The organism is Cyanobium sp. Maggiore-St4-Cus, from assembly GCF_024345615.1.
Classification (GTDB): domain Bacteria; phylum Cyanobacteriota; class Cyanobacteriia; order PCC-6307; family Cyanobiaceae; genus Cyanobium_A; species Cyanobium_A usitatum.
On sequence record NZ_JAGQBL010000006.1, the window covers coordinates 54,983 to 108,886 of the forward strand.

Here is a 53,904-nt window from a genome sequence, read left to right on the forward strand (position 1 = left end):
CTGGTTGTGCCTGGACCGGTGACCTTAATGGTGTTTGGCAGTTGCAGCGTCAGCCGGCCTTTGCGCCACTGATTGCTGGCTTGACAGGCCATGCAGAAGCTTTTCTGCAGCAATTGGGTTTCGATCTCAGCCGAGTGGCCTTGCACATGCAGCGCTGCTGGCCCGTGCTCAGCGAGGAGGGGCAGGTGGTAGGCCGCCACCACCACCCCAACGCTCACCTCAGCGCCATTTATTACCTCAATGGTGATGGCAGCGGTCGCAGCGGCTGTCTGCGCCTTTGGCCGCAGCGGCAGTTGAATGAGCTGGTGCCTGGGATGGCAGTTGGCCATGAAGGTCCGTTAGCTGCATCGCCTTGGAGCGCACCTTGGCTGGATGTGGCTCCCCAGGCAGGTCTGCTGCTGCTGTTTCCCAGTTGTCTGGATCACGCGGTGCTTCCCAACGAGGATCCGGATGATTTGCGCTGCTCCCTCAGCATTGATTTCTCCCTAACAGCCCCCGTGGCTAGGGATGGGTCCTCGCCACCGGAATATCTGGCGCCCCACCCCAGCCAGTGGCAGGAGGTTTGATCGCCGCGGCTGGTGCGGGTGGGCTGGAACAATGGCCTCTAGCTGCCCACTCCGGCACCCTCCTGTGACCGAAACCCAGACCTTCACAATCACCGCCGAGTTTCAAGGCACCCAACACACTTTTTCCTGCCGCAGCGACCAAACCGTGCTGTCTGCAGCTGAGGCCGCTGGGGTCCCCTTGCCCAGTTCATGCTGTTCGGGGGTCTGCACCACTTGCGCGGCTCTGATCAGTGAGGGCAGCGTGCACCAGCCCGATGCCATGGGGGTCAAGGCGGACCTGCAACTAAAGGGCTACGCCCTCCTCTGCGTTTCCGTTCCCCTGGCTGATCTCAAGCTCCAAGCGGGGATGGAGGATGCCCTCTACGAAGCCCAGTTCGGTAAATATCAGAAATGAGTGCTGCGGCGGTGCGCCTGCAGCCCATAACTCTGGAGTTCCGCCGTGCTCCAGGGCCGTTGTTGGCCCAGATCGAGGCCGCGTTGGCTCCGCATGGCCAACCGCTGCGCTGGGCGATCACCGCGGTGGAGCCTGGCCTGGCTGGATCTTGGCCATTGCTGACGCTTGAAGCGGTGGTGCTGGCATGACGGCGAGCCGGCCTCTGCCTACCTTGCTGGTGATTCCCACCGGGATTGGATGTGAGCTGGGTGGTTATGCGGGTGATGGCCTGCCTGCCGCCCGCTTGCTGGCGGCCGCCAGTGGCTGCCTGATAACCCATCCCAACGTGATGAATGGGGCCTCGTTGTACTGGAGCGATTCCCGCATCCACTACGTGGAGGGCTCGGCTCTCGACCGCTTCGCTGCCGCTGGGATCGGCCTGCGGCCGGTGCGCCGGCAGCGGCTGGGGCTGTTGCTCGATGCCGGTATCGAGGCGGAGCTGCGCTGGCGTCATCTGCAGGTTGCCGAGGGCTGCCGGGCCAGCCTGGGTTTGGAGATCGGGCCGGTGGTCACCACCGATGCCCCCCTGGAGGTGAGCCTGTGTCTGGGGGGCAGTGGTGCCAGCTGGGGGCAACTAGGCCGCCCCGAGCTGCTGCTGCGCGCTGGCCACATGCTCAAGGCTGCCGGGGCTACGGCTATTGCGGTGGTAACTCGCTTCCCCGAGGACAACTCCAGCGAGGCCCTAGCGGCCTACCGCCAGGGGTCTGGTGTGGATGCCCTGGCCGGTGCCGAGGCGGTGATCAGCCATCTGCTCAGCCGCGAGCTGGGCTTGCCATGCGCCCATGCGCCGGCCCTCAGTCCCCTGCCGCTCGATCCTGGTCTCGACCCCCGGGCGGCGGGGGAGGAATTGGGCTACACCTTTTTGGCCTGCGTGCTGGTGGGACTGAGCCGGGCGCCCGATCTGCTGCCGCTGGCGCCAGGGGGACCCGGCTCAGGAGCCTTGCCCGCAGCCGGGGCTGATCTGCTCCGCATCGAAGACGTGGGGGCTGTGGTGGCCCCGGCAGGAGCCCTGGGGGGGGCGGCGGTGCTGGCCTGTGCTGAGCGCGGCATCCCAGTGATCGCAGTTCACAACCCCTGCGTACTCAACGTGTCGGCGGCGGCCCTGGGCTTGGAGGTGCTCGCGGCGGAGAGCTATGCGGCGGCGGCTGGGTTGCTAGTCGCCCTGCGCGAGGGAATCAGCCCCTCGGCTCTGGTGCGCCCTTTGCAGCGGTTGAACACGATCAGCGCAGACAGGCCATCGGGTGGCGGGGCGTCACATCCAGGGCCCGGGCAACGCCGGGATGGCACACCGCCCCATGCACCGTGTTGAGACCGGAGAGTAGTTCGGGCCGGTCGGTGACGGCTTCGACCAGGCCCCGCCCCGCCATTACGAGGATGTAGGGGAGGGTGACACTCACCAGCGCTTCGGTGGAGGTGAAGGGCACGGCCCCTGGCATGTTGCCGACGGCATAGTGCTGCACGCCGTGGAGCGTGTGCACCGGATCGGTGTGCGTGGTCTCCCGGCTGGTGGCAATGCAGCCCCCCTGGTCGATCGCCACATCCACCACCACGGAGCCGGGTTGCATTTGCTGCACCAGCGCCTCCGCCACCAGGGTGGGGGCCCGGCCACCGGCGGTGAGCACGGCACCAATAAGCAGATCGGCACCCGGCACTAGGCGCTCGATCAGGCTGCTGTTGCTCACCAGGCTCACCAGTCGACCGCGGCGGTGGGCCTCGAGGCTGCGCAGCCGCTCGGGCGAGCGATCCAGCAGGAATACCTCCGCATCCATGGCGGCGGCGATCCGGGCCGCATTCCAGCCCACACTGCCTGCACCCAGCACCACCACCCGCGCCGGCCGCACCCCGGTGCAGCCCCCCATCAGGATGCCGCGACCGCCGTGGGGGCGCTCCAGCAGATGGGCTCCCACCTGGGCTGCCAGCCGACCGGCGATTTCGCTCATCGGCGCCAGCAGGGGCAGGCTGCCGTCTTCGAGCTGCACGGTTTCGTAGGCCACGGCAGTGGTGCCCGCTTCCAGCAGGGCCCGGCCCACCTCCGGGTAGGCGGCCAGGTGCAGGTAGGTGAACAGCACCAGATCGGAGCGCAGAAAGCCGAACTCCTCGGGCTGGGGCTCCTTGACCTTCACCACCAAATGGGCGCCCCAGGCTTCTGCGGCGCTCACCAGCCGGGCCCCGGCGGCGGCGAAGGCGGCATCGCTGAAGCCAGCCCCTAAACCTGCTCCCGCCTGGATGCGCACCTCCATGCCCTGGTTCACCAGATCGGCCACCCCGTCAGGGGTGAGGGCCACGCGCTGTTCATCGCGCTTGATCTCTGCGGGCACGCCGATGCTTGCCATCGGGGCCGTCAGGCTGGCGCCGCTGGAGCTGGGGGGTGCCATGGATGTGCTGCTGTTTGTGGTTCCAGATTGGCTGCGGCTGGCGATCGGCGCCATGCAGGATTTAGCGGGCGGCGATCGGCATGCGCCAGCCGCTGCCGAAGGCCCGGTCGCCGATCTTGAGCAGGGGCGGTGCCTGGCGCCGCTTGAACTCGGCCCGGCGCAGCAGCTGCATCACCCGTTCGGCCAGCTCCGCTGGGGTGCCGCTGGCGATCAGTTGCTCCGGACTGGCCAACTCCTCGATGTAGCCCTTCAAGATCGGGTCGAGCACGGCGTAGTCGGGCAGGGAATCGCTATCGAGCTGGTCGGGGCGCAGCTCGGCGCTGGGGGGTTTGTCGCGGATCGCCCGCCCCACCAGCTCGCCTTCGCCTGGCAGCCCCAGCTCACGCCGGCAGGGGCCGGCGGCGGTCGAATCGAGCCAGGCGCAGAGCTCGAACACGCTGGTTTTGTAGAGGTCACCGATCACGGCCAGGCCGCCGTTCATGTCGCCGTAGAGGGTGCAATAACCGACGGCCAGCTCGCTTTTGTTGCCGGTGGAGAGCAGCAGCTGGCCCTGCTGGTTGGCCACAGCCATCAGCAGGGTGCCGCGGATGCGCGACTGCAGGTTTTCGGCGCTCAGACCGCTGGGTGGGCCGGCCAGCATCGGTGTTAGGGCGGTGTCGAAGCTGGCCATCAGCGCCGCGATCTCCGCGGTGCAGCAGCCCAGGCCCAGGCGCCCAGCTAGGGCCTGGGCATCGCGTAGGGAGCCATCCGAGCTCCAGGGGGAGGGCATCATCAGTGCCTGCACCCGCTCACCCCCCAGGGCAGCGGCGGCGATCACGGCCACCAGGGCTGAATCGATGCCACCACTTAGGCCGAGTAGGACGCTGCTGAAGCCGCATTTGCGGGCGTAGTCGGCCACGCCCAGCACCAGGGCCCGAAATAACTGCTCGTTTTCAGTAGGCAAAGGTGCCACTGGCAAAGATGCTGCTGGCCCCGCGCCGTTGACTTCCCAGCAGCTCACCTGCTCCTTGCAACTGGCCAGCTGGCTCACCACTCCGCTGCCGGCACATACTCCGCCGCTGGCATCCACCACGAAGCTGGCGCCGTCGAACACCAGCTCGTCGTTGCCGCCCACCTGATTGACGTAGACCACCGGGCAAGCGAGCCGGCTGGCGGCGCGGCGGGCCAGGCTCTGACGCAGGGCCACTTTGGCCTGGCCAAACGGTGATGCCGAGAGGTTGAGCAGCAGGTCGATGCGGCTTGAGAGCAGCTCGGCTACGGGATCGGCACCAGCCAGGCGGTGGCCCTGCAGCTCCTCCTCAACCCAGAGGTCTTCGCAGATCGTTAGCCCCAGGCGCCAGGTCCGGCCGCCCCGCTCAAGCTCCAGCACGCTGGGCCCCGTGGCGGCGCAGAAGTAGCGCTGCTCGTCGAAGACGTCGTAGGTGGGTAGCAGCCGCTTGCGGGCCACCACGCGCCAGCCGCTGGCTTCCACCAGGGCCACCGCGTTGAACAGGTTGGGCAACGGCGCGGCGCCTGATGGTTCGGCCATGCCCACCAGCACGGCCAGCTGGGGCAGCTCTTGGGCCAGGGACGCAGCCAGCTGGTTGAGCACGGCGCCTTGCTTAGCGATCAGGCTGGGGCGCAGCAGCAGGTCGCGCGGTGGGTAGCCCCAAAGGGACAGCTCGGGGGTGAGCACCAGATCAGCCCCCTGGGCGGCGGCCTGACGGCTGGCCGCCAGAATCAGCTCGCCATTGCCCGCCAGGTCGCCAACTAGCGGATTTAGTTGGGCCAGGGCGAGGCGCATCAGGGGCGTTTGAGGGGCTGGCTGAGGTTCGGATCGCCCGCTAGGCCGTAGAGATTGTGCTTGAGCAGTAGCGGCAACAGGGCCGCAGGTAGCTGGGCGGGGTCGGGGGTTTGGCGCAGCGCCGAGCTGGCGGTGGCGGGAACCTGCAGGGGCAGGATCACCACCCGGCCCCCCAGCTGGGTGAGCTGCTCCAGTTGTTTGGACTGCAGGGGCCAGCCGGCCCGGGGGGCGATTGCCAGCACGCAGGCCTTCAGGACGGCTTCGGCCTTTTTCCAGCTGGGGATCTGGGCAGCCAGATCACTGCCCACCACAAACACCAGCTCGCTACCAGGCCATTGGGCCGCTGCCTGCTCCAGGGTGGTGATTGCCCAGGGGCTGCTGAGCTCCTGCCGGTGGCTCAGCCTCGGATCGCCGATGGCTACTACCAGCTCGCCCAGCAGAGTGGACCGTTGCTCCAGGGGGGCGCCGTGGAGTTTTTTGGGGTTGTCGCTTGCCCAGGTGGCGACCTGGGGATAGAGCTGCACTAGACCCTCCAGCAGGGCCTGGTGGCCGCGGGTCGGCGGGTCGGCGCTGGTGCCAAACAGGGCTACCGGCCCCTCTGCGGCTTTGACGACCCCGTTGCTCATGGCAGCAGGGCCTGCAGGTTGGCGGCCGGCTCGCTTCGCTCGCCTAGCCAGAGGCGCACCTGGGGATCGCTGATAGCCAGGCGTCGCAGCAGGGCTCCAGGTTGGCCGCCCCGCTGGGCGCTCCGCAGCAGTTCGGCGGCGGCGAGCCGGCCGGTGAGCCTGGTGGTGTGCACGGCCAGGGCTGCCTGGGCCAGGGCTACCGGGGCGGCTGGAGCGAGGCTGAGGCCGCCGGTGAGCGGCGCCGCCAGCAGCAGCAGTTGGCGTAGGGCGCCCAGGGCTAGCTGGATGCCGATCTGGGCGCCGCCCAGCAGGGCGTTGTGGCCGGAGAGCCGCCGCAGCAGCTGGCGGGCGCCGGCGCCGTGCATTGGCAGGCCGTAGAGCTGGCAGAGCTGCAGCACCAGGGCGGTGTCGCAGGCCAGGCCGCCGGCCAGATCCAGCAGCACCAGGGGGTTGGCGGCCACGCCGGTGGCCTTGAGGGCGGCGAAGCGGCCGATCAGGCTCTGGGCGGCCTGGCGGCTGGTCCCCAGGCGCCAGCGTTGCAGGGACTGGTGAAAGCGCTCCGCGCTGCCCAGGGCATTAAGGGCGAGCAACAGGCAGCCGTGTTGCTCAAGCAGCTGCAGCAGCGACTGCCGCAGCGGCTCCACCTGCGGAGCTTGAACAACGCTGCGCACCCGGCCATCGGCCAGTAGCTGGGGTTGGCGTGGCGCGGCGGCCACCGGGATCAGCTCCAGGTGCCGGGCCGCTGCCGGCAGCCGCCGCTTGATGCTGGCTATCAGCTCGGCCTGCTCGGCCTCGCTCCAGCAGTCGCAGCGGTTGAGCACCAGCAGTACCGGCTTGCCGCTGGCCAGCAGTGGCGCCAGGGCGTCGTGCTCGACGCTGGTGAGGTCGCCGTCGAGCACCAGCAGCACCAGATCTGAGCCGAGGGCTACTCGGGCCGCCAGTCGGGCCCTGGCGGCTGCTGCGATCTCATCGATGCCAGGGGTGTCCACCAGCTCCACCCGGCTGAGCCCCGCCATCGGTTGCGCCCAGGCCTGGGCCTGCTGGTGGCGGGTGCAGCCGTGGGCCACGTCGGTGGCGAAAGCCGCCTCCCCCAGCAAGGCGTTGAGCAGGCTCGACTTGCCCACCCCCACACGGCCGAACACGGCCACCCGCAGACTGCGCTGCTGCAGGCGCCCTAGCTGGCGATCTAGGGCCAGCAGCTGGCCGGCCAGCTGGCTTTGCTCGCGGCCGCTGAGCTGGAGCTGGCGGCGCCACTGGTCGAGCAGGGATTGGCAGCGCTCCGGGATGGCGGGCGCCTGATGGGGGAACGGTTTGGCGCAGGGTTCGGGCCTCATGGCCGCATCCCTTCGCCCGCCGGTTGGGGACGGCGCCACCAGCCGGCCAGCACCGCCAGCACCGCTTCAGCGCCAATCACGCCCACGAAGCCGCCGAATTCGTCCACAACGACGCGAACGCCGCTGCTGTTGCGGCGGAAGCCCGTGAGCAGCCGGTCGGCCCGGATCATTTCCGGCACGTAATCGACCGGCTCGCTTAGGGAGGCGGCAGTGCGATTGCCTTCGCCTTGGAGCAGGGCTGCCAAAAGTCGCTCCCGGCCGGCCACGCCCAGCACCTCATCCACCTCTTCGCCGAGCACCACCCACCATTCGGCGTTGTTCGCCAGTAGATCTTCGCGCAACTGCTCCAGGCTGGTCGCCCCATCGAGGGTGGGAGCGGCCACCCGTGGTGTCATCAGATCGCGGGCGGTGAGATCGTTTAGCTGGAACACCTTGGCGATCATGGCCGCCTCATCGGCCTCGATTTGGCCCTTCTGGGAGCCCAGCCGAGCCAGCAGACGAATCTCTTCTTCGTCGGTGCTGATCTCGTTTTCGGCGGTGATCGCCGGCAGCAGCCGCTCCAGCAGCAGCACTAGGGGCAACATCAGGCCGGCCACGATCGCCAGGGCAGGGGCGCTGGCCAGGGCCACCGGCAGGGCCAGGCGGCTGCCGAGGGCCTTGGGCAGGATTTCCCCCAGCAGGATCACCAGCACGGTGAGCCCTACGGAAAACAGGGGCAGGGCGACCCCCTCGATGCCCTGCCGTTTGAAAACGATGGCGGCGTAGCCACCCAGCATCAAGCTGCCAAAAATGTTGAAGCCGTTATTGGCGATCACCAGCACCGACAGGGTGCGTCCCAGGCGCTGGCGCAGCTGCTCGAGGCGCCGCGCTCCGCGCACGGGCTTGCTGCGGGCGGCAAGTTCGTGCACCCGCACCGGGTTCACGGTGAGCAGAGCTGCCTCAACTCCAGAGCACAGGGCCGAACCTGCGATCACCAGCACCACCAGCAGCGCCAGGATGAGCAGGTCGTTCATTCCGCCATTTCGCCACTCGCCATCTACCTATTAAATCGGCTCCGCCAGCGTCTGTCCCGCTGCCTGCTCCAAACTGGGCTTCTGCAGGGCCCGCCGGCCGCTTTTTCATGATCGATCCGTCGACCTTCGCCCAGCGGCGACAGCGCTTCTTCGCTCAGCTCGGGGAAGCTGCTGCCGTGATTCCGGCGGCAACCCTGGTGACCCATCACGCCGACTGCGAGTGGCCCTTCCGCCAAAACAGCGACTTCTGGTACCTCACTGGTTTTGATGAACCCGAGGCGGTGGCCCTGTTTTTGCCCCACCGGCCCGAGGGTGAGCGCTACGTGCTGTTTGTGCAGCCCCGCGAGGCCAGCGCCGAGGTTTGGAATGGTTTCCGTTGGGGTACTGAAGGCGCCGTTGCCGAGTTTGGCGCCGACCTAGCCCACCCGCGCAGCGAGCTAGAGCAACGCCTGCCCGACTACCTCAAGGGCGCTGAGGGCATCGCCTTTCGCGTTGGCAAGCACCCGAAGCTGGAGCCGCTGGTGCTGGCGGCTTGGGCCGCTCAGCTCGACCGAGCCCCACGCAGCGGCCGGGCCGCCCTGGGGCTGGTGGCCCCCTGTCCGCTCCTGCATGAGCTGCGGCTGCGCAAGGGCCCCGAGGAGCTGGAGCGCATGCGCGAGGCGGCGCGAATCTCGGCCGAGGCCCATGAGCTGGCCCGCCAGGTGGTGCGGCCTGGCCTCAATGAGCGGCAGGTGCAGGCTGTGATTGAGCAGCATTTCCTCGAGCAGGGTGCCCGTGGCCCGGCCTACGGCACGATCGTGGCCGGCGGCGATAACGCCTGCGTGTTGCACTACATCGCTAACAACGCCCCGCTGAACGACGGCGATCTGTTGTTGATCGATGCCGGTTGCTCCTTAGCCGATTACTACAACGGCGACATCACCCGCAGCTTCCCGATCAACGGTCGCTTCAGTGGCGAGCAGCGCGCCCTCTACGAGCTGGTGCTGGCGGCCCAGGAGGCGGCGGTGGATTCGGTGGCCCCGGGCTTCAGCGCTGAAGGGGTCCACGAGACCGCCCTGCGGGTGCTGGTGGCGGGCCTGCTGGACCTAGGGCTGCTGGCGGGATCCCTTGACGGGGTGATCGAGCAGGGGGCCTACCGCCACCTCTACATGCACCGCACCGGCCACTGGCTTGGCCTTGATGTACACGATGTGGGGGCCTATCGCCTCGGTGAGCACCACGTGGAGCTGGAGCCGGGCATGGTGCTCACCGTGGAGCCGGGCCTCTACGTGAGCGATCGGCTGCCGGTGCCAGATGGCCAGCCGGAGATCGAAGCTCGCTGGAAGGGCATCGGCATTCGCATCGAAGACGATGTGGCGGTAACGGCCCATGGCCATGAAAATCTCACCGCCGCCGCCCTGAAGTCTCCGGCGGCGCTTGAGCGCTGAGGTTTAGGGCAGGGCATCAGCCCAGCTGCGGCAGGAGCGATTCCAGCAGGTTGGCCGTGCTGGGAATCACCACATCGGCGCCGGCCTCCCGCAGGCGCGCCTCGTAGGCGGCTCGCGCTTCGGGCTGGCTGTGCAGATGGGGTGGCGCTACCGCAAAGCTCAAGAAGCGCTGAGCTGGGCACTGGGCGCGGGCGCGCTGCACGGTGAGCACATCGGCCACCGTGTCGCCCAGGTAAATCACCGGCGCTGCGCCAGCCCCCAGGCTCTCGCCGGCCAACCGGCTGGCTAGCTGCAGCAGGCCGGTGGGATCGGGCTTATCTGGCGCATCGCCCATGGCGATCAAGGGCGGATTGGCCAGCTCCAGGCGGGTTCCCAGCACGTAGCGGCAGGAGGGGGGCTCAGCGCCACTCACGAAGCCGTAGGCCAGACCTGCAGCCTCCAGAGCGGCAAAAAAAGCTTGCTGCACCTGTAGAGGCTCGTCGCGGATGAAGCCCCGCCAATGGCCCGGATCGCCGGCGGGATCGCCGCCGAAATAGAAGCCTTCGAACACAGCCACCAGCTCCTCAAACGCCGGTAGCGGGGTATGGCCGGTGCGGCGCAGCAGCTCCATCGAGGCCTGCCAATCGTTGTTCCAGCTTCCTTCGCTTTTGAGGCGGTCGATGGCGGCGGGCTCGGGACGCTGACCATGGAAGTGGTGCACCGTTTCGACGATTGCCCGGCGGTAGCTGGCGCTCACATCGCGGATTACGCCATCGATGTCGAACAGCACGACGGCCCGGGGCGGAGAGGCGAACATGGGCATCAAGATTGGCTTTCAGGAACGGGCATCGCTTTCAAACTGGACGCTGGCTGCAGCGGTGGCCTCACTGCCGAATAGTTCTGCTGCCAGTGCCGGGCTGATCGTGAAGGTGTTCAGCCCTTCAGCGGCCAGGTGGCTGAGTTCGCTGGGCTGGCGCAAGCTGGCCACCAGCAGACGCACGCTGGAGCCGAGCCCCGCAAGGCATCGCTGCATGGTGACCACTTCGGCTACCCCATTGCGCCCCTGATCCTGGATGCGGCCCAGGTAGGGGGCGATGTATGCGACTCCCAGGGCCGCGGCGATCAGCACCTGGTGGGGCTCGTAGCAGGCGGTGAAGGTGACGGCAACGCCGGCGCCAACCAGCTCCCGGGCAACCGCTGCTCCCTGCTTGGTCACCGGCAGCTTCACGGCGATGCGGCCGGGGGCCAGGGCCGCTAGTTCCTGGCCGCAGCGCAGCATGTCTGCCGTGGTGGCGCCCCATGCCTGCAGGTGGAGTTCGGCGATGCCATGGGCCAGGGCCGTGCGGCTGAGGTCTGCCAGGCTGTCGAGGGTGCAGGGCTGGGCGGCCCGGCGCAGCAGGGTGGGGTTGGTGGTTACGCCGTGAAATAGGCCGCTGGCCAGCCACTGCTGCCAGGCTTTGGGATCTGCCGAATCGAGGAACAGGCGCAGGGCCATAGCCGCAGGCGGGGGCCGAGGGCGGCCAGGCGGCTGGTAGGTTAGTTCTTTGCTCTGTTGCCTTGAGCACTGACCCCATGACAGCCTTCGAGAGCGCTCCTGACGCAGCAGTAACCGAATTGGCCGAAGTGGCCGCGGCTGCCGAAGACACCACCACCCAGGGGCGTCCGGTGATGCGTGGCGGCAGTGCGGCTCTTGCGACCGCCATCATTGATGAGGATGGCGTTCCCTCTGGCTATACCCCCAAGGCTGACGAAGGTCGTTTCCTGCTCAAGATCCTGTGGCTGCCTGACAACGTCGCCCTAGCGGTGGATCAGATTGTTGGCGGTGGTCCGAGCCCTCTTACTTCTTACTTCTTCTGGCCCCGGGAAGATGCCTGGGAAACCCTCAAGACCGAGCTCGAAGGCAAGAGCTGGATCACCGATAACGAGCGCGTTGAGGTGCTTAACAAGGCTACCGAGGTGATCAACTACTGGCAGGAAGAAGGAAAAGGCAAGAGCCTGGACGACGCCAAACTCAAGTTTCCTGATGTCACTTTCTGCGGCACCGCCTGATCGTCGCTGAATTCTGAAGCTTAGTTTTTGCCCGGATAAAAATTTATATCTACCAGCGCTCCGCGAGGAGTGCTTTTTTGTGCATCTTTTTTGCTCATTAACGACATAACCATAAAAATTCCGGAAGTCAACCCTGGGTACGGGTTGACTTCCGGAATCAAAATCTTTGAATACTTAGATTCTTTGAAAATCTAGAATGTTTGGAAATCTAGATGGCTTTGCTTGCTTGGAATCGGGCGCGAGACGCAGCCAGTGCTTGCTGGGCTTTGACCTTGTCTGGGCTAGCTGGCTTGCCCTCGAATGCAGCTGCTGCCGATTGGGCAGCCTCAAAGGCAGCCTCTGCGGATGCAGCATTAATTGAGCTGCCGAGCTCAGCGGCATTCACCAAAACGGTGACCTCATCGGCCTCCACTTCAGCGAAACCACCCATCAGGGCGATCGTTGACCAAGCGCCGCCGGAGCGCAGACGCATTACGCCTGTATCCAGGGCTGCCAGCATGGTGACGTGGCCAGGCAGTATTCCTACTTGCCCAGTGGTGCTTGGCAGGATTACCTCTTCGGCGGTTCCATCAAAAACGCTCTGATCAGGGGCCAGAACGCGGAGGGTGAGACTCATGGGTAGGGGTCCTCAGGGAAAAGCAGGAATCAACCCTTGGCTTCGGCAAGAATCTTGGCGGCCTTGGCCCTCACCTGGTCGATGTTGCCCACTAGGTAGAAGGCAGCTTCAGGTAGGTCGTCAAGCTCGCCGGCCAGAATCATGTTGAAGCCCTTGATCGTGTCGTCCAGCTTGACGTACTCACCCTTTTGACCGGTGAAGATCTCGGCCACGAAGAATGGCTGGGAGAGAAACTTCTCGATCTTGCGGGCCCGGTCAACCGTGCGGCGGTCGTCCTCGGAGAGTTCGTCGAGACCAAGAATCGCAATGATGTCTTGGAGCTCTTTGTAGCGCTGCAGGGTGCTTTGCACGGAGCGTGCAGTGCGGTAGTGCTCATCACCTACCACCGCTGGCTGAAGCATGGTGCTGGTGGAATCCAGAGGATCCACAGCCGGGTAGATGCCCTTGGAAGCCAGGCCGCGGCTCAGCACGGTGGTGGCGTCTAGGTGGGCAAAGGTGGTGGCAGGTGCCGGGTCGGTCAGGTCGTCTGCAGGTACGTAGACGGCCTGGATCGAAGTGATCGAGCCTTCGAGGGTGGAGGTGATGCGCTCTTGCAGCATGCCCACGTCGGTGCCGAGGGTGGGCTGGTAGCCCACAGCAGATGGCATGCGGCCCAGCAGTGCTGAAACCTCAGAGCCGGCCTGCACGAAGCGGAAGATGTTGTCGACGAACAGCAAGACGTCTTGCTTGTTGGTGTCGCGGAAGTGCTCAGCCATCGTGAGTGCTGAGAGACCCACGCGCATGCGGGCTCCGGGGGGCTCGTTCATCTGGCCATAGCAGAGAGCCACCTTCGATTTAGAGAGGTCGTCGGGGTTGATCACACCCGATTCCTTAAATTCCTCGTAAAGGTCGTTACCTTCCCGGGTGCGCTCGCCAACGCCAGCGAACACGGAAACGCCGCCGTGCTCCTTGGCGATGTTGTTGATTAGCTCTTGGATCAGCACGGTTTTGCCTACGCCGGCGCCGCCGAACAGGCCAACCTTGCCCCCTTGGCGGTAGGGAGCCAGCAGGTCGATCACCTTGATGCCGGTCTCAAAAACCTTGGGCTTGGTCTCCAGCTCAGTGAGGCTGGGAGCCGCGCGGTGAATCGAAGCGGTCACGGTGGTGGTTACTGGACCCTGCTCATCCACCGGCTCGCCGAGCACGTTGAATATGCGGCCGAGGGTGGCCTCGCCCACGGGTACGCAAATTGGGGCACCCGTATCAATAGCTTCCATGCCACGTACCAAGCCGTCGGTGGTGCTCATGGCCACAGCACGGACTCGGTGATCGCCCAGCAACTGTTGGACTTCAGCGGTAAGGGCGACTAGTTGACCGGCCGAATTTTTGGCCTCAATCCGAAGCGCGTTGTAAATCTTGGGCAGCTTGCCGGCCGGGAATTCAACGTCTAAAACCGGGCCAATCACCTGCCGGACGGTGCCTTTGGTGCCGGTGGCGGTAGCAGCTGCCATAGGTAGGGAAATCTTGGGGAAGCGCAGGGGGAATCTGCCCGCCTGAAGCGGCGCAACCTTACCACCGCGACAGGCGGTGAACCCTGTTCAGCATCTGTTCGCCCTGGTGGTTCGGTCACCCGCACGGTCTGGGCCTGGGCACTGGAACTTGATTGGGCATAAGTTGGCACTCGTTGAGCTCGAGTGCTAAATCGCCCCACAGGCCCACTCAAGTTCACTGTTCTGTGGCGTCTCAGGCGTCATGTCATTGCTCCCGCAATCCATCCATGGCTGCTGTTTCTCTCAGCGTCTCCACGGTTAAGCCCCTAGGAGATCGCATTTTTATCAAGGTTTCCGAATCGGAGGAGAAGACCGCCGGCGGAATCCTTCTGCCTGACACCGCCAAGGAAAAGCCCCAGGTGGGCGAGGTGGTGCAGATCGGCCCCGGCAAGCGCAACGACGACGGCAGCCGCCAGGCTCCTGAGGTCAGCGTTGGCGACAAGGTGCTCTACAGCAAGTACGCCGGTACCGACATCAAGCTCGGCAGCGACGAGTTTGTGCTCCTATCCGAGAAGGACATCCTCGCCATCGTCAACTGACGACTGGCCGATTACTGAATCCGACCTAACCCCATAAGGACATCGCCTTCCATGGCTAAGCGCATTATTTACAACGAGAACGCTCGCAGAGCTCTCGAAAGAGGTATCGACATTCTGGCTGAGGCCGTTGCTGTCACCCTTGGACCCAAGGGCCGCAACGTGGTGCTGGAGAAAAAGTTTGGTGCTCCCCAGATCATCAACGACGGCGTCACCATCGCCAAGGAAATTGAGCTCGAAGACCACATCGAGAACACCGGTGTTGCCCTGATCCGTCAGGCCGCCTCCAAAACCAACGATGCCGCCGGCGACGGCACCACCACCGCCACTGTTTTGGCCCATGCCATGGTCAAGGCAGGCCTGCGCAACGTGGCTGCGGGCGCCAATGCGATCACCCTCAAAAAGGGCATCGATAAGGCTTCCGATTTCCTCGTAGGCAAGATCAAGGAGCATGCCAAGCCCATCTCCGACTCCAGCGCCATCGCCCAAGTGGGCACCATCTCCGCCGGCAACGACGAAGAGGTAGGTCGCATGATCGCCGATGCGATGGACAAGGTCGGCAAGGAAGGTGTGATCTCCCTGGAAGAAGGGAAATCGATGACCACCGAGCTGGAGGTCACCGAAGGCATGCGCTTCGACAAGGGCTACATCTCGCCCTATTTCGCCACCGACACCGAGCGCATGGAAGCGGTGCTCGAAGAGCCCTACATCCTGCTCACCGACAAGAAGATCGGTTTGGTGCAGGACCTGGTGCCCGTGCTTGAGCAGATCGCCCGTACAGGCAAGCCCCTGCTGATCATTGCCGAGGACATCGAGAAGGAAGCCCTCGCCACCCTCGTTGTGAACCGCCTGCGCGGCGTGCTCAACGTGGCGGCAGTCAAGGCACCTGGTTTCGGTGATCGTCGCAAGGCCATGCTCGAGGACATCGCCGTTCTCACCAACGGTCAGCTGATCACCGAGGACGCCGGTCTCAAGCTTGAGAACGCCAAGTTGGAGATGCTGGGCACCGCCCGCCGCATCACCATCAACAAGGACACCACCACCATCGTGGCCGAAGGCAACGAAGTGGCCGTCAAGGCGCGCTGCGAGCAGATCCGCAAGCAGATGGACGAAACCGACTCCTCCTATGACAAGGAGAAGCTGCAGGAGCGTCTTGCCAAGCTGAGCGGCGGTGTGGCCGTGGTCAAGGTGGGTGCCGCCACCGAGACCGAGATGAAGGACAAGAAGCTGCGCCTGGAAGACGCCATCAACGCCACCAAGGCGGCTGTTGAAGAAGGCATCGTTCCTGGTGGTGGCACCACCTTGGCCCACCTGGCCCCCGCCCTTGAGGAGTGGGCTGCTGCCAACCTCTCTGGCGAGGAGCTGATCGGCGCCCACATCGTGGCCTCCGCGCTCACCGCGCCTTTGATGCGCATCGCTCAAAACGCAGGCGTCAATGGCGCTGTCGTGGCTGAGAACGTGCGCAACAAGCCCTTTAACGAGGGCTACAACGCCGCCACCGGCGAGTACGTCGACATGCTGGCTGCCGGTATCGTCGACCCCGCCAAGGTGACCCGCTCCGGTCTGCAAAATGCCGCCTCCATCGCCGGCATGGTGCTGACCACCGAGTGCATCGTGGCCGACATGCCAGACAAGAAAGATGCAGCTCCCGCCGGTGGCGGCATGGGCGGCGGCGACTTCGACTATTGACAGCGAGATGGGTGCCTTCGAGGCCCCTCTCCTTCATCGTCAGCGTGGGCAGAAGGATTTTCCTTCTGCCCTTTTTTGTTCGTTTCCGTTCAGCCAAGCGGGCCCATCCATCCCAGCTGTATCGGTTGCCACCTTTTAAGGCTCTTTTGGTAGCGGTTGCTACTAGCTGCTGATCCGTTGGTCTTCAGGGTGGCGCCTGGTTTTGGCTTAGCTGTGCCGCTTCTGTTTGCAACCGATCTGGCCCTTCGCAGTGCCAACAATGGTTTTGTGCTGGTTAGTGCCGCCCTGGTGCTGATGATGACGCCAGCTCTGGCCCTCTTTTATGCGGGCTTTGTTCGCAGCCGCAACGTGCTTAACACCATGGTGATGAGCTTCACCGCCATGGCCCTGGTGAGTGTGCTCTGGGTGTTGTTCGGCTACAGCCTGGCCTTCTCTCCCGGCAGCGGTCCCCTAGCTCCTTTCATCGGCGGGTTGCAGTGGGCGGGGCTCAGCAATTGGTCGGCTCCCTATGGGGATGGGCAACTCAGTCACGGTGCCGTTGCCCTGTTCCAGGTCACCTTTGCGATCATCACTCCGGCGCTGATTTCCGGTGCGGTGGTGGAGCGGATGCATTTCCGCGCCTGGATGGTGTTTCTGCTGCTCTGGAGCACCTTCATCTACCTACCCCTGGCCCACATGGTGTGGGGCCCAGGTGGGTTCCTGGGCAGCTCCGGCCTCGGGGCCATCGACTTTGCCGGTGGCCTGGTGGTGGAACTGGCCTCGGGAGTGGCCGCCGCCGTTGCTGCCCTGGTGGTAGGCCGGCGTCGCAGTGGGGGCATGGGCTATGCCGCCCCACCCCACAACGTGCCCTTCATCCTGTTTGGGGCGGGCCTGCTCTGGTTCGGCTGGTTTGGCTTCAATGGTGGTAGCGGCCTGGTGGCCGGCAATTTGGCCTCCCTTGCCTGCCTCACCACCAATACCGCTGCCGCTGCAGCTGCCCTGGGCTGGATGCTGCTGGAAACATGGCAGCGCGGCAAGCCCACTGCCGTGGGTGTGGCTACCGGCGCCGTGGCCGGCCTAGTGGCGATCACCCCAGCGGCTGGCTATGTGAGCCCTCTGGCGGCCGTGTTGATCGGCTTTGCGGCGGCCCTGGTTTGCAGCTATGCCATGCAACTCAAGAACCGCTGGCGGCTCGATGACAGCCTCGATGTGCTGCCGGTGCATGGCGTGGCCGGGTTGCTCGGCACTCTGCTAACTGGCGTGTTCACGTTGAAAAGCCTCAATCCCTCTGGCGCCGATGGACTGCTAGTGGGACAGCCAGGTCAGCTCTTGATTCAGCTCAAGGCCGCAGGATTCACAATCCTTTTTGTTGGAGTAGGCACGTATGTGATTCTTCTACTGATTCGCCTGGTGATGCCCCTGCGTGTTAACGATATTCAGGAGCAGCAGGGCCTCGATATCAATGCCCATGGCGAAGAGGCCTACAACGGCGAATACACCGGTTAACCGGGGATGAAATTGAGGGCAGCGCCGTTGTTGCAGTAGCGCTTGCCACTGGGCTTAGGGCCGTCGTCAAACACGTGGCCCTGATGGCCGCCGCAACGCTTGCAGTGGTATTCGGTGCGGGGCACGATCAACTTGAAGTCCACCTTGGTGGCGATCCCGTTGGGCAGCGGTTGCCAGAAGCTGGGCCAGCCGGTGCCGCTCTCGTATTTGGCCTTGGAGCTAAAGAGGGGCAGGGCGCAGCCAGCACAAACAAAAGTGCCTGGGCGTTTTTCGCTATTCAAGGGGCTGGAGAAGGGCCGTTCGGTTCCCTCCTGGCGCAGCACGTTGTAGGCGGCAGGGTTGAGACGTTTCTTCCAGCTGGCTTCGCTGAGCTGCCAGGCGGGATCTTGGGCCTTGGAAGCTGCTTCGGCGCGGGAGACGCCAGTGAAGAAGGCGCCCAGGCTTGATCCCAGGGCTACCAGCAGATTGCGTCGCGGCATTGGGGTCACAGACCTAACCGAGCCAGCCGGCGCTGAGCACAACGGCCAGGCCAAGAAAAATTGCTAGCAAGGTCCAGCTGATGCGGTTGAGGGTGGCTTCGGCGCTACGGGCACTAGTGAACATTGAACCGCCGCTAGCGGCCAGCCCGCCCATGCCATCGCCCTTGGGGCTGTGTAGCAGCACGCTGATGATCAGCAGAACGCCACTGCCAATCCACACCCATGACAAAACTGAAGTGATCATGGACCTCTTTGGATAGGGGCAGATTAAACGCCCAGGGTCTGGGGGATGGAACTGAATGCGGCTGCGGTCCCAGTTGCCAGGATCAGTGATTCACCGCTCATGGTTGCGGGCTTGGGCAGGTGCAAGATCTCCAGCAGGGTCGGGGCGATGTCGGCTAGGCCGCCATGGTCACGCAGCGACACGTTGGTGCCGTGGCCGGGCAGCTTGCGTTTCTCGCCCTCCACCAAAATCACGGGCACGGGGTTTGTGGTGTGAGCCGTCCAAGGGCGACCATCTGGGCCCTCCATCACTTCGGCATTGCCGTGGTCTGCGGTGATCAGCAGCGTGCCTCCCATGCGGTTGGTGGCCTCCATCAGCTTTCCTACACAGGTGTCGACAGTGGTGATTGCTTCAGTGGTGGCAGCCATTTTGCCGGTATGCCCCACCATGTCCGGATTGGCGTAATTGATTACCACCAATGAGTAAATGCCCTTTTTGATTGCGGCAATACAGCTTTCAGTGAGCTCGCCGGCTGACATTGCCGGGGATAGGTCGTAGGTAGCCACCCGGGGGGAGGGGACTAGGTGGCGATCTTCTCCAGGGAAGGCCTGCTCAATGCCCCCATTCATGAAATAGGTGACGTGAGGATATTTTTCGGTTTCAGCTGTGCGGAACTGGCGCAGCCCCGAGTTCGACACCACTTGGCCCAGTAAGCCATCGAGAGATTCGGGCGGAAAAGCCACCGTTACGGGCAGGCCCTTTTCATATTGGGTGAAGGTGACCACATCCAGTTGGGCTTGGCGCTGCCGCGAGAAGTCGTCAAATTCCGGCAAAACCAGGGCGCGGATCAACTGGCGCACCCGGTCGGGCCGGAAGTTGAAACACACCAGAGCGTCTCCGCTCTTGATCAATCCCTCCGCCAATCGCAACGGTTCGAGGAATTCGTCGCCGATCTCTTGGGCGTAGGAGGCGTGGATGGCGTTGACCGCGCTGAGCTCGGATATCTCGCTTGGTTCGGTTAATAGTCGATAGGCCTTTTCGGTGCGGTCCCAGCGGTTATCGCGATCCATGGCCCAGTAGCGGCCGCAGAGAGTGGCGATTCGGCCCACGCCGGCCCGACTGATCTGCTCTTGAACCTGGGTGACGAATCGGGGGGCACTGCTCGGGTCCGTGTCCCGGCCATCGGTGATCACGTGGATGCAGACATCCTTGAGACCGCGGCTCGCGGCCCATTGCAACAAACCCCCTAGGTGGGTGATGTGACTGTGCACGCCCCCATCGGAGCACAGGCCGATCAGGTGCAGGCAGCCGCCCTTGAGAAGTAGGCGGTCGGCTAAGGAATTGAGCGCAGGGTTGGCGGCCAGGCTGCCGTCCTTGACAGCTTGACTGATTCGCACCAGCTCCTGGCGAATGATTCGACCGGAGCCGATTGTGAGATGGCCCACCTCAGAATTGCCCATCTGATGATCTGGCAGGCCGACAGCGGCGCCGCTGGCCTCAATCAGGGTGTGGGGGTAGGCGTGCCAGAGGGCATCCATCACCGGGGTGCTGGCAGCACGTATGGCGTTGTGATCGGCTTCGTGGCTGTAACCCCAGCCATCCAAAATGGCGAGTACTACCGGGGCAACAGAGGATGAGGCCCTAGAGGCCGATGCTGGGCCTGGCGCCAGGGTGGATTGCTGCTGGGAGGGAATAGTCGTCACCCGTCTCGCCTAGCGACGTTGAGCCAACGCCTTCCAAAACCAACTTACAGTGCAAATGTGCTGCAATCCCAGCTGCTCCCCTCGGGGTCAGCCTTTGGTCACACAGCCAACCAGCCCTGGCCGACTTGCCGGATTCCCTAATGCATCGGCTCGAACTGCTCTCGGCCCTGGATTTGGGCCGCACCCTTGATCGGCTTGCCTCCCAGGTGTTGGAAGGAGTCGCCGACAGCCGCTCCTTGGTGCTCCTTGGCATACCCACCCGTGGAGTGGCGTTGGCTGAGGTTTTGGCCTCCCGCTTGGCAGTCTTAGCCGGCCATCCGATCGACCAAGGCAGTGTCGATCCCACCTTTCATCGAGATGACCTGGAGCGAGTCGGCACCCGTCTGGGCCAGCCCACCGATTTGCCCGTGGCTCTGGATGGGCGCCAGGTGGTGTTGGTGGATGACGTGATCTTTACGGGGCGCACTGTGCGGGCGGCCCTTGAAGCCTTGCAAGCCTGGGGGCGGCCCAAGCGGGTCAGCTTGCTGGCCATGGTGGATCGCGGTCACCGGGAGCTGCCGATCCAGCCTGATTTCTGTGGAAAGCTAGTGCCCACCAGTCGTCAAGAATCAATCCAGCTGTGCCTGCAGGAGATCGATGGCGAGGAGGGGGTGTTCCTGCTGCGGCCGGAGCTCTAGCGAGAGTCAGGCAAGCGATCAGGCGGGAGCCAGCTCATCTGAGCGGAAATGGGCCCGAAATTTGCCGAAGGCAACCACCACCGGCAAGGTTGGGCTGATCACCCGGCCCTTCCACTCGTTGAGCACGGTGACCACCTCACCCTTTTGCCCTTTGAGATCGAAGGCGATCCCGCGGTGCTGGGGGTGGTGGTAGACGACCACGCTTTGGGAGACCTGAACCTGATCACCTGCCTGCATGGCTCCAGAGCTTCATCGCGGGGCCAATCTTGTCACGCGCCAATCACCGCTTGCTGGATCGGCGCTGACAGGCCGTCTCCGGCCCGGCCTCAACAACCTGTCCACCTAAGGCCCGACAGGCCTCCTGGAACGCAGACCACTCGTCCATACCCTGGGAGATCCGTTGGCGCACCTGGGCATCGAGTTGGGCGGCGGGCACGGTGTGGGGCAGCTGGCCATGGGCGTCGTGTTCGCGCTCCTGCACTGACAAGCCTTCGATGCCCTTCTGCACCTTGGCTTGTAGGCCGCGGCTCTGGGTTTTCCACCAGGGATGGTCGATGCGGGTGAGGGCTTCGAGGGCCTCCCACCAGCGTTTTTGCTCTGTGAGGCCCTTGGCCCGCTCCAGCTGCAGCCGGTTGCGAGTCCAGTTTTCACTGAGTTTGTCGCCCAGGCTGTCGCCGTCGGCCCGGTGGTCATCGCCCATCACAGCCAGGATCTTCAGGGCTGCAGGTAGGTCGCCCTCCTGGAAGCGGGTCATGGCGCGCTGCTGCAGGTTTTGCTGCCACACCAGCAGCCGCTGGCGGTCGGCTTCGCTGCCGGTAAGGGAGTTCACCAGTTGCAATTGCAACTGCAGAGCCTCGCCCCAGCGCTGCTGCTGCCAGAGCTGGGCCGCTTTGCGGCGCCGGCAGCTGCCCTGTTCGGCAGGGGCCTGCCCCCCCAGCCAGCGCAGGGCTTCGAGCTGTTCACTATAGCGCAGGCAGGCTTCTAAGTCGCCGCTCCTTGCCGCCTGCTCCAACCGTTGCGGCAGCTGCTGCTCCCACCAGTAGGTCGCCCCAATGCCGCAGGCCACAAGACCCAGGGTGAGACCCAGCCAGAAACGGGGCAGCCTGTGGCGGCGTAGGGCCAAGGCAAATACGGAAATATGAAACTTAGTTTTATGGACGCTGCGGCCGAGATGCCGTCAGCGGAGGGCAGCGCTTGCGGCGTCCACTTGAGTTTGCCTCTAACTCTCAGCGCACCGGGCCCAGAAGTTGGGGGGCGCTGAGGCGACCACTGCGTAGGTCCGTGACCTCCAGCACCAGCTGGCCCTGGTCGTTGACAGAAAAAGACAACCGCAGACAGTCCTCGCCAGGCTGTCCCGGCACGTCCAGGGCAAGGTCTGGGGGTTGCTCGCTCCAGGGCATCACTCGGGCTTGCCCCGCTGGTCGCGGACGCAGCACCGGTAGCCCGGCCTCAAACACCACCTCGCTGCGTCTTTCGTTGTCTGGTTCTCCCAGCACCAGCTCCAGGCTTCGCTGGTTGGGGCTGCTGCAGGCGAGCACGATTTCCAGCGGCCGCTCACTCGGCCAGGTTTGTCCCGCCACAAACAGCGGTTGCCAGTGATGGCGGCTGGAGCGCTGATCCCAGCAGCGCAGGCAAATTCCGTAGCGCAAAACATCCCGCACCCGCACCCCGGGGGTGAGGGCCAGGGCCCCCAGGGCCACGGCTTCCACCGGCCGGCTTTCCTGCAGGGGAATGCCGCCGCAGCGCTCCTGCAGCCATTGGCGGATCAGGGGCATGCGGCTGCTGCCACCAACCGGCAGCAGGGCGGTGATCTGGTTTGGGGCCAGGCCATCGCGTCGGGCTCCCGCCAACACGACCTCCAACAGATCATCGAGTTGGGCCAGCAAGCCCCGCTCCACCAACAAGGCGTTTAGGCCGCTGCGACTCAGCCGCAGAGGTTGGGGAGGCAGGCCCGCTGGACTCCAGAACACCAAGGCCTCTTCGGCGCTGCTGAGCTGGCATTTGAGCGATTCAGCTGCCTCCAGCAGGGCCCCATCAAGGGGGGCTCCGGGACAAAGGTGGGCTGCGATCCAGCGATCTATATCCCGGCCTCCCAGGGCCACCCCCGCCTTGCCGATCACCCGGGCACAGCGCAGGGCCTGGCGACTTGAACTCAGATCCCGGCCGGCGAAGCGCAGCAGCTGGGCCATGGGCGCCGGGCGTCCTTCGCCACCCTCTAGGGCCACCAGGGACAGGTCGATGGTGCCGCCTCCCAGGTCCACCACCAGCACCGTGCTGCCAGCAGGCAACCCCGCACCGATGGCTGCGGCGGTGGGTTCGTCCACCAGGGCCAGCTCAGGCACCTCTAGCTCGCTGCATACCTCCTGCAGCCACTGGCGGTAGCGGGGGTAGCTGTCAATAGGAGCGGTCAGCACCAGCCGCTCGGGCGCAAGCCCTGGCGGCAGGGCGGCCCAGAGCTGCCTCAGCAGCAAGGCTCCGGCCTGTTCTGGCCGCAGTGGCAAGGCTGGGGGTGGTTGGGGTGCCGGGCAGGGGAGCGCGCCGATTTGTCGTTTGAAGTCCCGATGCAACTGGGGGCAATCGCTGTGGGCCAGGCCCGCCTCCAATACCTGGCGACCGATCAGGGGCCGTGGCATTGCTGGATCGCTGAGCCATAGCAGGGTTGGCACCGCAACCGGCTCGCTGGTGCTGTACGGCGGCAGGGCCAGCAGCTTGGCCGCGGTGTCTGGCCCCTGGTAGGCCACCACCGTGGTGCTGCTGCCTAGATCAATCGCCAGCGTGCCCCGCATTACACCCTTCTAAACGGGGAGTTGCCGTTGTTGACCTAGGTTGAGGTGATTGCAAGGTTGCCCATGCAGAGCGGTATTGATGTCAACCACAAGGAACTGGCCCAGCGGGCCGAGAGCCTGATCCGCCACACCAGCAACCGTTACCTCACCACGGTGAAGATTGCTTTTCGGGCTAAGCAGCGTCGTTTCGATGATTTCGATGGCCTGCTTGACGATTCGATGATCAAACCCGTGCAGCGGGCCATCATCGAAATGAGCGATGAGCAGGACCAGCCCGATTTGCTGCCCGGCTGATTCGGCGGATGCGTGTTCAAGAAGGTGAGGGGTGGAGGTGGCTGGAAGATTCAGCCCGCCACCCCTTTTCTTTTTTGATTGGTGGCCAAGGCTGGGCCTCTGAGCTCACAGCGGAGGAGGCCCGCGGGCTGGGTCAGGCTCTGGTGCAGTTGGTGCAAGAGCACCATGATCTGGCCAGTCAGTTGATGGCTGAAGAGTCGATCAGCATTGAACTCGAGCGCGGCCCTTTGTGGATTGCCTTGGAAGGCGACCGCAACGCCTGGTCGCTGCGGTTTGTGCTCACGCCTGGGGCTGATTGCCGTGCCGTTGAGGGCAGCTGGCTACCCGGGCCTAGCGCTGCTTTGGTGGCGGCCCTGGCTCAGGGGGCTGGCGGCTAGCTGGGGCATGTGGGCAAGCCAGCACGGTTGCAGCTGAGACCCAGCGGCAGTTGAAGCTGTTTAGCACTGCTGATCATTGCCGTATTCCCGCCCAGCCCCCAGATCACTCTTAGTTTTGCTCAGTTTTTCCCCAGGTCAGTTGTTCAGATGGGGCTTGCCCACTAGGGCCTGGGGAGAAGCTCGCTGCCAGAGCCTTTCCCCTTGACAGCGCTGGCTCCAGCCTCACCGCTTGGCCCAAAGGCGAGGGGGCCATGGCAAATGCTCTGGCAGGGCTGGGTTCTTAGCCTGGGAGGCTGGCCAGGGCAGCTTCGCCAGGCCATTTGACGGGCCCGGCCTGATGTGGAGAACTGGTGCCACACAAGGCCGTTATCTCCCATGGATCTGCAGACTCCCGTCCGAGCTCAAGCTCCCGTGGAGGGGGAAGGCTTAACGGTGAGCTTTCGCGCAGAGGTGCCTGAGGCCTTACTGGCCTCGATGCGTGGCTTTATCGAGCAGCACCCCAATTGGGATCAATATCGGTTGTTTCAAGCTGCCCTGGCTGGTTTCCTGGTGCAGAACGGCCTTGGCGACCGGGAAGTCACCCGCTGCTACCTGGCAAATCTCTTTCCCGCCCAGGCGAGCTTCAGGCAGCAGTGAGCTGGCCCCGGTCCTCCTGGCCGAAGAGTTGCTGGTAGGCGGCCGTGAGGGTGCAGGCCGCCACTGGCAACGCCACCACCAGCCCGATGAGCAGCACCAGGAAGCCGGCCAGCACCATGGCCAGCAGCACCAGGGTTAGGCCAAGGGCTTGGAGCCAGTGGGGATCGGTGGCGGCCCGACCGCTGCGAAAGGCTGCCAGGGGGGTAAGCCCTCCGATTAGGGCTAGCGGCAGGCTCAGAATTTGATCGGCGCTCAAATAAATAACGGCAGCCAAACCCGCCACCAGCGGTAGGGGGGCTAACAGAGGTTGAATCATCGTGAGCAGCCAGGAGCTCGCCTGGGCCAGGCGCACTATCAGTGCCAGCACCACCAGGATCAGCACCACGGTTCCAAAGCAGCGCAACATCGCTCTGCCATCGACCCGGATCAGTGCTCCCAGCCTGGGTCGCCCCTGATTCAGAGCTAGTTGGGCCCCCCGCATCAACCCCACCACCAGCCAAAGCCCGGTAAGGGCGTAGATGATCCAGGCAGCCGCCGCCAGGGTTATAGCGACGGGGTCGGGCTTGCCCAGCAGCGACAGCACCAGGCTGCTTTCGTAGCGATAAAGAAGCTGGGCAGCCAAATTGGCGCCGCCGCTCAGCAGGGTGAACCCCATCAGCACCCAGGGGCAGTGGCTGAAGGCAGCCCAGCCTCGCTCCACGGCGCTGCGGATGGCTAGGGGGGGCTTGGGGCTGATCTGGGCCAGTTGGCTCATGGCGACTCAAGCAGGTCCAGCAGTCGCTTGGCACTGCTGGGCTCAACCGGCAGGATCGAAAGACGGTTGCCCCGCTTCACCACCCCCAGCTGCTCGGGGCTGAAGTTTTCCCGTAGGGCATCCAGGCTGAGCAGCTGCTGGAAGTGGCGTAAGTAGCGCAGCCGGCAACAGTCCCAGCGGGGCTTTTGCAAGCTTGCGGCGGGATCGAAATATTTGGAGTTGGGATCAAATTGGCTGGGGTCGACAATCTGGGTTTCAACCACCTCCATCAAGCCCACAATGCCCGGTGGTTTGGTATTGGAGTGGTAGAAAAAAGCCCTATCGCCAATTTGCATGTTCCGCATAAAATTGCGGGCCTGGTAGTTGCGAATGCCGTCCCATAAGGTGCTGCCCTCCCGCTGCAGATGGTCAATCCCGTAGACATCGGGCTCGCTTTTCATCAACCAATAGGCCATGGCCCGTTGCGGTCGCCTGGTGCGCGAATGTTAGGAGCTAGATAGCTGAACGCCCTTACAGCGACATCACCAGCTGGCGGAAGTCATCACCACGGGCCTCAAAATCGCTGTATTGGTCAAAGCTGGCGCAGGCTGGGGAAAGCAGCACCGCTAGGCAGCGATGGCTGCGGGCTAATTGGTCGGCCAGGGGTACGGCTTCAGCCAGGTTGTCGCAGCAGTGCACGACTCCGCTAAAGCCTGCTTGGCTAAGTAGTTGATCAAACTCAGCCTGGGCAGCTCCGTAGAGCACCACCGCTGCGGCTTTCTGTTGCAAGGCTGCCAGCCAGCTATCGGGATTTCCCTGCTTCGATTCACCACCCGCTAGCACTACTAGCGGACCGTCCAGGGCGTGCAGCGCCACCTCGGCGGCGTCGTAGTTGGTGGCCTTGCTGTCGTTGTAGAAGCTGATGCCTTGCTGCTCGCGGATGCGCTCAAGCCGGTGGGGCACGCCGGTAAAGGAGCGGAAGGCTTGCTCCATCTGGGCGCCGCTCAAGCCGGCTTCGAGCCCGGCCGCAGCGGCCAGCAGCATGTTTTGGCGGTTGTGGGCGCCGGGCATGGCTAGGCAATCCGCAGCCATTAAAAGTTTGCCGGGGCCGGTCTCGCCGGGCTGGGGGGCTTGCCATACCTGGCCGGCTTCGATCCAGAGACTGGGCTGGATCGTGGGCGGGAGGTCCTCCCGGCTGCCGGCGGTGACCCAGATGGCCCGCTGCAAGCCGGCGGCATGGGCGCGTAGGTCGGCGTCATCGGCGTTGAGTATGGGCGACGTGGAACGCTCCAACAGGCTGCGTTTGATGGCCCGGTAGGCCTCAATGGTGCCGTGGCGCTCGAGATGGTCGGGGGTCAAGGTGGTCCAAATTCCCACCCGTGGAGCTACTTGAGGGGCCGATTCGATCTGATAGCTGCTGAGCTCCATCACCAGCCAGTTGGGTTGGGGATCGCCGCGCTCCAGTCGCTCCAGCACCAGCTCTGCCCCAGAGAAGCCCACGTTGCCGCCCATGGGGGCATCGAGCCCAGCGTGCTGAAGCAGGTGGCTCACCAGGTGGGTAACGGTGGTTTTGCCATTGGTGCCGGTGATGCCGATCCAGGGCACGTCGCCACTGGCTTGGAAAGCCAGCTCCATTTCGCCTTTGGTGCTTACTCCTGAGTTGCGCAGCTCCACCAGGGTGGGATGGTCCCAGCGGATGCCTGGACTCACCACCACCGCTGAGGGAGTAGTGCCAAGGGCGGCAAAGGCGTCGCCGTGGAGGGGCACGCCTAGCAGAACATCAATGCCTGCCCTGCGCAACTCGCTCGCTTTGGTTTCAAGTGCTGGGCTGGATTGGCTCTCAATCACCAGCACCGCATGGCCGAGATGGTTAAGCAGCCGAGCAGCACCTATCCCTGAGCGAGCAAGTCCAACAACAACGGTCAATTCCCTTGTTGCATCTGCCATCTCGAAACTTAGGGCTAATACTGAATTTTTAAAATGGGCGATACTGGATTCGAACCAGTGACTCCTACCGTGTCAAGGTAGTGCTCTACCTCTGAGCTAATCGCCCCAGAAGCTTTGCCAGGTTACAGGTAGGCCTGATTCAGGTAATCCCTCAGCAGCGCACCAGCTCGATTCGCCAGCGCTCCCGCTTGGTTGCTGTGACCGTCTCAATCTGCAGTTCGCCCCGGCCCTCCAGCTGCACCCGGTCTCCCACCGTCACCGCCCTGCTGGGACTGCTGACTGGCTGCCAGTTGAGTCTCACCCTGCCTTGGCGGATCAGCTCGGCCATGCGGTTGCGAGATAACCCGAATCCGGCAGAGGCCACCGCATCGAGGCGCAGGGAGGCTTCCACGGTTTGAAAGCGGCGGGGCAGGCGCGGCGCCGGAAGTTGCAACTCATGCAGGGGGCGGGCTTCCAGGGCCACCTCCACCGTGCGCACCACAGCGGTGCGGCCATCAAGGGCAGCAGCTTGAGCAGCCGTGAGAATTGCCTGGGCACCCCGGTCGCCTCGCAGCCAGAGATCGCCCAGCTCTCCCTCCGCAGCGCCGAGGGCTAGCAGGCCCGCGCGGAAGTCTTGTCGCTCAGCCGGGTCAAATAGGAAATTGCCGCCCAGCTCCAGGCCCATCAGGCCGGCGGCAACTTCATCGGCATCAATGGCTGCGTCGTAGCGCTGCAAAAGCAGACGCTGGCGTTCAGCTCCTGGGTAGCCCCCCCGGCTGGCCATCTCCAGCTCGGCCAGCCCTGCCAGGTGCTCTTGGGCCTGCTCAAGCAACGCCCCATCAAGAAAGGGAGTCCACACCGGCTCCCAGGTGCGCAGGGCCTGGTCTGCGGCAGCGATCACGGCTTCAAGGTCCCTAGCCATCGCCCAGTCGCACCACCGCCAGGGGTTTGGCCTGCTGCAGGGAGGTCCAAGGCATATCGATGCCGTTAGCGGTTTCGGCCAGCAGCAGCCAGTTGCCTTCTTCCACCCGGTTGCGCAGGCTGCGGATGCGGTCGTCCTCTTCGGAGCGCACGCTGGCAGCGGCAGCAAAACTGCCCATCCAGCCCGAACCCATGCCGAGCAGGGCGCCGATCAGGTGCTGGCTCCAGGCACCCGCAAAGGCGAAGGTGTCCAGATCGGTGATGTAGGTGAAGGTGAGGCCAGCCAAAAAGCCAAAGGGAATTAGCCAGCGCGCCATGCCCTGCTGGCGGGCCCGCCTTGCCACCGCAGGGTTTAGCCGGGCCACCTCGGCCATGGCCTGCTCTCCCTCTCCGATGGCCTCCAACTGCAGCAGCGGCGGCTGCAGCTCGGCCAGTCGATCCCGAAGCTGATGCAACCTTTTGCGGTCGTTCAGAACTACCACCACACTTGTGCCCACGCTGCGCCTTGCTCAGTGTTGTTGGGGCGATTCTCGCCGCTCACTACACTGCACGGCCGGCTCTCCGCTTCGCACCGCCGGGCATGACAAAGGTTCTCGTTTCGGATCCCATCGACCAGGCGGGGATCGACATCCTGTCCCAGGTGGCTCAGGTTGATGTGCGCACTGGCCTGCCCCCCGAGGAGCTCAAGGCGATCATCGGCGACTACGACGCCCTGATGATTCGCTCAGGCACCACGGTGACTGCCGAAATCATTGAAGCGGCCGACAAGCTGCGGATCATTGGACGAGCCGGCGTCGGCGTCGACAACGTCGATGTGCCGGCGGCCACCAAGCGCGGTGTGCTTGTGGTGAACTCGCCGGAGGGCAACACCATCGCCGCCGCTGAGCAGGCCTTAGCCCTGATGCTGGCCCTGTCGCGCCACGTGCCCCATGCCCATGCCAGCACCATGGCCGGCGGCTGGGATCGCAAGAAATACGTGGGCAACGAGCTCTACAAGAAAAAGCTGGGCGTGGTGGGTCTCGGCAAGATCGGCTCCCACGTGGCCCGGGTGGCCAAGGCGATGGGCATGGACGTGATGGCCTACGACCCCTACGTGTCTGCCGAGCGGGCCCAGCAAATGCAGGTCCGACTGCTGCCCCTGCACGCCCTGTTTGCCGAAGCTGACTTCGTCAGCCTGCACCTGCCCCGCACCCCAGACACCGAGAACCTGGTGAACGCGGAGCTGCTCAAGACAATGAAATCGACGGCGCGGATCGTTAACTGCGCCCGCGGCGGCATCATTGACGAAGCGGCCCTCGCTGAGGCGGTTGAGAACGGCACCATCGGCGGCGCTGCCCTTGATGTGTACGCCAAAGAGCCCCTAGAGGCAGGTTCGCCCTTGCGGCAGGTGAAGGAGCGCCTAATCCTCACGCCCCATTTGGGTGCCTCCACCGAAGAGGCCCAGGAAAACGTCGCGATCGATGTGGCCGAGCAGATCCGCGACGTACTGCTTGGCTTGCCTGCCCGCAGCGCCGTGAATATTCCTGGCCTCAATGCCGAGGTGATGGAGCAGCTCAAGCCCCACCTGCAATTGGCCGAAACCCTGGGTCAGCTGCTGAGCCAGCTGGCTGGTGGCCCGATCAGTGAGCTCGAGGTGAGACTCCAGGGCGACTTCGCCGCCCACCCTGCCCAGCCGCTGGTGGTGGCGGCCCTCAAGGGTCTGCTTTCCACCGCCCTGGGCGACAGCATCAACTACGTGAACGCCAGCTTGGAGGCCAAGGAGCGAGGCATCCACGTGCTTGAAGTCAAGGATGACGCCAGTCGCGATTTCGCCGGTGGTTCGCTGCAGCTCAGCTGCCGCAATTCCCAGGCCAGCCACAGCGTTACCGGAGCGGTGTTCGCCGAAGGCGAGCTGCGCATCACCACCATCGATGAATTTCCGGTGAACGTGGCTCCAAGCCGCCACATGCTGTTCACTCGCCACCGGGACATGCCCGGGATCATCGGCCAGTTGGGCTCCCTGTTGGGCGAGCACAACGTCAACATTGCCTCGATGCAGGTGGGCCGCCGCATCGTGCGTGGTGACGCCGTGATGGTGCTCAGCCTCGATGACCCCATCCCCCCCAGCCTGCTGGTCTCGGTGCACGCCATCAACGGCATTCAGGAAGCCCACCCGGTAACCCTTTGATGGCTGCTGCTCCGGGCTGGTGGCGACTGGAGCTGGCCTCCCTGCCGGAGCTGGAGGAATCCCTGCTCTGGAAGCTCGCTGACCTGGGCATACCTCGGGTTGCGGTTCAGCACCGCCCCGAAACCCCCAGCCAGCGTCAGCTGATTGCCTGGTTGCCGGCGATCGATTGGCCTGAGCCGGAGCGGCAGCAGCTGGCTCTGGCTCTGGCGCCACTGGCCGAGCCCTTCGGCTTGGCCCTGCCCCCGCTGCTGTGGAGTCAGCAGGCCGATGAAGACTGGAGCCTCAGCTGGAAGCAGCACTGGCAGGCCGATCCTGTGGGCAAGGGGCTGCTGATCCTGCCTGCGTGGCTGCCCTGTCCGCCCGAGCATGCCGAGCGGAAGCTAATTGCCATGGATCCGGGCAGTGCCTTCGGCACCGGCAGCCATCCCACCACCAGGCTGTGCCTGGAGGCCTTGGAGCTGCTGGCCGCCATGACGCCAGAGGGGCTGGCTGGCCTGCGGGTGGCCGACCTCGGCTGCGGTAGCGGCGTGCTGGGCCTGGCTGCCCTGCGGCTGGGCGCGGCCTCGGTAGCGGCTGTCGATACCGATTCGCTGGCAGTGCGAGCCACTGCCGACAATGCCGCCCTCAACGGACTCACGCCTCAAGTACGGGTGCAACTGGGCTCGGTTGAGGCCCTGGCTGAGCTGCTTGAGGGCCAGCCGGCCGATCTTTTGCTCTGCAACATCCTTGCTCCGGTGATTCAGGCCCTTTGTCCAGCCTTCAACACCGTGCTGGCTGCCAACGGCGTGGGTCTGCTCAGTGGCCTGCTCGTTGACCAGGCTCCGGCGTTGCAACTGGCCCTGCGGGACGAGGGCTGGCAGGCCGAACTCACGGCTGAACAAAGCCAATGGGGCCTGATGACGATCCGGCGTGTCGCATAAGGCACGCTGATCTGTGCCTTCAATTTGATTGGCCTTCCAGCGTTCTGGCCGCCAAATCGACAGTTAGGGCGTCCGGCGGATGTATGAAGGGCGAGTCCTACAGGCCCGGCTTCCGGGTGCCTGTGAGCCCCAATCTTTTTCATGGCTTCCTACAAGGTCACCCTCATCAGCGAGAGCGAAGGCCTCAACAAGACCATCGAGGTTCCTGATGACCAGTACATCCTCGACGCTGCTGAAGAACAGGGCGTTGATCTGCCCTACTCCTGCCGCGCCGGCGCTTGCTCCACCTGCGCAGGCAAGCTGACTTCCGGCACCGTCGATCAAAGCGACCAGAGCTTCCTCGACGACGACCAGATCGAAGCTGGTTTTGTGCTCACCTGCGTGGCCTACCCCACCAGCGACTGCACCATCAAGACCCACGCTGAAGAAGAGCTCTATTGAGCCCCAGATCAGCCTGCGCAGGCTCGGCAAATCCCCGACCTGCGCTTGAGCAATCTGAACTTCTCTGCCACCCTTAGGGGTGGCTTTTTGCTGTCATTCCCGAGCCGCAGTTCTGTGTCAGCCCAGGCACCCCCCTCCCGGGGCAACGTCGCAGCCCTGCTGGAGCCAGGGAGCGAGCACACCAGCCCCGGCGGCCACTACAGCTATCGGGTGCTGGGCCCCTGCTGCCGCCTGTTTGATCGCGAGGAGTTGCCCTGGCCCTGCTGTCGGTTGGCCTGGCATAGCAAGGAGCCAAGCTGGCGGCGCATCGGCCGGCGCTTTGTGCCTGATCTGGCCTCCCGCCGCTGCCCGTCCTATGCCGTTGAGCTTCTGCAGCCCGGCGCCCGCCCCACCCGCACGGTTATCACCCTGTTCCCGATGCGGCTTGAATCCCAGTTGCAGGAGTGGTGGTACAGCAAGCAGCCCACCTCCCTAGACCTGACCAACTGCAAGCCACCGCCTTTTACGGCCAATAAAAAAGCCGGTGCTATTGCACCGGCTGAACGGGGGGATTGAGGCTAAAAGTTTATCTGGTATTAAAAGTTGATCTGAGCCTAGAAGTAGATCTTGCCGCCGCCCCACTGGATGCCCTGAACCTTGGGGGCCACCAGGATGTAGCCAGCCATCAGGCGCAGGTCGTCGTCGTCGAGGTCGCGCATTTTCACGAAGATGTCGCTGCTGCGCATGCTGGGGTGCACGTCAGCAATGCTGTATTCCCCGTCGTAGGAGGTGGGGTCCTTCATGTAGTCCACCAGGGCCTCAACGCTGTCCCGCGACGGCGTCGCCAAGGCCAGAGTTTCAGGGTCGAGGCCCACGTTCTGATTGGTTTTGGTGATGCCACCGGCGTGGCACTCGCCGCAGCTGCTGTTGAACACCTTGCGACCGGCCTTGATCTCCTGCTCGCTGAAGGTCACCAGGGTGCCGTCTGGCGTGGCGGGCACGGTGAGCTGCTCTGTGGTCCAGGCGGCTGCCAGAGCCGGGCTGCCGAAGCCCATGAACAGCAGCAGGGCCAGCATGGTTCGAGCAAGAACGCGAACCGCCTTGCGGAGGGCAGCCGAGGGGAAGGAGGAGGCCATTGGAAAAAGCCGGCGGGTAGGCGGTAAAGACCGCATCGGAGACCTTGTATCACGGGGAAAGGGCCCTCCGCAGCCGATTAACGCGAACTGTTGCAGGGCTAGGCCGTGGCTGGTTCGGATGGGGTGATGTCGATGCTGAGGAAATCCTTGGCCACCAGGGTGTTGGCAAAGATGGATTGGGCTTCCGCTACCAAGTCGTCGGGGGTCATCGGATTGCCTGGCATGTAGCGAGGGCTCAGGTGGGTGAGCACCAGTTGCTTGACGCCGGCCTCCAGGGCGGTTTGGGCCGCCATCGTGCTGGTGGAGTGCTGGCGCTGGTAGGCAAGCTCCGCTTCGGCGTGGGAAAAGGTGGATTCGTGGATCAGTAGGTCAGCGCCGCGGGCCAGCTCCACCGCCGCTTCGCAGAACACGGTGTCGGTGCAATAAACAACGCTGGCCCCCGGGCGATCGGGGCCGCAAAGGCTGGCGCCATTGATGATCCGGCCGTCTTCAAGGCTGATGTCGCGCCCAGCCTTGAGCTCGGCGTAGATCGGCCCTGGCGGGATGCCGAGGGCCTTGGCTCGCTCCACGTCGAAGCGGCCAGCCCGCGGCTTCTGATCGACCCGGTAGGCGTAGGCAGGCACCCGGTGGGTCAGCGGCGTGCAGCGCACCGTGAGGTCGTCGTCATCGAGGAGCAGGGCACCGCTCTCGGCAGCGGATCGCACCCGGTGGGTGCGAAGGGGGTAGCTGATCCGGGTGGAGGAGGTGCGCAGCACCCCTTCGAGGTAGTCGCGCAGGGGATCGGGGCCGTAGAGGTCGATGCCCGTGCAGGTGCCCGCCAGGCCGAGGCTGGCCAGCAGGCCGGGCAGGCCAAATACATGGTCGCCGTGCATGTGGGTGACGAAAATCCGCCGCAGCTGGCTCACCCGCAGATCGCTGCGCAGAAACTGGTGCTGGGTGCCCTCGCCGCAGTCGAACAACCACAGCTCGCTGCGCTGGGGCAGACGCAGCGCCACGGCCGAGACATTGCGGCCCCGGGTGGGCACACCGGAGCTGGTGCCTAAAAAGGTGACCTGCACGGTCGTGCTGCCTCTGGCGCATGTTGCCACGCCGGGCACAATGGGCCCCCTGAGTCGGGAGAAGCAGCCTCCGTGCCCGTATTGCGCTTTCCCCTGGTGTCTTTGCTGGCAAGCGCCCTGGTGCTGACCGGTGCTGCTCCGGGACAGCTGCGGGCCCAGCAGGCCAACCCGCAGGTGCGGGTGCTGTTGCTCGAAACGGTCAAGCTCACGCTGGCGGCGCCTCAGCAGCCCTTGGTTTTGCGGGCCGGCAGCCAGCGCTGGTCGCTGGCGCCGCTGGAGCCGGTGGTGTTGCAGCTGGCTGCCGGCAGCCTTGTGCTGGAACGAGCCGCCGGCGTGGAGCGACTGCCTGCAGTTAGAGAGCTCTGGCTGGAGCCGGCAGCCCAGTCCGCTGCCCCCCCGCTGGATTTGCAGTTTGGCCCCCAGGAAGGCGCCGATTTTCAGCTACAGCAGCGGGGCTATCGCGGCCGACTGCAGGTGCTTGTGGGTAGCTCATCCCTACAGGCCGTGAACCATGTGCCCCTTGAGGCCTACCTGCCCAGCGTGGTGGCCAGCGAGATGCCGGCGAGCTGGCCCCAGGCGGCCCTGCGCGCTCAGGCGGTGGCAGCCCGCACCTATGCCCTGCGTCAGCGCAAGCCGGCTGCCGCCTTTGACGTGAGCGCCACGGTTTCCAGCCAGGTTTACAAGGGTGTTGAGGCGGAAACCCCTTCAACACGTCAGGCGGTTGTTAGCACCCGCGGCCAGGTGTTGATGTTTGGTCCCAGCTTGGCCAACGCTGTTTTTCACAGCAGCGCCGGTGGCAGCACCGAAAACAGCGGTGATCTCTGGAGCCAGCAGCTTCCGTACCTGGTGAGCGTGCCCGATTTTGATCAGCACAGCCCGGTGCACGCCTGGCAGTTGCGCCTGGAGCCTGAGCAGCTGCAGAAGGCGTTTGGCGAGATCGGCGGTGCCCAGCGCATCGATGTGCTCGCCACCACCGGCTCCGGTCGGGTGCGCCAGGCGCGGGTGACTGGCCCTGCCGGCACCCTGGTGCTCACCGGCGCCCAGCTGCGCAGCCGCCTGGGGCTCAAGAGCACCATGGTGCGCTTTGAGGTGCTGGCCCCACAGCTGGCGGCCCTGCCAACTTCCCTGCCCACCTTCCTTCCTGCCTTGCCGCCGCTGATGCCGCGGGCTGCCGAGCCTGCCATCACCCCGGATCAGGTGCCCGTGCAACTGCCTCCGCCTTCGCTGCTGGCGATCGGCCGGGGCTTCGGCCATGGTGTGGGTATGAGCCAGTGGGGCGCCCACGGCATGGCCAACCGGGGCCAGAGCTACGAGCAGATCCTGCATCACTACTACCGCGGAACGGAGTTGCGCCCCTACGTCAGCCCCTGAAGTTGGAGTTGCGCTCCCTCGTTGATGGGCCGGCCGTGGCTGCTGCGGTGGCGTCCCGCCTGCTGGAAGAGCGCCTGCAGCGGCCCCGGCTTCCCCTGGGACTGGCCACGGGCCGCACCATGGAGCCTGTCTACGCGGCCTTAGCCCAGCAGCTTGAGCAGCTCAGTGGGGCCCAACAGCAGGCGATCCGCCAGGGCTGGCTGAGCTTCAACCTGGATGAATATGTGGGCTTGGCGGCCACCGATACCCGTTCCTTTGCGGCCTTCATGGCTGCCCGGCTGCAGCGCCCCTTGGGTTTGCAGCCTGAGCAGGTGCTGCTGCCCGATGGCCTGGCAAGCGTTCCCCAGGCTGAGGCCAGGCGCTACGGGACCGCCCTCGCGGTGGCTGGTGGCGTGGGGCTGCAGCTGCTTGGTTTGGGCTTAAACGGCCATGTGGGCTTCAACGAGCCCCCCTGCAGAGCTCAAGCCCCCTGCCGCTGCCTGACCCTCAGCGCCGCCACCCGGGCCCAGAACGCTGGTGCCTTTGGCGGCGATCCCGAGGCGGTGCCGGCCCAGGCGATCACGCTTGGATTGGCGGAGATCCTGGCGGCAGAGCGGATCCTGCTGGTGGTCACCGGGGCCAGTAAAGCTGCCATTTTGAAACGGGCTTTGCAGGAGCCCCCCTGCCCTGAGGTGCCAGCCAGCTGGCTGCAGCACCACCCCCGGCTGGAGGTGGTGGCGGATCGGGCGGCCCTAGGGACGTTCCTGCAGGGCAGGTAGCTGCCATTGCCCTGAAAGGGCCGACGGTCCTGGCCCATAGAGACGGCCCACGAAGAAGAAGGGCCCAGCAGGAGCCGGCAGCCAGTTGGAGACCTTGGCTGGGCCTGGGTTTTCATGCTGGAGATAGATCTCCAGGGAGCCATCTGCCCCCAGCTTCAGGCCCTCAGTGCGATCCCCGATCGAATAGCGGTTGATCGGATTGGCCACCAGCAATCGCTGGGGGAGTGAATACATCGTGATCGACCAGAACTCACTCACCGGCGGTAGCTGGCCGGCGGGGAAGCGCAGCACCCACTGGCGGCGGCCATCGAGCACCTTGCCGTCGGGGCCTTTCTGCTGGGTGGCGTAGAAGGCCTCGGAACTGCTGTTGCCGTAGATACCCAGCATCGCCCCCATGGCCCGGTAGGTGAGGTAATCGCTCCCGAGTTCCTCGCGGGTGCCGAAGAAGCCCTTGGAACTGCTCTGGGCCAGGGCCTTGCTGCGCAGGTTGGTGGCGGCGGCGGCCACCCCGGCCTCGATGGCGCTGCGGGTGGCGGGAGTCAGTTGTTTGGGGTCAAAGGGCTGCCCTGGGCCGATGCCGATGCGGGCGAAGCGATTCATCATCCCCTGCTCCGACGGCACGGTGGGCATGTACGGCAGCAGGGCGTTGAGATAGCCGATGAAGCCGATTCCCTCGGCCTTTGCCGGATCCCAGGCGGGCCAGTTCACCGGCGGAGCGGGCTTGGGCGGCTTGGTCCCTTCGAAGCTCGAAAGGGGGATCAACTGGTATTTCGCCTGCAGCGCCTGAAGAGCTGGGATGTCCCCGGGCCCGTTGAGCTGGGTGCGGGTGATGCTGCCTACGAAATCTGTCTCGGCGCGGAACACCTTGGTGATCCCCTTGGGCACGCTGCCCTGCCAGCGGGGGCCGGCAAACAAATAGGTGCCGGCACCGCGCCCGGTGGCCCGCACGCCCGTGTAGGCGAAGTTGTGGGTGTAGAGGTCAACCCACTGGTTCACGTAGTAGCGGGGTGCCGGTACCGCCGGCAGCTTCAGCACGATCGGTTCAGCCCTTAGATCCAGCCAGGTCCAGGAATAGGGCGTGTCGTTGTTGGGGGTGACGATGTCGGTGTCGGCCGGGGTGGCGGAGCGGCTGTAATGACGGAATCGGTTGAAGCCGCCCACATAGCCCGGAAAGGCCTTGTTCTGGGTCTGGTTCCAGAAGGTCTGGTAGCCCTGCAGGGGGGCATAGGCGTAGAGCCAGGCCTCAGCGGCGATGGCCTTCGCTTCGGCGGGGGTGGGGGCTGGCGCCACAGAGGCGGCTAGGGCTGGTCCCGGCGCGGCGCTGGTCACTGCCATCAGGGCGAGGATCAGTCCAAGGCTTCTGGGCGGACGCTGGTTGCTGGTCTTCATGGCTGGATCGTCGTGATGTCGTTAAGTTGCCAGGTTTTGGCGAAATAGGGCTCGGTGGGGCCGTAGAAGCGGAAGTAGGCGAACCAGCCCTTACCTGGAGTGGTCTGGATCCAGTTCTTGGCACCGGCAGGCCGGATTGGCCCGAAATCCACATCCACCGAGCCGTCGGCGTTGCTCGCCAGCTCGGGCTTGCGGGAGCTGAGGTCGGCGGCGCCCTGGGGGGTGATCAGCGGGCCGCGGCTGAGGTTGTCGTAGAGGGTGATCGACCAGAACTGCTTCACCGGCGCATTGGCCGGCACGCGCATGCGATAGCTGCGGCCGCCGTCGAGCCATTGGCCCTTGGCATCTTTGGAGGCCTCCAGATACACCTGGCCGAAGCCCACCACCCGGCCCTGCATCCCCACCGACATGGCTATGGCCTCGTAGAACCAGGAGCTGCGTTCGTCGAACTGAACCCGCAGCTTGTCGGGGGATTCCTGATTCAGATCAAACAGGACGGCGTACTCCCAGTGCTTGCCGGGGTACACCGTGGCGCCAGGGGTGCGCTTGTCGTAGGCGATGGTGCGGGCCATCAGGTCACCCAGCTGGGCCCCCTCGCTGAGGATTCGTGCCTGCCGGGCATCGGGCTTGAAAGGCTGGCCCGGCGCAATGCCCAGGGGCGTCAGCATCCCAAACATCATCCGATCGCGGGGTGCCACCGGCTCGTTGGCATAAAGCTCACTGAGCAGCCGCCAGTAGGAGAGATCGGCGGGTTGGGCCGACTGCCAGGGGCGCCCGCCCACCTCGCTGTACCCGGTGGCCGCTGGGTTGGTGCGTTCGTTCCAGCCGTAGAGACGGTGCTGGCGCACGGTGGCCTCGGCCACGGCCTTGTCCGGCGCCAGGCCCCGGGTGCCGAACCACACCTGGTTGCTTGGGGAGCGGAAGATGCGGTAGCCCGGGGCCACCACCTCCGGCCCACCGGGGGGAAGGATCAGGTACTTGCCGCCAGCACCCTTGTCGGGCCCGGTCTGGCCCAGGTCGGTGATCGGCTGCTGCCAGATGTCGAGCACGCCGCCGGCGGTGAGCCCGGCCGGCACCTCCACCACCAGCGGCCCCTGCTTGGCCAGATCCCAGAAGCTGAAGGCGTAGAGGGTAGTGATGTTGGGGGTGAGCATCCCCGCCTTGTCCTGCAGCGTGCGGTAGAGCAGCACGTCGCCGTTGCGAACGCCCATGGTTTTCGCCTGGGCGTCGTAGAGGGCCTTGAAGCCCACCGCCGGCAGGGCCCACAGGTAGCCCTGGGTGGCGCGCTGCAGGTCGAGTTCGTTGTAGAGCTTGCGGGCTGTGGCGGCCGTGGGGTAACCGTTCTCCAGTTGTAGCCGTCCCAAAGCCGGCGTGTCCACGCTGGTTTTGGCTGAAGTGGTGGGTGCGGCCTGGGCCAGGGACGGGCTGCTCAGGGGGGCCAGCAGGGCCAGGATTCCCAGGGATAGCGCTGCGGGGCGGACAGGGGGCATTAAGCGGGGTGCTAGGGGGGTCGCGTACTAATTATTAGTGAGGAACCTCGCCGCTGCTTGCCGCCGAATCACACAAAGTCGTGTGGCGGCTGAACGATCAGCTAGTCACGATTATGTAAGGAATCTTTCTCGGCCTTGCCAATGACATCCAATCCAGCTCCGCCCGCTTCCGGTGTTCGCAAGATTCCGGTTCGGACTGCTCACGGCACGTTTGAGGTTTGGACACGTCGCAGCGGTGCAAGTCCAAACATCAAGCTATTGCTGCTCCATGGCGGGCCTGGCTGCACCCACGAGTATTTCGAGGTGTTTGATAGCTTTCTGCCCCAGGCGGGAGTCGAGCTCTATTTCTACGATCAGTTGGGTTCGCATCACAGCAGCCAGCCTGATCACGCTGATCTCTGGGAGATCGAGCGATTTGTCGATGAGGTGGAGCAGGTGCGCCAAGCCCTGGCTCTCGATGGCAGCAATTTTTTCTTGCTCGGTCACTCCTGGGGCGGGATTCTGGCGATTGAGTATGCGCTGCGCCACCAGCAGCATCTGAAGGGATTGGTAATCTCCAACATGGTTTGGAGTGTGCCCGAGTATAATCGTTACGCTGAAGAAAATTTTCTACGTCAACTGCCGGCGGGCGTTCTGGCCGAGCTCCAAGCCATCGAAGCTGCCGAGGATTACGACAACCCACGCTACATGGAGTTGTTGATTCCGCACCACTACGAGCACCATGTGTTGCGCCGACCCTATGCGCAATGGCCCGATTCGGTTCTGCGTGCATTTGAGCACCTCAATCCGAAGGTCTACATCCCCATGCAGGGCCCCAGTGAGCTGGGCGCGCGTGGCAAGTTGGCCCAGTGGGATCGCAGGGCTGACCTATCACGGATTCAGGTTCCCACTCTCACCATTGGTGCCGCCCACGACACCATGAATCCCCAGCAGATGGCGGCTATGGCCAAGGCTCTGCCGCGGGGTTCCCATCTCCACTGCCCGAATGGAAGCCATATGGCGATGGTTGATGACCAGGTGGTTTATATCCAGGGTCTGATCGATTTTCTGCGGCGGGTTGATGCCCAAACGATTCGAGAGGATCATTAATTGGGTGGCCAGTGCTTGGCACCGCTGCTCTCAGCCCATCACCGCCGCCAGCAGCCCCTCGTCGGCCTCCAGGTTGCTGGTAACGCTGCGCCCATCTTCCAGGTCCTCGAGGGCATCAAGCATGCGCAGGCAGGCACGCAGAGTTTCGGCGTCGCTTAGGGGGCAGGCGGTCTGGGGAATCCAGCGGTGTTCCCAACCCACCACTACCCAGTCTTGGTGCCGCAGGCCGTCCTGCAGGGCTTCTAGGTCGGCGAAGGTGCCGAACACCTCCAGGCCCCCTTCCTCGAGGGGGGTGTAGCCGAGGGCGGCGGGTCCGCCCTGCTCCTCCAGGGCCAGCAACCCTTCCAGCAGGACTTCTTCATCGATGGCTTGACCATCCCCGGCGGCCAGCTGCACCACCGAGCGCTGCTCAAACAGATAGCCCACACAGCCCGTTTCGCCCAGGTTGCCGCCGTGTTTGCCGAAGGCCAGGCGCACCTCGGCGGCAGTGCGGTTGCGGTTGTCGGTGAAGGCCTCCACCAGCACCGCCACGCCGCCGGGGCCGTAGCCCTCGTAGCGCACCGCCTCGAAGGTTTCGCCAGCGCCACCGCCCTGCCCTGAACCCTTGGCGATGGCTCGCTCGATGTTGGCGTTGGGCACGCCTGCGGCTTTGGCCTTCTCGATGGCGGTGCGCAGCTGGAAGTTGCCGGCGGGGTCGGCCCCGCTTCGGGCCGCCACCATGATCTCCCTGCCAAGCCGGGTGAACACGGCGCCGCGTTTGGAATCCACCACGGCCTTGCTGCGTTTTATCTGGGCCCACTTGCTGTGGCCGGCCATCGGGGTGCGGGGGGAGAGGGGCTGGGGCTAGCCGGTTGCGTTGAACACCAGCTTGGGCTGCAAGAGGCCGCCTTCACTGGTGCGAGCCATGCCGGCCAGGTTGCCATCCGGCCCCAGCACCGCCACCGGCTCTCCTTCCTCCAGCGACAGCCCATGGTCAAGGGCGCGGCCGCAGCGCCAGCCTTCAAGTTCTGCATCGAGCAGCTGCCGTTGGGGTAGGTGCCCCAGGGCTGCCAGCGGATTCAGCAGGGCTGGTAATGGCGCCTGATCGAGGGCTTCCAATGGCACGGCCTGTTCGAGCCCAAAGCCCAGGGCCTCGCTGCGACGCAGCTGCGCCAGGGCACCACCGCAGCCCAGCGCCTCGCCTAGGTCGCGGGCTAGGGAGCGGATGTAGGTGCCGGCTGAGCAGCGCACCAGCAGCTCGAGCCTTGCTGTGGCGCCATCCCAGCCGAGCAACTCCAGTCGCTGGATTGTGACCGCTCGGGGGGCCAGCTCGACCTGCTCGCCCTGGCGTACAAGGGCATAGGCCCGCTGCCCCTTCACGTGCACGGCTGAAACCTGGGGGGGCACCTGGTCGATCCTGCCCCGAAAGCTCGCCAGGGCTGCCTCCAGATCCGCTGCCTCCAAAGCGGGCACCGCAAAGCGGGCCAGCACCTCACCCTCCAGGTCGTCGCTGACGGTGCTCACTCCCAGTTGGACGACGCCTTGATAGGTCTTGTCGCCCTCCAGGTAGGGCAGTAGCCGGGTGGCGGGGCCTAGGGCGATTGGCAGCACCCCGGTGACGGCTGGATCCAGGGTGCCGCCATGGCCCACCCGCTTGAGCTTGTAGGAGCGCCGCACCCGGGCGACACAGGCGTGGGAGGTGAGCCCCGCCGCCTTGTCGAGCACCAGAAAGCCGCAGGGCTGGTCAGCCATGGATCGGAGCGTCACCCTTGCAGCGTCCCATGTTCAGCTCCAATGACCCTGCAGCAGCGCCGCGACCTGGCGTTTCTGGTGCTGGCTGGGATCTTCCTGGGCACCATGGGCATGCTCAACATCCTTGGCCTCACCCGCTTTCTGCAGTTGGGCACGATTGGCTCCTGGCCGATCGTGGTGGCGGTGGGGGCCCTGCCCTATCCGATCACCTTTCTCTGCACCGACCTGATCAGTGAGCTTTGGGGCGAGCAGAAGGCCTCCCAGCTGGTGTGGGTGGGTCTGCTGCTAAACGGCTGGATTGTGCTGATCCTTTGGCTTGGCGGCATCCTGCCGGGGCTGGCAGGCGCGCCCGATGCCACCTTTTTTGAGGTGCGCCGGCTCGCCTTCGGCGCGGTTGGCGCCTCGATGGTGGCTTACCTGGCGGCCCAGTTCACCGACGTGCGCCTATTCCATTTCTGGAAGCGCCTCAGTGGGGGCAAGGCCCTATGGCTGCGCAACAACGGCTCCACCCTGGTTAGCCAGCTGGTGGATACCAGCGCCGTGGTGCTGATCAGTCACTACGCCAGCCATGTGCTGCCGGTGCGCCCCGGCGAGCCGGTGGTGCCCCAGTTGGCCTCCTTCATCGCCAGTGGCTACCTGTTCAAACTTGTGGCAGCACTTGCTGACACCCTGCCCTTCTATGGCCTGGTGGCCTGGCTGCGGCGCTGGTTAGAGGTGCCGGGAGAAGGGGCTGAACTTGTGGAAGAGGCCCGTATCGGGGCTGGCTCCTAGGTTGACGCTCATCTAAAGGGCATGGCAAGGCATGGGCGCGGCAGGGGAGCTGGAGTTCGGGGTGGAGCGGTTCTTGGCTGATGGCTTCTCCCTGCGCCCCCAGTTGGCCAGCTTCCTCGACATTTCTCCCGAGGAGCTGGAGCGCCGCCTGCCCAGCAGCACCGACGACCTGGCCGCCCTGCACCCCGGTGCCTTTGATCCAGACCAGGCGGGTCGCTTTTATGAAGACACTGTTGGCACCGGCCATCTGCTGGAGTTGGCGGCCTGGCACTTAGGCAGCGCCGATTACATCGCTGACACCCTGCGGCTGCAGCAGCGCTTTGCCCGCGGTCAGGTGCTCGACTTCGGCGGCGGCATCGGCAGCCATGCCCTAGCCGCGGCGGCTCTTCCCGAGGTGGAGCGGGTGTGGTTTGTGGATCTCAATCCCCACAATCGCGCCTTTGTGCAGGCTCGCGCTGCCGAGCTGGGCTTGGGCGCCAAGTTGAGCTGCTATCGGGATATGGCTGATCCGGCACTGCCCGGGCGCTTCGACACGATCGTTTGCCTGGATGTGCTGGAGCATCTGAGCGATCCTGCCGCCCAGCTGGCCCTGTTTGCCGAGCGCCTCGCCCCAGCCGGCATCGCCCTACTCAACTGGTATTTCTTCAAGGGATTTCAGGGCGAGTACCCCTTTCACTTCGATGCCCCAGAGCTGGTGGAGGCTTTTTTCCGCACGCTGCAGAGCCGCTTTCTCGAGGTGTTTCACCCCTACCTGATCACGACCCGGGCCTACCGATTGGCCTGAAGGGCAGGTAGCCCGGGGCATAAAAAAGCCGGCGGAGATCCGCCGGCAGTAAGGAATCGCTTTAAGGGCCTGGGGCCGATTCAGGCGATGGCAACATTGATGCGCTTGCGGTTGCGCAGGCCGCGCTTGATGCTCTCGAAGTTGACTACGCCATCCACTAGGGCGAACAGGGTGTCGTCGGAGCCGCGGCCAACATTGACCCCGGGCAGCACGGAGGTGCCGCGCTGGCGAATCAGGATGGAGCCTGCGCACACGGTTTCACCGCCGTAGCGCTTGACGCCGAGGCGCTTGGAGTTGGAATCGCGGCCGTTGCGGGTGGAGCCTGTGCCTTTCTTGTGGGCCATGGATCGGGGGTATCAGCTAGTGGAAATGGAAATTGGAGAGGGGCGGTTAAAAAGCTCAGGCCAGAGCCTTGCCACCTATGGAAATCGATTCGACCATCACGCGGGTCAACTCCTGACGGTGACCGTTTTTGCGCCTGGTCTTTTTCTTAGGGCGCATTTTGTAAATGATGATCTTGGGGCCGCGGCGATGGGCCATCACCTTGAGCTCAACACTGGCTCCTTTTACGTACGGCTGGCCCAGGGTCGTGGTTTTGCCGTCGTTGACCAGCAACACGTTTTCGATGGTCAAGGTGCCGTCGACATCGATGCCAAGGCGGTCGAGGTCGTAATAGCGGTTCGGCTGCAGCCAGAATTGTTGGCCTGATGCCTCAACAATGGCGTAGGCGCCACTGGTGGGGGCGTCTTGGGGAGCGGCCGGTTCGGCGCTGCTCTTGGCTGCGGATTCGGTGGTAGGGCTCATGGCGGCAGGAGCGTGGCCAGGCTGACGGAGCACTTTTTGAGCCAAGGTTTTCAATAAACCCTGAGCTAAAAATGGCTTAACGTCATTCGGCCTGGCGCACAATCGAAAAACAAACAATAATCCTCTCGCCCGGCCCTTCCTTTCGTCAACATTCAGGGGCCTTTCCCGCGGGTTGCCCCGCTGCCAACGCGGTCCATGCCCGAACCGGCCCTCACCATCGCTTCTCTGATCCGAGATCCCCGCCTGCAGCAAGCCTGCTCCCGCTGGCTGGTCGGGGGGCGTTGCCGCATGGTCTGGGTTGATCCCTCTACCAACCCCCTGGTGGAGCTAGAGCAGCGACGGGAGGAATTCGACGCCGTGCTGCTGGAGCAGGGGGGGCTCAGCCCAGATGACTGCCGCGCCTTTGGGGATCTGGGACTGCTGATGCCGGCGGTGGTGATCGGGGGCGTGGGAGGGAAGATCGAACTCCATGAAGCGGAGGTGCACCTGCCCCCCGATCAGCTTGAACAGCTCAGCTACAGCCTGGATGCGGCTGTCTCCCGCTATTTACGTGAAGGCCTGGCCGGCTCCGAGAGCTCCCCTGCTGGCCAGAGCACCGAACCCCCCGACCGCTGGAAGCTGGCCAACCGGTTGAAGGGCCGCGTCGGCTTTGTTGGGGTTTTCTATAAGCGTGATCCAGCCCGCTTTCTACGTAACCTGAGCGAGCGGGAGCGCGAAGAGCTGATCCATTCTCTAGAGCGCACCTATCGAGACCTGCTACTCAGTTATTTCCGGGATCCGGCGGCGGCAAACCAGGCCTTGGAAAGTTTCGTCAATACGGCTTTTTTCAGTGATTTACCCATTACTAAAACTGTTGAGATTCACATGAATCTCATTGATGGCTTCTCCAAGCAGCTCAAGCTGGAAGGGCACAAGAACGATTTCCTCCAGGATTATCGACTGGCCCTGCTCGATGTGATGGCCCATCTCTGCGAGATGTACCGCCGCTCCATTCCACCCGATGCGCCTTTGACTGGTTTGCCCGTCAAGGCGTCCGGCCAGCCCAAGACGGCTTGAACCAGGAGGTTTCTTAACCATGACTCCACGCAAGACCTACATCCTCAAGCTCTACGTGGCGGGCAATACGCCCAACTCGATGCGTGCCTTGAAAACACTGCGGAATATTCTGGAAACGGAATTCCGGGGCGTATATGCCCTCAAGGTGATTGATGTCTTGAAAAATCCTCAGCTGGCTGAGGAGGACAAGATTCTCGCAACTCCCACCTTGGCCAAGATCTTGCCGCCACCTGTGCGCCGCATCATCGGCGATCTCTCCGATCGGGAGCGGGTCCTGATCGGGCTTGATTTGCTCTACGAAGAGCTCAGTGAGGAGGTTTTGGAAGAGGAGCTATGCGACGCCGACGGCATGGCAAATCCGTCGGTTTCGGTTCCTACAGATCCTCTCCCTTCTCTTGAGCCGCTGCCCTGAGTAGTTTTACTTAAGAACCTTTCCCTCGATGCAGGAACCAAGCCCCACTAGCAACCCTCTGATGCAGGTGCAGAAGCTCCCGACTGGGATCGAGGGCTTCGATGACGTGTGCCATGGCGGTTTGCCCATCGGCCGCTCCACCTTGATCAGTGGTACCTCAGGCACCGGTAAGACGGTGTTTTCTCTTAATTTCCTATACAACGGCATTCGTCAGTACAACGAACCGGGAATCTTCGTAACCTTTGAAGAGTCGCCCCTGGATATTCTGCGTAATGCGGCAAGTTTTGGCTGGGATCTGCAAGAGATGGTGGAGCAAGACAAGCTCTTTATTCTTGACGCCTCGCCGGATCCGGAAGGCCAGGATGTGGCGGGGAGTTTTGATCTGTCCGGTTTGATTGAGCGGATTAATTATGCAATTCGCAAGTACAAAGCCCGTCGGGTGGCTATTGATTCCATTACGGCTGTATTTCAGCAATACGACGCGGTTTCCGTGGTGCGTCGGGAGATATTCCGCCTTATTGCCAGGTTGAAGGAAATTGGTGTCACCACGCTGATGACCACCGAAAGGATCGATGAATACGGTCCGATTGCTCGCTACGGGGTTGAAGAATTTGTTTCCGACAACGTTGTGATTCTCCGCAACGTGCTGGAGGGGGAGCGGCGGCGCCGCACCGCGGAGATTCTCAAGCTGCGCGGCACCACCCACATGAAGGGCGAGTTCCCTTTCACGATGGGTAGCCACGGCATCAGCGTTTTCCCGCTGGGAGCCATGCGCCTCACCCAGCGATCCTCAAATGTGAGGCTCAGCTCCGGCGTTCCCAGGCTCGACGAGATGTGCGGCGGAGGCTTCTTCAAGGATTCGATCATCTTGGCCACCGGTGCCACGGGTACGGGTAAAACCCTGCTGGTATCCAAATTTGTCGAGGATGCTTGTCGCTCTAAGGAGAGAGCAATTCTGTTCGCTTACGAGGAGTCCCGTGCCCAGCTGCTTCGCAATGCCACCAGTTGGGGTATCGATTTTGAGCAGATGGAGCAGGACGGCCTGCTCAAGATCATTTGCGCCTATCCCGAGTCCACGGGTTTAGAAGATCACCTCCAAATCATCAAAACTGAAATAGGCCAGTTCAAGCCATCGCGGATGGCGATCGATTCCCTAAGTGCCCTAGCCAGGGGCGTGAGCCACAACGCCTTTCGGCAGTTTGTGATTGGCGTTACTGGTTATGCCAAGCAGGAGGAGATTGCCGGCTTCTTTACGAACACCTCCGAGGAGTTCATGGGTAGCCATTCGATCACCGACTCCCATATCTCCACAATCACCGACACGATCCTGCTGCTCCAATACGTGGAGATCCGCGGTGAGATGGCCCGTGCCTTGAATGTGTTCAAAATGCGCGGTTCCTGGCACGACAAGGGCATCCGTGAATTCGTGATCACCAGCAATGGCCCTGAGATCAAGGATTCCTTTTCCAACTTCGAGCGCATCATCTCCGGGGTGCCCCACCGGATCACCACCGACGAGCGCAGCGAACTCTCCCGTATCGCCCGCAGCGTCGCCGACGACGAGATTTAAATCTCGGCCTGGTCGTAGCGGCGGCGCTCGGCCAGTAACCGCAGTTCGTCCGTGTCGGAATTCTCTAGGGGTAGGTCAAACCAGAAGGTGCTGCCCACCCCTAGGGCGCTGGCCATGCGCACCTGGGTGCCGTGTTTTTCGAGGTTGCCACGCACAATCGATAGGCCTAGGCCCGTCCCAGCTTCGGTGTGCACCGCGTTTTCAACTCGATAGAAGCGATCAAAAATGCACTCCTGGTCTGCATCCGAGATGCCGCAGCCGCTGTCGGCGATTTCGATTCGAATCCGGGGTAGGGGTGAGGTGAGATCGCAGCTGGGGCTGTCGCTGCTGGGTTCGTTGCCCGGAGTTAGCACGCAGAGATCGGGCCAGGGGTAGGCCCGTAATTGCAGCCGCCCACCCTTGGGGGTGAATTTGAGGGCATTGCCCACCAGATTGTCGAACACCTGCAGCAGCAGGTCCCAGTTGCCCAGGATGCGCGGCAGCTGGGGATCGGCTTCAAAGGCCAGGGAGACGCCCTTTTCATCGGCATTGAGGCGGTAGGTGCGCAGGATCTGCTCGATGGCTGGGGCCAGCTCCAGCGGTTCTAGGTTCCACTCCCGCTCCGACTCCAGCCGGGATAGGTCGAGTACGTCGTTGACAAGTCTGGTGAGCCGGTCGGCTTCGGCGTTGGCGATCCCCAGAAATTCGCGCTTTTCCTCTTCGCTGAGCTGGTCGCCTAGGTCGTGGAGGGTTTCCACGTAGCTCTTGATGTTGCACAGCGGCGTGCGCAGCTCGTGGGAGACATTGCTGATGAAGCGGCTCTGGGCGGCATTGAGCTCCACCTCGCGGGTTAGGTCTTGGATGGTCATGGCGATGCCCTTAAGGCTTTCGCCGCTGGCATCACTCACCGACTGCAAAACGATGCGCAGGGTGCGGATCGGTTCGCCAAAACTGCAACGCACATCGGCGCTGTCTCGGTCGCGGCAGGTCACGCTGTCGAGGGCTGGCTGCACCTCCATCGCCAGCCTTTCCGGCAGCTCGGCAATCAGGTCGTTGCCCTCGAGGTTGCGGCCCTCCCAGCGGAACAGCCGACGGGAGGTGGGGTTGGCCAGCACAATTGCGCCCTCGGCATCCAGCAGCACCGCCCCATCGGCCATCTTGGCGATCAGGGACTGCTGCTTCACCTGGGCGGCGGTGAGCTCCTCGATGTTTGCTGCCTTGTAGTCCTCCAGCTGGGAGGCCATGGTGTTGAAGCCGTCGAGCAGCTCCCCTAATTCCCCGCCCACCGGCAGGGCCAGCCGGGTCTCGAAGTTGCCGCCAGCGATCGAGCGCACCCCCTGCAGCAGCTCTTTCACAGGGCGCGTGATGGTAAGGGCATTGAAAACTGCCCCCAAAATCACCAGCACCCAGATTGAGATGAACACAGCCACTGTCACCTCCCGGGTGAGGGCGGCACTGGTGAGCAGGGTTTCGTTTGGATTGATACCCAGGGCCAGCACGCCGAGATAGCGGCCGTCACTCACCATCGGCACAAACACATCGGTCACCTGGCCGCCTGGGCTTAGGTGCTGGCGGATCAGGGGCGTGTCAGGCCGTTTCTGTAGGTCTGCGGGCAATTCGAGTCGGCGGCTGAGCAGCAGCTCGCTGCTGCCAGAGCTGGCACCGACCGGTATGCCTAGGTAGATCACCCCTTCTGGATCGGCGAAAAAGATGTAGCGAAGACTGCGGCTGGAGCGCCAGAAACGATCTGCTACTGCCGCCAGCTCCCGGTCGTTGCCCTCAGCCACCAGGGGCGTGATGTTGGCCGAGAGCAGCAGGCCTAGGTCTCGGGCGTAGCGGGTATCGCTCAGCTGGGCATCTCTCTGGATGCCATTGAGGGCCAAAAAGGTGATGCCCGTCATCAGCAGGCTCACCACCAGGGTGGCCACAGCCAGCAGCTTGGTCTGCAGGCTGAATTCCGCCCACCAGCGGCCCATGGCCTGGCGCCAGCTCATCGGCTGCGCACCTGATGGCCGATGTCGCGGCGGAAGGCCATGCCCTCAAAGTGCACTTGGGCTAGCCCGGCGTAGGCCCGCTCGAAGGCGGTGTCAAAGTCGTCGGCCTGGGCCACCACCGCCAGCACCCGGCCGCCGCTGGTTAGGCAGCGGCCGTGGTCATCACGGCGGGTGCCGGCATGGAACAGCTGCAACTGGTCGGTGGGCTGCAGGGCGCTTGCGATGGGGTCGCCGCGGCGCAGCTCACCTGGGTAGCCCTCCGCAGCGGCGATAACGCAGGCACTGCAGCCGGGATAAATGGTGAGGGCTGGGGCTTGGTCGAGGTTGCCGTTGGCGCAGGCCAACAGAATTTGGGCTAGCTCCGGCCCCAGCAAGGGCATCAGGGTTTCGCACTCCGGATCGCCGAAGCGGCAATTGAATTCGATCACGCTCGGTCCGGCTGCGGTGAGCATCAAGCCGGCGTAGATCACGCCGCGGTAGTCGATGCCTCGAGCTCTCAGGGCAGCCACGGTGGGCTCAAGCACCCGCTGGCGCACCTCTTCTAGGCCGGCCGCATCCATTAGGGGAGCCGGGGCGTAGGCGCCCATGCCTCCGGTGTTGGCGCCGGTGTCGCCCTCGCCGATGCGCTTGTGATCCTGGGCAGTGGGCAGCAGCACCATGCGCTGGCCATCGCAGAGGGCGAATACGGACACTTCGGGACCAACGGTGCGCTCCTCCAGCACCAGGGAGACGCTTGTTAATTCGGCGCCAGCATCCTTGGGCCCTGCGCTGAAGCGGCCGGCAAAAATTTCCTCGATGGCGGCGCGTGCTTCCTCAACGCTTTCGGCCACCGTGACGCCTTTGCCGGCGGCCAGGCCATCGGCCTTCACCACCAGGGGGCGCCCCTGGGCCGTCAAAATTTGCAGAGCTTGTTCGCGGCTGTTTGCAGCCCAGTAGCCGGCGGTGGGAATGCCGGCCTCCTGCATCAGCGCCTTAGCCCACTGCTTACTTGCCTCCAGCTGCGCCCCATCTGCCCCCGGGCCGAAGCAGGGGAATCCCGCAGCGCGCAAGCTGTCGGCCAGGCCTGCAGCCAGGGGGGCTTCTGGACCCACCACCACCAGTTCAATTGCCAGGTCGCGGCAGGCTGCCTCTAGCCCGTTGTGGTCGGATTCGGCGATGGCCAGTTGCTGGCAGCCCGGTAGATCGCAGCTGCCCCCATTACCAGGGGTAATCCAGACCGCCTCAACCCCTGGCGAGCGGGCCAGGGCCCAGCCCAGCGCGTTCTCGCGGCCACCAGCGCCTATCACCAGGATCCGCGCGGGTGTTGGACAGGAGGCAGGGGGCATGGGCCGGACGCGAGGTGGGGAGTGAGCGAAAGCTCTTCTAAGTTGAAACGTGCTGCGGGGGGCTGCCAGGCCCTGTTTCTAGACATGCCGGCAATACCAGCGCCATTCTCGCCCCGGGCCCGGCTGTTCCTGATTTTTGGGGCTGCGCTGGTGGGCCTTATGGCCGCCGCGCCTGCCGCAGAAGCGCAAGCCAAGACCAGGGCCGACAGCGCGGATCCAGCCCTGATTGCCCTGCTGCGCGATGGAGATCTCAATGCCCTCGACGCCGCCTGCGTCAATGCCGCGCGGCGCAGCGATGGGCCGCTGTTGCGCCAGCTGCAACAGCGGCTGCTCACGATCCACCCAGCGCCCCAGCCTCTTGTGGTGGTGCTGGCTAATGCCCACAGCCTGTTGAGCTGCCAGGCACCTGACGGGGCCCTGCAGGTGCTGGCGCGGGTGGGGCCGGCACCGGGCGCTGAGCGGACCCAGTGGCTGGTGCTGCAGTGGCGCGCTGCCCAGGCGGGACTGCACCACCAGCTGGCGGCCGATGCCCTCGTGCGGCTTGCGGCTGGAAACCTTGGGCAGCTGGCGTTGCTGGAGTTGCCGGTGGGTCAGCGTCAGGACGGCACCCCGATCAATCGCCCAGCCCTGGATCTGTTGGCGGGCCATCTGGAAAGCCTGGGTCAATGGCAACGGGCCGCTGAGGTGTTGGTCAGCAGCGCCCAGCCCGGTGCGGCGACGGCGGCCCGGCTGGCTAAGGCGTTGGCGCTTTCCGGAGCACTCCCAGCTCTTGAGCAGGACCGGCTCCTGGAGCTTGCCCTCGAGCAGGCGGCGTCCTCAGGCAGCTGGGGGCTGGTAGCTGAGATCCTCGATCAGCAGCTGGCCCTGGCCGGTAGTACTCCGGAGCAGGTCGCCCGGGCAACGGAGCGGCGCCTGCGCCTTAGTTCCCGTATCGACGATGCCTACGGTGAGTGGATGTTGCAGCGGCGGGATCCAGCTGCCCTGTCCAGGCAGGGTGATCTGGAGCGTCAACTTCGCTCCCCCCGCGCCCCTGGTGGCCATGCCGCCGCATCGCAGTCCCCCGATCCCCAGCCATGACGGCCTACAACCTTGGTGCCCTGCTTTACGAAGGCAAGGCCAAACGGGTATTTGCCACAGATCAGCCCGACTTGGTAGCGGTCGAATACAAAGACGATGCCACCGCGTTCAATGCCCTCAAAAAGGCCCAACTGGCAGGGAAGGGAGAGTTGAACTGCCGAATTTCGGCTTTGCTTTTTGAGCATCTCGCCGCACGGGGCATCCCCACCCACTACCTCGGAGTGGAAGGCAGCCGCTGGATGCTGGCCCGTCCAGTGCGGGTGATCCCGATTGAAGTGGTGATCCGCAACGTGGCTGCGGGGTCGCTTTGCAAGCAGATGCCCATCGCGCCAGGCACGCCGCTGGAGCCACCCTTGCTAGATCTCTATTACAAAGATGATGGCTTCGGAGATCCCCTGCTCACCGAGGCCCGCCTTGAGCATTTGGGCTTGGTTACCCCCGAGCAGCGCCGCCAGTTGGAAGAGCTGGCCCGTCAGGTGAACCGGGAATTGCTGGCCCTGTTTGATTCAGTCGGCTTGCAGCTGGTCGATTTCAAGATCGAATTGGGGCATACGGCCAGTGGTGAATTGGTGGTTGCTGACGAGATCAGCCCTGATACATGCCGTCTTTGGGATCGGGCGGTACTGGATTCTCAGGACCGGATTTTGGACAAGGATCGATTCCGACAGGATTTAGGCGGCGTTGTCGAGGCATACGGGGAGGTCCTCAAACGGGTCCAAGGGGCCTGTCCTCCACCCAGGGTCTACCGGTAAGGTCAGCCCAATTTGCGGCCTGTCCGCTCCGCTATCCCTTCCCCATGGCTGGTTTGCTGAGTTTGAAGGCTGTTTGGCCCCTGATGGGCGCCGCCCTCCTCTCGGCGACCCCGGCCCTGGCCCAACCTGCCTCACAGCAGGTGGACAATCCTTTAGCGGAGCCTGCCACCCAAGCGCCTGCCACCCAGGAGCCAGCCAGCCAGGCGCCTGCCCCAGCCCAGCCGATCCCCAAGACTCCATTTCCAACTCAGGCCGCTCCGGTAGCCGAGCCTGCTGCCAAAGCTGAACCCAAGGTTTTGATCGCGGAGGTGGCGATCGAAGGCCTTCAAGACCACCCTGAACGGGAACGGCTGGAGCTGGCTGCCTATGCCGCGATGGCAGCCACCCCAGGCTCGCGGGTGACCCGCAACGAGCTCCAGACAGACCTTTCAGCGATCTACGCCAGCGGCTGGTTTTCCGATGTGCGGATCCAGCCCGTAGATGGTCCGCTGGGCGTGCGGCTGGTGGTGGTGGTGGTGGCCAACCCGGTGCTGCAGCAGGTCAAGCTCGATCCAGCCGACCTGAAGTTGCCGGAGCAGGTGGTTAAGGACACCTTCGCCGCTGACTATGGCAAAACCCTCAACCTCAACACCCTGCAGACCCGCATGCAGGAGTTGCAGCGCTGGTACGCAGATCAGGGCTACTCCCTGGCGCGGATCACCGGTCCTAGTCGGGTGAGTCCGGAGGGGGTCGTGGAGCTGCTGGTGCGCCAGGGCACCGTTGAGGGGGTTGAGGTGCAGTTCCTCAACAAGGAAGGCTCCGCTACCAACGACAAAGGCGAGCCAATTCGGGGCAAGACCAAGCCCTGGGTCGTGACCCGCGAGGTGTCCCTCCGCCCTGGACAGGTGTTCAACCGGCGCGAGCTGGAGGAGGACATCAAGCGCATCTATGGCACGGGCCTTTTCAGTGATGTGAAAGTGACTCTCAAGCCGGTGCCGGCCGAGCCTGGCAAGGTGGTGATTGTGCTTGGCATTGTTGAGCAGTCCAGCGGTTCTTTGTCAGGCGGCCTGGGTTACAGCCAGAGCCAGGGCGTGTTTGGTCAGATCCAGTTGCAGGACAGCAACCTGTTTGGCCGCGCTTGGGACCTCGGTACCAACATTTCCTACGGCCAGTACGGCGGCCTTGGCGATATCACCTTTACAGATCCTTGGATCAAGGACAACAAATACCGAACTTCCTTCCGGGCTCGCCTCTTCTTCAGTCGGGAAGTGCCTCAGTTATTCCAGAACGAGAACAATTCCTTCACTTATGAGTTGCAGAATTTTGATGGATCCGACTTTGACGTAGTCACAAGTCGAACCGTCATTAATAATGGCACCGAAGCTGTAACCACGAATTTTGATACTGTTGCGATTCAGCGTATCGGCGCTAATATTCAGTTTGTGCGACCCCTAAATGGTGGCAACCCTTACAAGAAAGCTCCCTGGAACCTGATTCTCTCGTTTGGCGGGCAAGAAGTTACGCCGATGGATTTTTCCGGTAGTAAATATTCCTATGGGGTAGTTGGTGCAACGACATCTCCCGATATTGTTCCGAGTAATCAGGTCATTTGCCTAGCCTTTAATTGTGCTTCTGAAAACCAGTTGGTGAGTTTTCGGGTCGGGGCTACTTACAGCA

58 protein-coding genes and 1 tRNA gene (2 of these 59 only partly in view) are annotated in these 53,904 nt (G+C 64.0%); 28 read left to right on the top strand and 31 right to left on the bottom strand.

Annotated elements, in window-relative coordinates:
• The 4 genes in view from KBY99_RS07150 to KBY99_RS07165 are tightly spaced (at most 31 nt apart) and all read left to right on the top strand, a layout consistent with a single transcriptional unit that may run on beyond the window.
• Positions 1-566, top strand: the 3' portion of a protein-coding gene (locus KBY99_RS07150) for a TIGR02466 family protein (RefSeq protein ID WP_254998242.1). Its footprint begins 127 nt before the window's first position; only the last 566 of its 693 coding nucleotides appear in the window; its start codon lies beyond the left edge, outside the window; it ends in the stop codon at positions 564-566.
• A gap of 31 nt (positions 567-597) precedes the next feature.
• Complete coding sequence (locus KBY99_RS07155) at positions 598-960, top strand: 2Fe-2S iron-sulfur cluster-binding protein (RefSeq protein WP_254998244.1); 363 nt, start codon at positions 598-600, stop codon at positions 958-960.
• Entirely contained in the window at positions 957-1,148 is a 192-nt protein-coding gene (locus tag KBY99_RS07160; protein WP_254998247.1) for a hypothetical protein, read from the top strand. The genes KBY99_RS07155 and KBY99_RS07160 overlap by 4 nt, the downstream gene beginning before the upstream one ends.
• Complete coding sequence (locus KBY99_RS07165) at positions 1,145-2,308, top strand: DUF3326 domain-containing protein (protein ID WP_254998249.1); 1,164 nt, start codon at positions 1,145-1,147, stop codon at positions 2,306-2,308. The genes KBY99_RS07160 and KBY99_RS07165 overlap by 4 nt, the downstream gene beginning before the upstream one ends.
• Here KBY99_RS07165 and ald read toward each other — a convergent pair.
• The 5 genes from ald to KBY99_RS07190 form a co-directional block, all read right to left on the bottom strand.
• Entirely contained in the window at positions 2,220-3,332 is a 1,113-nt protein-coding gene (ald, locus tag KBY99_RS07170) for an alanine dehydrogenase (RefSeq protein WP_254998413.1), read from the bottom strand. The genes KBY99_RS07165 and ald overlap by 89 nt on opposite strands.
• A 103-nt stretch (positions 3,333-3,435) precedes the next feature.
• On the bottom strand, positions 3,436-5,157 hold the full coding sequence (locus KBY99_RS07175; protein WP_254998250.1) for an NAD+ synthase: 1,722 nt from the start codon (positions 5,155-5,157) through the stop codon (positions 3,436-3,438).
• A complete protein-coding gene (locus tag KBY99_RS07180; protein WP_254998251.1) occupies positions 5,157-5,783 on the bottom strand; it encodes a nicotinate-nucleotide adenylyltransferase in 627 nt (208 codons plus the stop codon). Before KBY99_RS07180 ends, KBY99_RS07175 begins: the two co-directional genes overlap by 1 nt.
• Positions 5,780-7,117, bottom strand: a complete 1,338-nt coding sequence (locus KBY99_RS07185; RefSeq protein WP_254998253.1) for a GTP-binding protein — start codon at positions 7,115-7,117, stop codon at positions 5,780-5,782. Before KBY99_RS07185 ends, KBY99_RS07180 begins: the two co-directional genes overlap by 4 nt.
• On the bottom strand, positions 7,114-8,130 hold the full coding sequence (locus KBY99_RS07190) for a CNNM domain-containing protein (RefSeq protein ID WP_254998256.1): 1,017 nt from the start codon (positions 8,128-8,130) through the stop codon (positions 7,114-7,116). The genes KBY99_RS07185 and KBY99_RS07190 overlap by 4 nt, the downstream gene beginning before the upstream one ends.
• 107 nt (positions 8,131-8,237) lie before the next feature.
• Here KBY99_RS07190 and KBY99_RS07195 point away from each other — a divergent pair, with 107 nt between their 5' ends.
• Entirely contained in the window at positions 8,238-9,557 is a 1,320-nt protein-coding gene (locus KBY99_RS07195) for an aminopeptidase P N-terminal domain-containing protein (RefSeq protein ID WP_254998258.1), read from the top strand.
• Positions 9,558-9,573: 16 nt separating this feature from the next.
• Here the strand turns inward: KBY99_RS07195 and KBY99_RS07200 are convergent, their stop codons facing one another.
• On the bottom strand, positions 9,574-10,353 hold the full coding sequence (locus KBY99_RS07200; RefSeq protein WP_254998260.1) for a TIGR01548 family HAD-type hydrolase: 780 nt from the start codon (positions 10,351-10,353) through the stop codon (positions 9,574-9,576).
• 18 nt (positions 10,354-10,371) lie between these two features.
• Positions 10,372-11,031 (bottom strand): transaldolase family protein, encoded by a 660-nt coding sequence (locus tag KBY99_RS07205; protein WP_254998262.1) that lies wholly within the window; start codon positions 11,029-11,031, stop codon positions 10,372-10,374.
• Between the two features lie 77 nt (positions 11,032-11,108).
• Here KBY99_RS07205 and KBY99_RS07210 point away from each other — a divergent pair, with 77 nt between their 5' ends.
• A complete protein-coding gene (locus KBY99_RS07210) occupies positions 11,109-11,585 on the top strand; it encodes a 30S ribosomal protein PSRP-3 (RefSeq protein WP_396094819.1) in 477 nt (158 codons plus the stop codon).
• A 208-nt stretch (positions 11,586-11,793) separates the two neighbouring features.
• On the opposite strand, the gene atpC is transcribed toward KBY99_RS07210, so the two are convergent.
• Positions 11,794-12,201: an ATP synthase F1 subunit epsilon gene (gene atpC / locus KBY99_RS07215; RefSeq protein ID WP_254940987.1), complete on the bottom strand. Its 408-nt coding sequence runs from the start codon at positions 12,199-12,201 to the stop codon at positions 11,794-11,796.
• Between the two features lie 29 nt (positions 12,202-12,230).
• A complete protein-coding gene (atpD, locus tag KBY99_RS07220) occupies positions 12,231-13,691 on the bottom strand; it encodes a F0F1 ATP synthase subunit beta (protein ID WP_254998264.1) in 1,461 nt (486 codons plus the stop codon).
• Positions 13,692-13,957: 266 nt separating this feature from the next.
• Between atpD and groES the strand changes: the two genes are divergently transcribed.
• The 3 genes from groES to KBY99_RS07235 all read left to right on the top strand — a co-directional run bounded on the left by groES (position 13,958) and on the right by KBY99_RS07235 (position 17,440).
• Entirely contained in the window at positions 13,958-14,269 is a 312-nt protein-coding gene (gene groES / locus KBY99_RS07225) for a co-chaperone GroES (protein ID WP_094561335.1), read from the top strand.
• Positions 14,270-14,320: 51 nt separating this feature from the next.
• Positions 14,321-15,955, top strand: coding sequence for a chaperonin GroEL (groL, locus tag KBY99_RS07230; protein ID WP_106502318.1), 1,635 nt, complete (start codon positions 14,321-14,323; stop codon positions 15,953-15,955).
• 189 nt (positions 15,956-16,144) lie between these two features.
• Positions 16,145-17,440 (top strand): ammonium transporter, encoded by a 1,296-nt coding sequence (locus KBY99_RS07235; protein ID WP_254998266.1) that lies wholly within the window; start codon positions 16,145-16,147, stop codon positions 17,438-17,440.
• On the opposite strand, the gene msrB is transcribed toward KBY99_RS07235, so the two are convergent.
• The 3 genes from msrB to gpmI are packed head-to-tail and all read right to left on the bottom strand — an operon-like array spanning position 17,437 to position 19,812.
• Entirely contained in the window at positions 17,437-17,919 is a 483-nt protein-coding gene (msrB, locus tag KBY99_RS07240) for a peptide-methionine (R)-S-oxide reductase MsrB (protein WP_254998267.1), read from the bottom strand. The genes KBY99_RS07235 and msrB overlap by 4 nt on opposite strands.
• Before the next feature lie 13 nt (positions 17,920-17,932).
• A complete protein-coding gene (secG, locus tag KBY99_RS07245) occupies positions 17,933-18,163 on the bottom strand; it encodes a preprotein translocase subunit SecG (protein WP_254937435.1) in 231 nt (76 codons plus the stop codon).
• Between the two features lie 23 nt (positions 18,164-18,186).
• Positions 18,187-19,812: a 2,3-bisphosphoglycerate-independent phosphoglycerate mutase gene (gpmI, locus tag KBY99_RS07250; protein WP_254998414.1), complete on the bottom strand. Its 1,626-nt coding sequence runs from the start codon at positions 19,810-19,812 to the stop codon at positions 18,187-18,189.
• A gap of 173 nt (positions 19,813-19,985) precedes the next feature.
• Between gpmI and pyrR the strand changes: the two genes are divergently transcribed.
• Complete coding sequence (pyrR, locus tag KBY99_RS07255) at positions 19,986-20,522, top strand: bifunctional pyr operon transcriptional regulator/uracil phosphoribosyltransferase PyrR (RefSeq protein ID WP_254941037.1); 537 nt, start codon at positions 19,986-19,988, stop codon at positions 20,520-20,522.
• Positions 20,523-20,540: 18 nt separating this feature from the next.
• On the opposite strand, the gene KBY99_RS07260 is transcribed toward pyrR, so the two are convergent.
• The 3 genes from KBY99_RS07260 to KBY99_RS07270 all read right to left on the bottom strand — a co-directional run bounded on the left by KBY99_RS07260 (position 20,541) and on the right by KBY99_RS07270 (position 23,308).
• A complete protein-coding gene (locus KBY99_RS07260; RefSeq protein ID WP_254998269.1) occupies positions 20,541-20,759 on the bottom strand; it encodes a ferredoxin-thioredoxin reductase variable chain in 219 nt (72 codons plus the stop codon).
• Between the two features lie 43 nt (positions 20,760-20,802).
• Positions 20,803-21,645 (bottom strand): hypothetical protein, encoded by an 843-nt coding sequence (locus KBY99_RS07265; protein ID WP_254998271.1) that lies wholly within the window; start codon positions 21,643-21,645, stop codon positions 20,803-20,805.
• 103 nt (positions 21,646-21,748) lie between these two features.
• On the bottom strand, positions 21,749-23,308 hold the full coding sequence (locus KBY99_RS07270) for an Hsp70 family protein (RefSeq protein WP_254998273.1): 1,560 nt from the start codon (positions 23,306-23,308) through the stop codon (positions 21,749-21,751).
• A 63-nt stretch (positions 23,309-23,371) separates the two neighbouring features.
• Between KBY99_RS07270 and KBY99_RS07275 the strand changes: the two genes are divergently transcribed.
• From KBY99_RS07275 to KBY99_RS07285, 3 genes are all read left to right on the top strand, one after another.
• A complete protein-coding gene (locus KBY99_RS07275; RefSeq protein WP_106502311.1) occupies positions 23,372-23,602 on the top strand; it encodes a DNA-directed RNA polymerase subunit omega in 231 nt (76 codons plus the stop codon).
• A gap of 8 nt (positions 23,603-23,610) precedes the next feature.
• Positions 23,611-23,979: a DUF1818 family protein gene (locus KBY99_RS07280; RefSeq protein WP_106502310.1), complete on the top strand. Its 369-nt coding sequence runs from the start codon at positions 23,611-23,613 to the stop codon at positions 23,977-23,979.
• 375 nt (positions 23,980-24,354) lie between these two features.
• Complete coding sequence (locus KBY99_RS07285) at positions 24,355-24,615, top strand: DUF2811 domain-containing protein (RefSeq protein WP_106502308.1); 261 nt, start codon at positions 24,355-24,357, stop codon at positions 24,613-24,615.
• Here KBY99_RS07285 and KBY99_RS07290 read toward each other — a convergent pair.
• The 6 genes from KBY99_RS07290 to KBY99_RS07315 form a co-directional block, all read right to left on the bottom strand.
• On the bottom strand, positions 24,602-25,369 hold the full coding sequence (locus tag KBY99_RS07290; protein ID WP_254998274.1) for a hypothetical protein: 768 nt from the start codon (positions 25,367-25,369) through the stop codon (positions 24,602-24,604). The genes KBY99_RS07285 and KBY99_RS07290 overlap by 14 nt on opposite strands.
• Positions 25,366-25,824, bottom strand: a complete 459-nt coding sequence (locus KBY99_RS07295; protein ID WP_254998276.1) for an EVE domain-containing protein — start codon at positions 25,822-25,824, stop codon at positions 25,366-25,368. Before KBY99_RS07295 ends, KBY99_RS07290 begins: the two co-directional genes overlap by 4 nt.
• A gap of 55 nt (positions 25,825-25,879) precedes the next feature.
• Positions 25,880-27,295 carry a UDP-N-acetylmuramoyl-L-alanine--D-glutamate ligase gene (murD, locus tag KBY99_RS07300; RefSeq protein WP_254998277.1) on the bottom strand — a complete coding sequence of 472 codons (1,416 nt, stop codon included), beginning with the start codon at positions 27,293-27,295 and terminating at the stop codon, positions 25,880-25,882.
• A gap of 34 nt (positions 27,296-27,329) precedes the next feature.
• Positions 27,330-27,401: transfer RNA gene (locus KBY99_RS07305), tRNA-Val, on the bottom strand.
• Between the two features lie 45 nt (positions 27,402-27,446).
• The gene (locus KBY99_RS07310) at positions 27,447-28,196 is read right to left on the bottom strand and encodes a photosystem II S4 domain protein (protein WP_254998278.1); all 750 of its coding nucleotides are present in this window, start codon (positions 28,194-28,196) and stop codon (positions 27,447-27,449) included.
• Positions 28,189-28,692, bottom strand: coding sequence for a hypothetical protein (locus KBY99_RS07315; RefSeq protein WP_254992945.1), 504 nt, complete (start codon positions 28,690-28,692; stop codon positions 28,189-28,191). Before KBY99_RS07315 ends, KBY99_RS07310 begins: the two co-directional genes overlap by 8 nt.
• Positions 28,693-28,775: 83 nt before the next feature.
• Between KBY99_RS07315 and serA the strand changes: the two genes are divergently transcribed.
• The 4 genes from serA to KBY99_RS07335 all read left to right on the top strand — a co-directional run bounded on the left by serA (position 28,776) and on the right by KBY99_RS07335 (position 32,278).
• Entirely contained in the window at positions 28,776-30,362 is a 1,587-nt protein-coding gene (gene serA, locus KBY99_RS07320; protein WP_254998279.1) for a phosphoglycerate dehydrogenase, read from the top strand.
• Complete coding sequence (gene prmA, locus KBY99_RS07325; protein WP_254998281.1) at positions 30,362-31,282, top strand: 50S ribosomal protein L11 methyltransferase; 921 nt, start codon at positions 30,362-30,364, stop codon at positions 31,280-31,282. The genes serA and prmA overlap by 1 nt, the downstream gene beginning before the upstream one ends.
• Positions 31,283-31,423: 141 nt before the next feature.
• Entirely contained in the window at positions 31,424-31,723 is a 300-nt protein-coding gene (locus KBY99_RS07330; protein WP_106502300.1) for a ferredoxin, read from the top strand.
• A gap of 114 nt (positions 31,724-31,837) precedes the next feature.
• Positions 31,838-32,278: a hypothetical protein gene (locus tag KBY99_RS07335; RefSeq protein WP_409996547.1), complete on the top strand. Its 441-nt coding sequence runs from the start codon at positions 31,838-31,840 to the stop codon at positions 32,276-32,278.
• Between the two features lie 38 nt (positions 32,279-32,316).
• Here KBY99_RS07335 and psbV read toward each other — a convergent pair whose 3' ends face one another.
• Together psbV and rnz are read right to left on the bottom strand one after the other, a co-directional pair.
• The gene (gene psbV, locus KBY99_RS07340; RefSeq protein WP_106502299.1) at positions 32,317-32,838 is read right to left on the bottom strand and encodes a photosystem II cytochrome c-550; all 522 of its coding nucleotides are present in this window, start codon (positions 32,836-32,838) and stop codon (positions 32,317-32,319) included.
• Positions 32,839-32,936: 98 nt separating this feature from the next.
• A complete protein-coding gene (rnz, locus tag KBY99_RS07345; protein ID WP_254941039.1) occupies positions 32,937-33,896 on the bottom strand; it encodes a ribonuclease Z in 960 nt (319 codons plus the stop codon).
• A gap of 72 nt (positions 33,897-33,968) precedes the next feature.
• Here rnz and KBY99_RS07350 point away from each other — a divergent pair, with 72 nt between their 5' ends.
• Together KBY99_RS07350 and KBY99_RS07355 are read left to right on the top strand one after the other, a co-directional pair.
• Entirely contained in the window at positions 33,969-35,267 is a 1,299-nt protein-coding gene (locus tag KBY99_RS07350) for a SpoIID/LytB domain-containing protein (RefSeq protein WP_254998283.1), read from the top strand.
• A gap of 2 nt (positions 35,268-35,269) precedes the next feature.
• On the top strand, positions 35,270-36,025 hold the full coding sequence (locus KBY99_RS07355) for a glucosamine-6-phosphate deaminase (RefSeq protein WP_261352362.1): 756 nt from the start codon (positions 35,270-35,272) through the stop codon (positions 36,023-36,025).
• Here KBY99_RS07355 and KBY99_RS07360 read toward each other — a convergent pair.
• Positions 35,999-37,414, bottom strand: a complete 1,416-nt coding sequence (locus KBY99_RS07360; protein ID WP_254998285.1) for a DUF1254 domain-containing protein — start codon at positions 37,412-37,414, stop codon at positions 35,999-36,001. The genes KBY99_RS07355 and KBY99_RS07360 overlap by 27 nt on opposite strands.
• On the bottom strand, positions 37,411-38,904 hold the full coding sequence (locus KBY99_RS07365; protein ID WP_254998288.1) for a DUF1254 domain-containing protein: 1,494 nt from the start codon (positions 38,902-38,904) through the stop codon (positions 37,411-37,413). Before KBY99_RS07365 ends, KBY99_RS07360 begins: the two co-directional genes overlap by 4 nt.
• Positions 38,905-39,045: 141 nt before the next feature.
• Between KBY99_RS07365 and KBY99_RS07370 the strand changes: the two genes are divergently transcribed.
• The gene (locus KBY99_RS07370) at positions 39,046-39,993 is read left to right on the top strand and encodes a proline iminopeptidase-family hydrolase (protein ID WP_254998289.1); all 948 of its coding nucleotides are present in this window, start codon (positions 39,046-39,048) and stop codon (positions 39,991-39,993) included.
• Positions 39,994-40,023: 30 nt separating this feature from the next.
• Here KBY99_RS07370 and KBY99_RS07375 read toward each other — a convergent pair whose 3' ends face one another.
• Both KBY99_RS07375 and truB read right to left on the bottom strand, forming a co-directional pair.
• Positions 40,024-40,809 carry a YebC/PmpR family DNA-binding transcriptional regulator gene (locus KBY99_RS07375; protein WP_254998291.1) on the bottom strand — a complete coding sequence of 262 codons (786 nt, stop codon included), beginning with the start codon at positions 40,807-40,809 and terminating at the stop codon, positions 40,024-40,026.
• Between the two features lie 27 nt (positions 40,810-40,836).
• Positions 40,837-41,724 carry a tRNA pseudouridine(55) synthase TruB gene (gene truB, locus KBY99_RS07380; protein WP_254998292.1) on the bottom strand — a complete coding sequence of 296 codons (888 nt, stop codon included), beginning with the start codon at positions 41,722-41,724 and terminating at the stop codon, positions 40,837-40,839.
• Positions 41,725-41,766: 42 nt separating this feature from the next.
• Between truB and KBY99_RS07385 the strand changes: the two genes are divergently transcribed.
• Positions 41,767-42,495, top strand: coding sequence for a queuosine precursor transporter (locus tag KBY99_RS07385; RefSeq protein WP_254998295.1), 729 nt, complete (start codon positions 41,767-41,769; stop codon positions 42,493-42,495).
• 31 nt (positions 42,496-42,526) lie between these two features.
• Positions 42,527-43,279, top strand: a complete 753-nt coding sequence (locus KBY99_RS07390) for a class I SAM-dependent methyltransferase (RefSeq protein ID WP_254998296.1) — start codon at positions 42,527-42,529, stop codon at positions 43,277-43,279.
• A gap of 80 nt (positions 43,280-43,359) precedes the next feature.
• On the opposite strand, the gene rpmA is transcribed toward KBY99_RS07390, so the two are convergent.
• Both rpmA and rplU read right to left on the bottom strand, forming a co-directional pair.
• Positions 43,360-43,623 carry a 50S ribosomal protein L27 gene (gene rpmA / locus KBY99_RS07395; protein ID WP_106502291.1) on the bottom strand — a complete coding sequence of 88 codons (264 nt, stop codon included), beginning with the start codon at positions 43,621-43,623 and terminating at the stop codon, positions 43,360-43,362.
• Positions 43,624-43,678: 55 nt separating this feature from the next.
• Positions 43,679-44,083 carry a 50S ribosomal protein L21 gene (gene rplU, locus KBY99_RS07400; protein WP_254998298.1) on the bottom strand — a complete coding sequence of 135 codons (405 nt, stop codon included), beginning with the start codon at positions 44,081-44,083 and terminating at the stop codon, positions 43,679-43,681.
• Positions 44,084-44,278: 195 nt separating this feature from the next.
• Here rplU and KBY99_RS07405 point away from each other — a divergent pair, with 195 nt between their 5' ends.
• Genes KBY99_RS07405 through kaiC form a run of 3 tightly spaced genes read left to right on the top strand, consistent with a single transcriptional unit; the run spans position 44,279 to position 47,121 of the window.
• Entirely contained in the window at positions 44,279-45,139 is an 861-nt protein-coding gene (locus KBY99_RS07405; protein ID WP_254998299.1) for a circadian clock protein KaiA, read from the top strand.
• A gap of 19 nt (positions 45,140-45,158) precedes the next feature.
• Positions 45,159-45,551 carry a circadian clock protein KaiB gene (gene kaiB / locus KBY99_RS07410; RefSeq protein ID WP_241518179.1) on the top strand — a complete coding sequence of 131 codons (393 nt, stop codon included), beginning with the start codon at positions 45,159-45,161 and terminating at the stop codon, positions 45,549-45,551.
• Between the two features lie 28 nt (positions 45,552-45,579).
• Complete coding sequence (gene kaiC, locus KBY99_RS07415; protein WP_254998301.1) at positions 45,580-47,121, top strand: circadian clock protein KaiC; 1,542 nt, start codon at positions 45,580-45,582, stop codon at positions 47,119-47,121.
• On the opposite strand, the gene nblS is transcribed toward kaiC, so the two are convergent.
• Together nblS and purD are read right to left on the bottom strand one after the other, a co-directional pair.
• On the bottom strand, positions 47,118-49,094 hold the full coding sequence (gene nblS / locus KBY99_RS07420; RefSeq protein WP_254998303.1) for a two-component system sensor histidine kinase NblS: 1,977 nt from the start codon (positions 49,092-49,094) through the stop codon (positions 47,118-47,120). The two genes, kaiC and nblS, sit on opposite strands and share 4 nt — an antisense overlap.
• Positions 49,091-50,419 (bottom strand): phosphoribosylamine--glycine ligase, encoded by a 1,329-nt coding sequence (gene purD / locus KBY99_RS07425; RefSeq protein WP_254998305.1) that lies wholly within the window; start codon positions 50,417-50,419, stop codon positions 49,091-49,093. Before purD ends, nblS begins: the two co-directional genes overlap by 4 nt.
• 42 nt (positions 50,420-50,461) lie before the next feature.
• Between purD and KBY99_RS07430 the strand changes: the two genes are divergently transcribed.
• The 3 genes from KBY99_RS07430 to KBY99_RS07440 form a co-directional block, all read left to right on the top strand.
• Positions 50,462-51,496, top strand: a complete 1,035-nt coding sequence (locus KBY99_RS07430) for a hypothetical protein (RefSeq protein WP_254998306.1) — start codon at positions 50,462-50,464, stop codon at positions 51,494-51,496.
• Positions 51,493-52,248 (top strand): phosphoribosylaminoimidazolesuccinocarboxamide synthase, encoded by a 756-nt coding sequence (purC, locus tag KBY99_RS07435; protein WP_254998307.1) that lies wholly within the window; start codon positions 51,493-51,495, stop codon positions 52,246-52,248. Before KBY99_RS07430 ends, purC begins: the two co-directional genes overlap by 4 nt.
• Positions 52,249-52,331: 83 nt before the next feature.
• Positions 52,332-53,904: the 5' portion of a BamA/TamA family outer membrane protein gene (locus tag KBY99_RS07440; protein ID WP_254998309.1), read on the top strand. The gene runs 587 nt beyond the window's last position; 1,573 of the gene's 2,160 nt are visible here — the first part of the coding sequence; its start codon is at positions 52,332-52,334; the stop codon falls past the right edge of the window.

Excerpts from the sequence above, each read along its gene's own strand:
- KBY99_RS07365 (WP_254998288.1), bottom strand. The coding sequence starts at position 38,904 with ATGCCCCCTGTCCGCCCCGCAGCGCTATCCCTGGGAATCCTGGCCCTG.
- groES (WP_094561335.1), top strand. The coding sequence starts at position 13,958 with ATGGCTGCTGTTTCTCTCAGCGTCTCCACGGTTAAGCCCCTAGGAGAT.
- atpC (WP_254940987.1), bottom strand. The coding sequence starts at position 12,201 with ATGAGTCTCACCCTCCGCGTTCTGGCCCCTGATCAGAGCGTTTTTGAT.
- KBY99_RS07260 (WP_254998269.1), bottom strand. The coding sequence starts at position 20,759 with ATGCAGGCAGGTGATCAGGTTCAGGTCTCCCAAAGCGTGGTCGTCTAC.
- KBY99_RS07190 (WP_254998256.1), bottom strand. The coding sequence starts at position 8,130 with ATGAACGACCTGCTCATCCTGGCGCTGCTGGTGGTGCTGGTGATCGCA.
- psbV (WP_106502299.1), bottom strand. The coding sequence starts at position 32,838 with ATGGCCTCCTCCTTCCCCTCGGCTGCCCTCCGCAAGGCGGTTCGCGTT.
- KBY99_RS07195 (WP_254998258.1), top strand. The coding sequence starts at position 8,238 with ATGATCGATCCGTCGACCTTCGCCCAGCGGCGACAGCGCTTCTTCGCT.
- kaiC (WP_254998301.1), top strand. The coding sequence starts at position 45,580 with ATGCAGGAACCAAGCCCCACTAGCAACCCTCTGATGCAGGTGCAGAAG.
- KBY99_RS07270 (WP_254998273.1), bottom strand. The coding sequence starts at position 23,308 with ATGCGGGGCACGCTGGCGATTGATCTAGGCAGCAGCACCACGGTGGTG.
- KBY99_RS07280 (WP_106502310.1), top strand. The coding sequence starts at position 23,611 with ATGCGTGTTCAAGAAGGTGAGGGGTGGAGGTGGCTGGAAGATTCAGCC.
- KBY99_RS07205 (WP_254998262.1), bottom strand. The coding sequence starts at position 11,031 with ATGGCCCTGCGCCTGTTCCTCGATTCGGCAGATCCCAAAGCCTGGCAG.
- kaiB (WP_241518179.1), top strand. The coding sequence starts at position 45,159 with ATGACTCCACGCAAGACCTACATCCTCAAGCTCTACGTGGCGGGCAAT.
- KBY99_RS07200 (WP_254998260.1), bottom strand. The coding sequence starts at position 10,353 with ATGTTCGCCTCTCCGCCCCGGGCCGTCGTGCTGTTCGACATCGATGGC.
- KBY99_RS07375 (WP_254998291.1), bottom strand. The coding sequence starts at position 40,809 with ATGGCCGGCCACAGCAAGTGGGCCCAGATAAAACGCAGCAAGGCCGTG.
- KBY99_RS07155 (WP_254998244.1), top strand. The coding sequence starts at position 598 with ATGGCCTCTAGCTGCCCACTCCGGCACCCTCCTGTGACCGAAACCCAG.
- KBY99_RS07360 (WP_254998285.1), bottom strand. The coding sequence starts at position 37,414 with ATGAAGACCAGCAACCAGCGTCCGCCCAGAAGCCTTGGACTGATCCTC.
- purD (WP_254998305.1), bottom strand. The coding sequence starts at position 50,419 with ATGCCCCCTGCCTCCTGTCCAACACCCGCGCGGATCCTGGTGATAGGC.
- murD (WP_254998277.1), bottom strand. The coding sequence starts at position 27,295 with ATGGCAGATGCAACAAGGGAATTGACCGTTGTTGTTGGACTTGCTCGC.
- ald (WP_254998413.1), bottom strand. The coding sequence starts at position 3,332 with ATGGCAAGCATCGGCGTGCCCGCAGAGATCAAGCGCGATGAACAGCGC.
- pyrR (WP_254941037.1), top strand. The coding sequence starts at position 19,986 with ATGCATCGGCTCGAACTGCTCTCGGCCCTGGATTTGGGCCGCACCCTT.
- rplU (WP_254998298.1), bottom strand. The coding sequence starts at position 44,083 with ATGAGCCCTACCACCGAATCCGCAGCCAAGAGCAGCGCCGAACCGGCC.
- secG (WP_254937435.1), bottom strand. The coding sequence starts at position 18,163 with ATGATCACTTCAGTTTTGTCATGGGTGTGGATTGGCAGTGGCGTTCTG.
- rpmA (WP_106502291.1), bottom strand. The coding sequence starts at position 43,623 with ATGGCCCACAAGAAAGGCACAGGCTCCACCCGCAACGGCCGCGATTCC.
- KBY99_RS07310 (WP_254998278.1), bottom strand. The coding sequence starts at position 28,196 with ATGGCTAGGGACCTTGAAGCCGTGATCGCTGCCGCAGACCAGGCCCTG.
- KBY99_RS07165 (WP_254998249.1), top strand. The coding sequence starts at position 1,145 with ATGACGGCGAGCCGGCCTCTGCCTACCTTGCTGGTGATTCCCACCGGG.
- KBY99_RS07295 (WP_254998276.1), bottom strand. The coding sequence starts at position 25,824 with ATGGCCTATTGGTTGATGAAAAGCGAGCCCGATGTCTACGGGATTGAC.
- KBY99_RS07180 (WP_254998251.1), bottom strand. The coding sequence starts at position 5,783 with ATGAGCAACGGGGTCGTCAAAGCCGCAGAGGGGCCGGTAGCCCTGTTT.
- KBY99_RS07185 (WP_254998253.1), bottom strand. The coding sequence starts at position 7,117 with ATGAGGCCCGAACCCTGCGCCAAACCGTTCCCCCATCAGGCGCCCGCC.
- atpD (WP_254998264.1), bottom strand. The coding sequence starts at position 13,691 with ATGGCAGCTGCTACCGCCACCGGCACCAAAGGCACCGTCCGGCAGGTG.
- KBY99_RS07290 (WP_254998274.1), bottom strand. The coding sequence starts at position 25,369 with ATGAGCCAACTGGCCCAGATCAGCCCCAAGCCCCCCCTAGCCATCCGC.
- KBY99_RS07160 (WP_254998247.1), top strand. The coding sequence starts at position 957 with ATGAGTGCTGCGGCGGTGCGCCTGCAGCCCATAACTCTGGAGTTCCGC.
- KBY99_RS07285 (WP_106502308.1), top strand. The coding sequence starts at position 24,355 with ATGGATCTGCAGACTCCCGTCCGAGCTCAAGCTCCCGTGGAGGGGGAA.
- serA (WP_254998279.1), top strand. The coding sequence starts at position 28,776 with ATGACAAAGGTTCTCGTTTCGGATCCCATCGACCAGGCGGGGATCGAC.
- KBY99_RS07405 (WP_254998299.1), top strand. The coding sequence starts at position 44,279 with ATGCCCGAACCGGCCCTCACCATCGCTTCTCTGATCCGAGATCCCCGC.
- nblS (WP_254998303.1), bottom strand. The coding sequence starts at position 49,094 with ATGAGCTGGCGCCAGGCCATGGGCCGCTGGTGGGCGGAATTCAGCCTG.
- groL (WP_106502318.1), top strand. The coding sequence starts at position 14,321 with ATGGCTAAGCGCATTATTTACAACGAGAACGCTCGCAGAGCTCTCGAA.
- KBY99_RS07370 (WP_254998289.1), top strand. The coding sequence starts at position 39,046 with ATGACATCCAATCCAGCTCCGCCCGCTTCCGGTGTTCGCAAGATTCCG.
- KBY99_RS07275 (WP_106502311.1), top strand. The coding sequence starts at position 23,372 with ATGCAGAGCGGTATTGATGTCAACCACAAGGAACTGGCCCAGCGGGCC.
- prmA (WP_254998281.1), top strand. The coding sequence starts at position 30,362 with ATGGCTGCTGCTCCGGGCTGGTGGCGACTGGAGCTGGCCTCCCTGCCG.
- truB (WP_254998292.1), bottom strand. The coding sequence starts at position 41,724 with ATGGCTGACCAGCCCTGCGGCTTTCTGGTGCTCGACAAGGCGGCGGGG.
- KBY99_RS07175 (WP_254998250.1), bottom strand. The coding sequence starts at position 5,157 with ATGCGCCTCGCCCTGGCCCAACTAAATCCGCTAGTTGGCGACCTGGCG.
- KBY99_RS07390 (WP_254998296.1), top strand. The coding sequence starts at position 42,527 with ATGGGCGCGGCAGGGGAGCTGGAGTTCGGGGTGGAGCGGTTCTTGGCT.
- purC (WP_254998307.1), top strand. The coding sequence starts at position 51,493 with ATGACGGCCTACAACCTTGGTGCCCTGCTTTACGAAGGCAAGGCCAAA.
- KBY99_RS07385 (WP_254998295.1), top strand. The coding sequence starts at position 41,767 with ATGACCCTGCAGCAGCGCCGCGACCTGGCGTTTCTGGTGCTGGCTGGG.
- msrB (WP_254998267.1), bottom strand. The coding sequence starts at position 17,919 with ATGCCGCGACGCAATCTGCTGGTAGCCCTGGGATCAAGCCTGGGCGCC.
- KBY99_RS07330 (WP_106502300.1), top strand. The coding sequence starts at position 31,424 with ATGGCTTCCTACAAGGTCACCCTCATCAGCGAGAGCGAAGGCCTCAAC.
- KBY99_RS07210 (WP_396094819.1), top strand. The coding sequence starts at position 11,109 with ATGACAGCCTTCGAGAGCGCTCCTGACGCAGCAGTAACCGAATTGGCC.